55 protein-coding genes and 1 tRNA gene (1 of these 56 running past the window's edge) are annotated in these 48,356 nt (G+C 63.2%); 26 read left to right on the forward strand and 30 right to left on the reverse strand.

Annotated elements, in window-relative coordinates; translation table 11 throughout:
• Together LHL23_RS17990 and LHL23_RS17995 are read right to left on the reverse strand one after the other, a co-directional pair.
• Positions 1-2,538: the 5' portion of a chromosome segregation SMC family protein gene (locus tag LHL23_RS17990; protein ID WP_226430957.1), read on the reverse strand. The gene continues 918 nt to the left of window position 1, outside the view; the window shows 2,538 of its 3,456 coding nt (coding positions 1-2,538); it begins with the start codon at positions 2,536-2,538; its stop codon lies off the left edge, out of view.
• Positions 2,539-2,703: 165 nt separating this feature from the next.
• Positions 2,704-3,912 carry an aminotransferase-like domain-containing protein gene (locus LHL23_RS17995; protein WP_226430958.1) on the reverse strand — a complete coding sequence of 403 codons (1,209 nt, stop codon included), beginning with the start codon at positions 3,910-3,912 and terminating at the stop codon, positions 2,704-2,706.
• Between the two features lie 175 nt (positions 3,913-4,087).
• Between LHL23_RS17995 and LHL23_RS18000 the strand changes: the two genes are divergently transcribed.
• Positions 4,088-4,858: a FadR/GntR family transcriptional regulator gene (locus LHL23_RS18000; protein ID WP_226430959.1), complete on the forward strand. Its 771-nt coding sequence runs from the start codon at positions 4,088-4,090 to the stop codon at positions 4,856-4,858.
• Positions 4,859-4,931: 73 nt separating this feature from the next.
• On the opposite strand, the gene LHL23_RS18005 is transcribed toward LHL23_RS18000, so the two are convergent.
• From LHL23_RS18005 to LHL23_RS18035, 7 genes are all read right to left on the reverse strand, one after another.
• Positions 4,932-5,414 (reverse strand): GNAT family N-acetyltransferase, encoded by a 483-nt coding sequence (locus tag LHL23_RS18005; RefSeq protein ID WP_226430960.1) that lies wholly within the window; start codon positions 5,412-5,414, stop codon positions 4,932-4,934.
• 153 nt (positions 5,415-5,567) lie between these two features.
• Entirely contained in the window at positions 5,568-6,125 is a 558-nt protein-coding gene (locus tag LHL23_RS18010) for a F0F1 ATP synthase subunit B (RefSeq protein WP_019296634.1), read from the reverse strand.
• 4 nt (positions 6,126-6,129) lie between these two features.
• Complete coding sequence (locus tag LHL23_RS18015; protein WP_039147162.1) at positions 6,130-6,657, reverse strand: F0F1 ATP synthase subunit B'; 528 nt, start codon at positions 6,655-6,657, stop codon at positions 6,130-6,132.
• Positions 6,658-6,741: 84 nt separating this feature from the next.
• Positions 6,742-6,978, reverse strand: coding sequence for a F0F1 ATP synthase subunit C (locus LHL23_RS18020; protein ID WP_008553903.1), 237 nt, complete (start codon positions 6,976-6,978; stop codon positions 6,742-6,744).
• An 89-nt stretch (positions 6,979-7,067) separates the two neighbouring features.
• Positions 7,068-7,868, reverse strand: a complete 801-nt coding sequence (locus tag LHL23_RS18025; RefSeq protein WP_019296636.1) for a F0F1 ATP synthase subunit A — start codon at positions 7,866-7,868, stop codon at positions 7,068-7,070.
• Between the two features lie 40 nt (positions 7,869-7,908).
• Positions 7,909-8,253 (reverse strand): AtpZ/AtpI family protein, encoded by a 345-nt coding sequence (locus LHL23_RS18030; RefSeq protein ID WP_222481496.1) that lies wholly within the window; start codon positions 8,251-8,253, stop codon positions 7,909-7,911.
• Positions 8,254-8,448: 195 nt separating this feature from the next.
• Positions 8,449-9,345, reverse strand: coding sequence for a DMT family transporter (locus LHL23_RS18035; protein WP_226430961.1), 897 nt, complete (start codon positions 9,343-9,345; stop codon positions 8,449-8,451).
• 90 nt (positions 9,346-9,435) lie between these two features.
• Here LHL23_RS18035 and LHL23_RS18040 point away from each other — a divergent pair, with 90 nt between their 5' ends.
• Entirely contained in the window at positions 9,436-9,780 is a 345-nt protein-coding gene (locus tag LHL23_RS18040) for an ArsR/SmtB family transcription factor (protein WP_222481492.1), read from the forward strand.
• A 10-nt stretch (positions 9,781-9,790) separates the two neighbouring features.
• On the opposite strand, the gene LHL23_RS18045 is transcribed toward LHL23_RS18040, so the two are convergent.
• The 3 genes from LHL23_RS18045 to LHL23_RS18055 form a co-directional block, all read right to left on the reverse strand.
• Positions 9,791-10,201, reverse strand: coding sequence for a universal stress protein (locus LHL23_RS18045; RefSeq protein ID WP_226430962.1), 411 nt, complete (start codon positions 10,199-10,201; stop codon positions 9,791-9,793).
• A gap of 95 nt (positions 10,202-10,296) precedes the next feature.
• A complete protein-coding gene (locus LHL23_RS18050) occupies positions 10,297-11,193 on the reverse strand; it encodes a DMT family transporter (RefSeq protein ID WP_226430963.1) in 897 nt (298 codons plus the stop codon).
• Positions 11,190-12,068 carry a LysR family transcriptional regulator gene (locus tag LHL23_RS18055; RefSeq protein ID WP_222481486.1) on the reverse strand — a complete coding sequence of 293 codons (879 nt, stop codon included), beginning with the start codon at positions 12,066-12,068 and terminating at the stop codon, positions 11,190-11,192. The genes LHL23_RS18050 and LHL23_RS18055 overlap by 4 nt, the downstream gene beginning before the upstream one ends.
• A gap of 126 nt (positions 12,069-12,194) precedes the next feature.
• Here LHL23_RS18055 and LHL23_RS18060 point away from each other — a divergent pair, with 126 nt between their 5' ends.
• Together LHL23_RS18060 and LHL23_RS18065 are read left to right on the forward strand one after the other, a co-directional pair.
• Complete coding sequence (locus LHL23_RS18060; RefSeq protein WP_226430964.1) at positions 12,195-12,776, forward strand: FMN-dependent NADH-azoreductase; 582 nt, start codon at positions 12,195-12,197, stop codon at positions 12,774-12,776.
• A gap of 119 nt (positions 12,777-12,895) precedes the next feature.
• Positions 12,896-13,648 (forward strand): aspartate/glutamate racemase family protein, encoded by a 753-nt coding sequence (locus LHL23_RS18065; protein WP_226430965.1) that lies wholly within the window; start codon positions 12,896-12,898, stop codon positions 13,646-13,648.
• Here the strand turns inward: LHL23_RS18065 and LHL23_RS18070 are convergent.
• Positions 13,645-14,172 (reverse strand): prolyl-tRNA synthetase associated domain-containing protein, encoded by a 528-nt coding sequence (locus LHL23_RS18070; protein ID WP_222481479.1) that lies wholly within the window; start codon positions 14,170-14,172, stop codon positions 13,645-13,647. The genes LHL23_RS18065 and LHL23_RS18070 overlap by 4 nt on opposite strands.
• Before the next feature lie 141 nt (positions 14,173-14,313).
• The gene (locus tag LHL23_RS18075) at positions 14,314-16,221 is read right to left on the reverse strand and encodes an elongation factor G (RefSeq protein ID WP_226430966.1); all 1,908 of its coding nucleotides are present in this window, start codon (positions 16,219-16,221) and stop codon (positions 14,314-14,316) included.
• Between the two features lie 278 nt (positions 16,222-16,499).
• Here LHL23_RS18075 and LHL23_RS18080 point away from each other — a divergent pair, with 278 nt between their 5' ends.
• The 9 genes from LHL23_RS18080 to rimM all read left to right on the forward strand — a co-directional run bounded on the left by LHL23_RS18080 (position 16,500) and on the right by rimM (position 22,788).
• On the forward strand, positions 16,500-17,027 hold the full coding sequence (locus LHL23_RS18080; RefSeq protein ID WP_226430967.1) for a hypothetical protein: 528 nt from the start codon (positions 16,500-16,502) through the stop codon (positions 17,025-17,027).
• Between the two features lie 165 nt (positions 17,028-17,192).
• Positions 17,193-18,713: a signal recognition particle protein gene (ffh, locus tag LHL23_RS18085; RefSeq protein WP_226430968.1), complete on the forward strand. Its 1,521-nt coding sequence runs from the start codon at positions 17,193-17,195 to the stop codon at positions 18,711-18,713.
• A gap of 2 nt (positions 18,714-18,715) precedes the next feature.
• Positions 18,716-19,267, forward strand: coding sequence for a GNAT family N-acetyltransferase (locus LHL23_RS18090; RefSeq protein ID WP_226430969.1), 552 nt, complete (start codon positions 18,716-18,718; stop codon positions 19,265-19,267).
• A gap of 137 nt (positions 19,268-19,404) precedes the next feature.
• On the forward strand, positions 19,405-19,971 hold the full coding sequence (locus LHL23_RS18095; RefSeq protein ID WP_226430970.1) for a GNAT family N-acetyltransferase: 567 nt from the start codon (positions 19,405-19,407) through the stop codon (positions 19,969-19,971).
• A gap of 61 nt (positions 19,972-20,032) precedes the next feature.
• Entirely contained in the window at positions 20,033-20,635 is a 603-nt protein-coding gene (locus LHL23_RS18100) for a GNAT family N-acetyltransferase (RefSeq protein WP_222481468.1), read from the forward strand.
• A gap of 114 nt (positions 20,636-20,749) precedes the next feature.
• Complete coding sequence (locus LHL23_RS18105; protein WP_222481466.1) at positions 20,750-21,058, forward strand: chorismate mutase; 309 nt, start codon at positions 20,750-20,752, stop codon at positions 21,056-21,058.
• 61 nt (positions 21,059-21,119) lie between these two features.
• A complete protein-coding gene (gene rpsP, locus LHL23_RS18110; protein WP_019296654.1) occupies positions 21,120-21,488 on the forward strand; it encodes a 30S ribosomal protein S16 in 369 nt (122 codons plus the stop codon).
• 4 nt (positions 21,489-21,492) lie between these two features.
• Entirely contained in the window at positions 21,493-22,131 is a 639-nt protein-coding gene (bluB, locus tag LHL23_RS18115) for a 5,6-dimethylbenzimidazole synthase (RefSeq protein ID WP_226430971.1), read from the forward strand.
• A 153-nt stretch (positions 22,132-22,284) separates the two neighbouring features.
• Entirely contained in the window at positions 22,285-22,788 is a 504-nt protein-coding gene (gene rimM / locus LHL23_RS18120) for a ribosome maturation factor RimM (RefSeq protein WP_222481461.1), read from the forward strand.
• Between the two features lie 9 nt (positions 22,789-22,797).
• On the opposite strand, the gene LHL23_RS18125 is transcribed toward rimM, so the two are convergent.
• Positions 22,798-23,790 (reverse strand): phosphotransferase, encoded by a 993-nt coding sequence (locus LHL23_RS18125; RefSeq protein ID WP_226430972.1) that lies wholly within the window; start codon positions 23,788-23,790, stop codon positions 22,798-22,800.
• A 107-nt stretch (positions 23,791-23,897) separates the two neighbouring features.
• Here LHL23_RS18125 and trmD point away from each other — a divergent pair, with 107 nt between their 5' ends.
• Positions 23,898-24,704 (forward strand): tRNA (guanosine(37)-N1)-methyltransferase TrmD, encoded by an 807-nt coding sequence (gene trmD, locus LHL23_RS18130; protein WP_226430973.1) that lies wholly within the window; start codon positions 23,898-23,900, stop codon positions 24,702-24,704.
• A gap of 107 nt (positions 24,705-24,811) precedes the next feature.
• The gene (locus LHL23_RS18135; protein WP_226430974.1) at positions 24,812-25,147 is read left to right on the forward strand and encodes a YegP family protein; all 336 of its coding nucleotides are present in this window, start codon (positions 24,812-24,814) and stop codon (positions 25,145-25,147) included.
• Between the two features lie 53 nt (positions 25,148-25,200).
• On the opposite strand, the gene LHL23_RS18140 is transcribed toward LHL23_RS18135, so the two are convergent.
• On the reverse strand, positions 25,201-25,986 hold the full coding sequence (locus tag LHL23_RS18140; protein WP_226430975.1) for a mechanosensitive ion channel family protein: 786 nt from the start codon (positions 25,984-25,986) through the stop codon (positions 25,201-25,203).
• 361 nt (positions 25,987-26,347) lie between these two features.
• On the opposite strand from LHL23_RS18140, the gene rplS reads away from it, so the two are divergent.
• From rplS to LHL23_RS18160, 4 genes are all read left to right on the forward strand, one after another.
• Positions 26,348-26,722: a 50S ribosomal protein L19 gene (rplS, locus tag LHL23_RS18145; RefSeq protein WP_019296661.1), complete on the forward strand. Its 375-nt coding sequence runs from the start codon at positions 26,348-26,350 to the stop codon at positions 26,720-26,722.
• 11 nt (positions 26,723-26,733) lie between these two features.
• Positions 26,734-26,955, forward strand: coding sequence for a 50S ribosomal protein L31 (rpmE, locus tag LHL23_RS18150; RefSeq protein WP_058286449.1), 222 nt, complete (start codon positions 26,734-26,736; stop codon positions 26,953-26,955).
• A 114-nt stretch (positions 26,956-27,069) separates the two neighbouring features.
• Positions 27,070-29,136: a DEAD/DEAH box helicase gene (locus LHL23_RS18155; RefSeq protein ID WP_226430976.1), complete on the forward strand. Its 2,067-nt coding sequence runs from the start codon at positions 27,070-27,072 to the stop codon at positions 29,134-29,136.
• A 110-nt stretch (positions 29,137-29,246) separates the two neighbouring features.
• On the forward strand, positions 29,247-30,056 hold the full coding sequence (locus LHL23_RS18160) for a division plane positioning ATPase MipZ (RefSeq protein WP_222481451.1): 810 nt from the start codon (positions 29,247-29,249) through the stop codon (positions 30,054-30,056).
• An 18-nt stretch (positions 30,057-30,074) separates the two neighbouring features.
• Here LHL23_RS18160 and LHL23_RS18165 read toward each other — a convergent pair whose 3' ends face one another.
• Together LHL23_RS18165 and LHL23_RS18170 are read right to left on the reverse strand one after the other, a co-directional pair.
• Positions 30,075-31,307 carry an adenylate/guanylate cyclase domain-containing protein gene (locus LHL23_RS18165; protein WP_226430977.1) on the reverse strand — a complete coding sequence of 411 codons (1,233 nt, stop codon included), beginning with the start codon at positions 31,305-31,307 and terminating at the stop codon, positions 30,075-30,077.
• Between the two features lie 51 nt (positions 31,308-31,358).
• Complete coding sequence (locus LHL23_RS18170; RefSeq protein ID WP_226430978.1) at positions 31,359-31,799, reverse strand: MarR family winged helix-turn-helix transcriptional regulator; 441 nt, start codon at positions 31,797-31,799, stop codon at positions 31,359-31,361.
• 71 nt (positions 31,800-31,870) lie between these two features.
• Between LHL23_RS18170 and hmgA the strand changes: the two genes are divergently transcribed.
• The 7 genes from hmgA (at position 31,871) to maiA (ending at position 38,755) form a co-directional block, all read left to right on the forward strand.
• Positions 31,871-33,226, forward strand: a complete 1,356-nt coding sequence (gene hmgA, locus LHL23_RS18175) for a homogentisate 1,2-dioxygenase (RefSeq protein WP_226430979.1) — start codon at positions 31,871-31,873, stop codon at positions 33,224-33,226.
• A gap of 105 nt (positions 33,227-33,331) precedes the next feature.
• Positions 33,332-34,588: a fumarylacetoacetase gene (gene fahA / locus LHL23_RS18180; protein ID WP_226430980.1), complete on the forward strand. Its 1,257-nt coding sequence runs from the start codon at positions 33,332-33,334 to the stop codon at positions 34,586-34,588.
• A gap of 11 nt (positions 34,589-34,599) precedes the next feature.
• A complete protein-coding gene (locus LHL23_RS18185) occupies positions 34,600-35,550 on the forward strand; it encodes an MBL fold metallo-hydrolase (protein WP_226430981.1) in 951 nt (316 codons plus the stop codon).
• A gap of 141 nt (positions 35,551-35,691) precedes the next feature.
• The gene (locus LHL23_RS18190; protein WP_222481440.1) at positions 35,692-37,302 is read left to right on the forward strand and encodes an FAD-dependent oxidoreductase; all 1,611 of its coding nucleotides are present in this window, start codon (positions 35,692-35,694) and stop codon (positions 37,300-37,302) included.
• Between the two features lie 5 nt (positions 37,303-37,307).
• Complete coding sequence (locus LHL23_RS18195; RefSeq protein WP_222481438.1) at positions 37,308-37,523, forward strand: DUF2783 domain-containing protein; 216 nt, start codon at positions 37,308-37,310, stop codon at positions 37,521-37,523.
• Positions 37,520-38,062 carry a VOC family protein gene (locus LHL23_RS18200; protein ID WP_222481436.1) on the forward strand — a complete coding sequence of 181 codons (543 nt, stop codon included), beginning with the start codon at positions 37,520-37,522 and terminating at the stop codon, positions 38,060-38,062. Before LHL23_RS18195 ends, LHL23_RS18200 begins: the two co-directional genes overlap by 4 nt.
• A 60-nt stretch (positions 38,063-38,122) precedes the next feature.
• A complete protein-coding gene (gene maiA / locus LHL23_RS18205; protein WP_226430982.1) occupies positions 38,123-38,755 on the forward strand; it encodes a maleylacetoacetate isomerase in 633 nt (210 codons plus the stop codon).
• Positions 38,756-38,764: 9 nt separating this feature from the next.
• On the opposite strand, the gene LHL23_RS18210 is transcribed toward maiA, so the two are convergent.
• The 12 genes from LHL23_RS18210 to LHL23_RS18265 form a co-directional block, all read right to left on the reverse strand.
• Positions 38,765-39,133: a phosphate acetyltransferase gene (locus tag LHL23_RS18210; protein ID WP_226430983.1), complete on the reverse strand. Its 369-nt coding sequence runs from the start codon at positions 39,131-39,133 to the stop codon at positions 38,765-38,767.
• A complete protein-coding gene (locus LHL23_RS18215) occupies positions 39,127-39,483 on the reverse strand; it encodes a MaoC/PaaZ C-terminal domain-containing protein (RefSeq protein ID WP_226430984.1) in 357 nt (118 codons plus the stop codon). Before LHL23_RS18215 ends, LHL23_RS18210 begins: the two co-directional genes overlap by 7 nt.
• Positions 39,476-40,966, reverse strand: a complete 1,491-nt coding sequence (locus LHL23_RS18220) for a class I adenylate-forming enzyme family protein (RefSeq protein ID WP_226430985.1) — start codon at positions 40,964-40,966, stop codon at positions 39,476-39,478. Before LHL23_RS18220 ends, LHL23_RS18215 begins: the two co-directional genes overlap by 8 nt.
• A gap of 5 nt (positions 40,967-40,971) precedes the next feature.
• Positions 40,972-41,739, reverse strand: a complete 768-nt coding sequence (locus LHL23_RS18225) for an enoyl-CoA hydratase/isomerase family protein (RefSeq protein ID WP_226430986.1) — start codon at positions 41,737-41,739, stop codon at positions 40,972-40,974.
• Entirely contained in the window at positions 41,736-42,332 is a 597-nt protein-coding gene (locus tag LHL23_RS18230; RefSeq protein ID WP_226430987.1) for a TetR/AcrR family transcriptional regulator, read from the reverse strand. Before LHL23_RS18230 ends, LHL23_RS18225 begins: the two co-directional genes overlap by 4 nt.
• Complete coding sequence (locus LHL23_RS18235; protein WP_226430988.1) at positions 42,332-43,114, reverse strand: alpha/beta fold hydrolase; 783 nt, start codon at positions 43,112-43,114, stop codon at positions 42,332-42,334. Before LHL23_RS18235 ends, LHL23_RS18230 begins: the two co-directional genes overlap by 1 nt.
• The gene (locus tag LHL23_RS18240; RefSeq protein ID WP_222481419.1) at positions 43,111-44,169 is read right to left on the reverse strand and encodes a branched-chain amino acid ABC transporter permease; all 1,059 of its coding nucleotides are present in this window, start codon (positions 44,167-44,169) and stop codon (positions 43,111-43,113) included. The genes LHL23_RS18235 and LHL23_RS18240 overlap by 4 nt, the downstream gene beginning before the upstream one ends.
• Position 44,170: 1 nt before the next feature.
• Positions 44,171-45,202: a branched-chain amino acid ABC transporter permease gene (locus LHL23_RS18245; protein ID WP_226430989.1), complete on the reverse strand. Its 1,032-nt coding sequence runs from the start codon at positions 45,200-45,202 to the stop codon at positions 44,171-44,173.
• A 1-nt stretch (position 45,203) separates the two neighbouring features.
• On the reverse strand, positions 45,204-45,926 hold the full coding sequence (locus LHL23_RS18250) for an ABC transporter ATP-binding protein (RefSeq protein WP_226430990.1): 723 nt from the start codon (positions 45,924-45,926) through the stop codon (positions 45,204-45,206).
• Positions 45,919-46,683, reverse strand: a complete 765-nt coding sequence (locus LHL23_RS18255; protein ID WP_226430991.1) for an ABC transporter ATP-binding protein — start codon at positions 46,681-46,683, stop codon at positions 45,919-45,921. The genes LHL23_RS18250 and LHL23_RS18255 overlap by 8 nt, the downstream gene beginning before the upstream one ends.
• A 67-nt stretch (positions 46,684-46,750) precedes the next feature.
• Complete coding sequence (locus LHL23_RS18260; protein WP_226430992.1) at positions 46,751-47,926, reverse strand: substrate-binding domain-containing protein; 1,176 nt, start codon at positions 47,924-47,926, stop codon at positions 46,751-46,753.
• 336 nt (positions 47,927-48,262) lie between these two features.
• Positions 48,263-48,339: transfer RNA gene (locus tag LHL23_RS18265), tRNA-Arg, on the reverse strand.
• Positions 48,340-48,356 lie beyond the last annotated feature (17 nt).

The following is a 48,356-nucleotide window of genomic DNA, read 5'->3' on the forward strand; positions in this document are numbered from 1 at the left end:
CGCTTCGGCCTCAGAGATTGCCTCGTTCAGCTCTTCACGCTTTTCGGCAATCTCTGCCGGAACCGCATTGGCCTCTTCCAACTCCTCCTGCGAGGCTTCGCGGCGCTCGGCCAGCTCCTCGATCCGCGCCTCGGCGCTTTCGAGGCGGTGGCGCCAGCCGGACAGCTCCTTGGTCACCTCCTGCGCGCGCTTGGTGCGGGCCTCGCCCTCGCGGCGCAGCTCGTCATGGCTGGAACGGTGAGTCAGCATGGTGATCCGCGCCGCCTCGACCGACTGCTTGATGTCCTCAACCGCGCTGCGGGCCTGATCCAGATCGCCCAGATCCCCCAGCGCCTTTTCCGCCTCTTTCAACTGCAGGCCGGCGCTCAGCGCGTCCTCTTCGTGACGGGAGACCGCAATGCCTAGGGTTTCCAGCTTGCCTTCGGCCAGGTTGCGGTCGGCCTCGGCCCGGCTGAGGGCGCGGGCCGCATCCGCCACCCGCTGATCCGCCACCCGCCGCGCCTGGCGGGCGTTCTGGTCGGCCAGCGTCACTTCTTCCAGCTTGCGCAACAGCATCTCATGCGCGGCGCGGGCGCCGTCGGCTGTGGCACTGACGCGCTCCATCTCCTGCTTCAGCGCTTCCAGCTTGTTGAGCTGCTCCAGCCTCAGCGCCGCGGCACTTGGCGCATCCTCGGCCCAGGCGCGGTAGCCGTCCCAGCGCCACAGATCACCCTCGACCGTGACCAGCCGCTGACCCGGCAACAGCTGCGCCTGCAGTCCGGCTGCCGCATCGCCGTCCACCAGTCCGATCTGCGCCACCCGGCGCGACAGCGCATCAGGGCCGGAGACAAACAATGCCAGCGGCTCAACACCTTCCGGCAGCGCCGCATCGTGATCATAACCCGGCAGGGCAACCCAGCCGGTCGGCCCGTCCGCTTCCGCCAAGGGCGCGCGCAGATCATCCGCCAGCGCTGCACCCAGCGCCTTTTCATAGCCCGGCGAAACGGTCAGCTCGTCCAGAACCTGGCCGCCCTCGGCAGTGTCGCGTTCCACCAGCTTGGCCAGCGCGGTCACCTCGGCGCGCAGCGCCCCCAGCTCACCCTCGGCCTCGGAGCGCTGCGAGCGCGCTTCGGCCTCGCGGCTCTGGGTTTCGGTGCGCGCCTCGTCAGCTGCCGCCAGCGCCTCTTCCGCCATTTCAGAAGCTTCGCGGGCCTCCTCCTCGGCAGCCACCGCTGCCTCGAACTTCTCTGCCGCCAGCTCCAGCGCCTCCTGCGCCTCGCCCTGTGCGGCGCGGGCCTTCTCCGCTTCACCCTCGGAGCGGCCAAGCGCACGCTGGCAATCCTCGACCGCCCGCCGCGCCGACTGGTGGCGGGCCGCCAGACGGGCCACATCCTCGGTCACCTGCGCCAGGTGATCCTCGCGCGCCTGCAGGATCGACCCCGCATCGCGCGCCAGCTCCGCGGCCTCAGCCAGCTTGCCGTCGTGGCCGTCGCCGGCCTTGGACAGCTCGCGCTGCTCCCATTCCAGCCGTTCGATGGTTTCGCCTGCGTCCTTGTTCAGGCCCGCCTCGCGCTCGATATCGTTGCCCAGCTGCACGATCCGGCTGCTGAGCCGCTCGATGGTCTGGCGCGCCTGCGCCTCCTGATCGCCCAGCGAGTCGCGCTGCACCACCAGCCGCTGCAGGATGGCGGCCGCGATGGCCTCTTCCTCGCGCAGCGGCGGCAGTTTTTCCTCGAACGTGCCGCGCTGCGAAGCCGCGGCGCGCACCAGCGCCTCCGCCTTGGCGGCCTGCTCGACCCGCACCCGCAGCTCATCCTCTGAGGCCAGCCGCGCCTCATCCGCCTCGCGCCAGCGGCGGTACAGCAGCATGCCTTCGGACAGCCGCAGCTTCTCGCCGATCTCGCGGTAGCGCTGCGCCTGCCGCGCCTGTTTGGCCAGCTGCGCCAGCTGTGCCGCCAGCTGCTCGATCACGTCATCGACCCGCAGCAGGTTGGCCTCGGTGTTCTTCAGCTTCAGCTCCGCCTCGTGGCGGCGCTGATAGAGGCCAGAGATCCCCGCAGCCTCTTCCAGGATGCGGCGGCGCGCCTTGGGCTTGGCGTTGATCAGCTCGGCGATCTGCCCTTGCCGCACCAGCGCCGGCGAATGCGCGCCGGTGGAGGCATCGGCAAACAGCATCTGCACGTCACGCGCCCGCACGTCCTTGCCGTTGGATTTATAGGCGCTGCCCACATCGCGGGTGATGCGGCGCACGATCTCCAGCCCGTCGGCATCATTGAACCCCGAGGGCGCCAGCCGTTCGGAGTTGTCGATATTGAGGCTCACCTCTGCAAAGTTGCGCGCGGGCCGCGAGGAGGTACCGGCAAAGATCACATCCTCCATGCCGCCGCCGCGCATCGCCTTGGCGCGGGTTTCCCCCATCACCCAGCGCAATGCCTCCAAAAGATTGGATTTGCCGCAACCGTTTGGACCCACAACCCCTGTCAGCCCATCGGCAATGACCAGTTCGGTAGGATCAACAAAGCTTTTGAAGCCGTTCAGCCTGAGCTTGGAAAACCGCAAAGCTGCCCCTTCGTGATTCCGTATCGAGAAAGTTCAGCGGTTCCTACCCGTTGAGTCAACGCTCCGCACCCCCAAATCGGGGCAAATTCTGTTCATTCCACACCATATCTTGTGGATAACCCGCAGGATACGGCGGTCTTTTGCCAAGCCCGGGGGGATCAGGCGTCAGGCGGACCGCAACACCCGCCCCAACCTGGCAATCCCTTCCTCTATGGCCGTGTGGTTGGAGTTGGAGAAGCTCAGCCGGATCGTGTTCTGACCGCTGCCGTCGGCAAAAAACGCCTGGCCTGGGACAAAGGCCACCCGTTCCGTCTCCAGCGAGCGGGCCAGCAGCTGTGCGCCGTCCATGCCTTCCGGCAGGGTCACCCAGATGAACATGCCGCCCTCTGGCCGGGTCCATTCCACGCCCTCTGGCATATGTTCCGCCATTGCCGCCAGCATCACATCGCGGCGGCGCTGGTAGACCGCGCGCAATTGCCCGGCATGTTCATCGAAACAGGCCTCCGCAACGCCATGCACCGCCATCTGGTTGATCGAAGAGGTGTGCAGATCCGCCGCCTGCTTCAGCAGCACCATTTGCGAAATCACCGGCTTGGCCGCCACTGCCCAGCCGATCCGCACCCCGGGCGCCAGCGTCTTGCTGAATGTGCCGCAATAGATCGTCCGGCAGTCCTCGATCGAGCCCTTCTGTTCCAGTTCCAGCGCCAGAACCGGCGGCACCGGCTCCCCGTCATAGCGCAGCGACTGATAGGCCGCGTCTTCGATGATGGCGCAGTCCAGCGCGTCCGCGAGGTCCAGCAGCCGCAGCCGCCCTGCCCGGTCCAGCGTCTCACCGGTCGGATTGGCAAAGTCCGGCGAGAGATAGGCGAATTTCACCGCACTGCCTGCCTCTGCCGCGCCTTCGGCATAGCTTTCCGCGGTGCGGTTCCCGTTCAGCGACAGCCGGTCAAAACGCGGTTCATAGGCGTTGAAAGCCGCCAGCGCCCCCAGGTACGTCGGCCAGCCGACCAGTGCGGTGTCGCCCGGCGACAGGAACAGCTTGCCCAGGTAATCCAGCGCCTGCTGGGAGCCGGAGGTGATCAGCACGTTCTCCGCGTCGCATTGGATGCCGATCTTTGCCATCTCCGCCACAATCCACTGGCGCAGCGGCAGATAGCCCTCGCTCACCGAATACTGCAGCGCCTGCGCCTGCCGGTCCGGTCTCAGCGCCGCCTTGTAGGCTTCGGCAAACTCATCGGCCGGAAACAGCGCCGGGTCCGGGATGCCGCCGGCAAAAGAGATAATGTCCGGCTGGTCCAGCAGTTTCAGCAGCTCGCGGATTTCCGACGCCTTCATCCGGTTGTTGCGGGTGGCAAAGATCTGGTCCAACTGCATCGCGGCGCTCCTGGCTTATTGGCTCGTCTGGCTTGTGATCTAGGGTCACGGTAGGCGGGCGCAAATTAAAGTCAACAATACTGACCTATTGTTACAGCCTTCGTGATGCCGCCAGCCCTTGCGGCGGAACCTCCCGCGTGGTCATATAAATTGACCAATCCGCCAGAGCGACCAGATGCCATTCCAGAAAGTCCAGCCCGAGAAACTCTCCGCCTCCGTCGTCAAGCAGATCGAGCAGCTGATCCTGCGCGGCATCCTGTCGCCCGGCGAACGGCTGCCTGCCGAACGGGAACTGGCGGAACGGCTCGGCGTCTCCCGACCTTCCTTGCGTGACGCTATCAGCGAGTTGCAGGCGCGCGGCCTGCTGGCCTCCAAGGCCGGCTCCGGTGTGTTTGTCGCCGATGTTCTGGGCTCCGCCTTCTCCCCTGCCCTGATCCAGCTGTTCGCCACCCATGACGAGGCGGTGTTCGACTATCTCTCCTTCCGCCGCGACATGGAGGGGCTCGCCGCGGAGCGCGCCGCTCGGTTCGGGTCAGATTATGACCTGCAGGTGATCCAGGCGATCTTTGACAAGATGGAAGCGGCCGGCAATCCCGCCGTGTCCGAGGAAGCAGCTCAGCTCGACGCCCAGTTCCACTCCGCCATCATGGACGCCAGCCACAACGTGATCATGCTGCACATGATGCGCTCGATGTTCGATCTGTTGCGTGAGGGCGTCTTCTATAACCGCCGGATCATGTTCCAGCAGCACACCACCTATGAGGCGCTCTTGGAACAGCACCGCGCCATCAACGCCGCCCTGCAGGCCCGCGACTCGCAGGCCGCCCGCACCGCGGTCGAGGCGCATCTGGACTATGTGAAACAGGCCCTCACCGACCATCAAAGGGCTGAGCGTAACGCCGAGGTGGCCCGGCAGCGGCTGGAGCATGAGACGGGCAAGGGGTGAAGGAAAGGCCAATGGCCGAAATGCGGGACAATCCGCACATTTCGGCCATGCCAGACTGCTAGAACCGGCTCAGTCAGAGGTCGTAAGCCATGAAGACAGCGCCGGGATACGAAATGTGGCTCATTGGTGGAACCTCCTTGAAACCACTCTTCGCGTAGAGCGCCCTTGCCGGTTTCTGGTAATCACCGACATCAAGAACGATTCGTGCGTAGCCAAGCGACCTGGCCTTCTCAATCAAGGTGGCGATCAATGCCTCACCAATACGATGCCCTCGCATTTCGGGCAGCACAAAAAGCCTTTTTACCTCGCATGATTGGTCATCTAAGCGCCGCAGCGCGATGCAGCCGACATATGCACCGTCTGGCGCACGAGCGCCGAGCAGCGTGCCGTCTGGCGAACAATAGGGTATCGGCAGCCTACCGATTTCGGCATCGATTCCATGGATTTCAGGCGCGATTCCATGATCCTTTTCCAGCCAGTCCGCGTATCGCCTAAACAGTTCCCCAATCCCAGTCAGATTGTCTGAACCATTCAGTTCGTCAATGCAAAATCCCATGTCAGTGTCTCCAGACCACCGATCAGATGATGCCCTTGATCGGTATAACCACAATACAGTTTAGTCTGCTTTGGACTCAAAACGCCCCTTCCCCAAACAAAAAACCCGGCCACTCGGACCGGGTTCTTTTAACTTGTCTGTATCAGCCAGCGCTTAGTGCAGCTTGGCGTCCACATCCGCGATGGCGGCGTCGATCAGCTTGTTGGCCTCGGCGGCGGTCATCTGCTTGGAGATCACCTGGTCCGCAGCGGCAACAGCGATGGAGATCGCCTGGTCGCGCACTTCCTTCACAGCCGAAGCTTCTGCCGAAGCGATCTGCTCCTCGGCAGCCGCCAGACGGCGGGCGATGGAGGTTTGCAGATCGGCCTTGGCCTGCTCAGCTGCACGGGCAGCTTCGTCACGGGCGGCAGCCACGATCTGGTCGGCCTGGGCCTGAACTTCCTGCTGCTTGCGCTCATAGGAGGCCAGAACGGTCTGGGCCTCTTCACGCAGGGCGCGGGCTTCGTCCAGTTCCTTCTGGATGCCTTCGGCGCGGTTGTCGAGCTGGCCAGCCAGCAGCGACGGCACCTTGGCAAACAGCAGGATGCCGATGAACAGGATGAACGCCAGCGCAACAACCAGGTTGGTGTTGGACAGGTCCATGCCGCCGCCGGCCGCAAACGCGGGCGAAGCCGCGCCAAGGGTCAGGGCAAGAGCGAGAATATTGCGCATGTCCTTATCCTTTCGTCCGCTCGGCAACTGCCGCGGCAACTGCGTCTTTGTCTGCCGAACCGCCCAGAGCAGAAACCAGCGCTTCTGCGGTATCAGTGGCCACGGCCTTCACGCTTTCCAGCGCGCCAGCCTTGATTTCGGCGATAGCCTTTTCGGATTCGGCGGCCTTGGCAGCGATCTGCTCGTCTGCTTTGGCGATGGCCTCATCCAGCCCGGCCTGGATCTCTGCGCGGGTCTCAGCAGCGATGCGCTGAGCCTCGGCACGGGCATCCGCCAGAGCTTTGTTATATGCGTTTTCGGCCTCGACAGCCTTGGCTTTCAGGTCTTCAGCCGCGGCGAGGTCGTTGGTGATGGTCCCCTGACGCTCGGCCAGCACCGCAGCGATGCGGGGCAGCGCGACGCGCGACAGAATGAGGTAGATCACGACCAGGGCGACCACGAGCCAGAAGATCTGGTTCCCGAAGGTCGAGAAGTCCAGCTGCGGCATTGCGGAACCGCCGCCGTGTGCTGCCTCTTGCGTATTTGATGCCATGTCGTCCTCCTTGGGAACTTGCCGTTACACCGGGCAGCGCAGGATCTGCACTGCCCGGCCGTAAGGAAATAGGTTCCTAAGGTCTTAGACGGCGAACATCAGCAGCAGAGCGACCAGGAACGAGAAGATGCCCAGTGCTTCTGCAAACGCGATGCCGATGAACAGGGTTGCGGTCTGGCCGGCAGCTGCCGACGGGTTACGCAGAGCGCCTGCCAGGAAGTTGCCAGCCACGTGGCCCACACCGATTGCGGCTGCGCCGGAACCGATTGCTGCCAGGCCTGCGCCGACGAACTGACCGAGTTGTGCGATATCGCCTTCCATGATTTCTCTCCTTACGATGGAATGTGGTGATTTCTAGGGTGGGCGGGGCCGGTCAGGGCGCCGCCCGCTTAGCTTTTCAGATCCTGGCCTTAGTGGCTCGGGTGCAGTGCATCCTTCAGGTACACGCAGGTCAGGATGGTGAAGACGTAGGCCTGAATGAAGGCCACCAGAACTTCGAGTGCGTAAACTGCGGTGATGGCAAAGATCGGCAGGAAGCTGAACATGCCCAGTGCTGCGGCAAAGCCTGCGAACACTTTCAGAACCGCGTGGCCAGCCATCACGTTACCGGCAAGACGGATGGAGTGGCTGACGGGGCGCACGAAGTAGGAAATCAGTTCGATGATGGCCAGGACCGGGCGGAGCGCCAGCGGCGCGCTCGACACCCAGAACAGGCCCAGGAAGCCAACACCGTTCTTGACGAAGCCAACGACGGTCACGGTCACGAACACCAGCGCCGCCAGAACCGCGGTCACCGCGATATGCGAGGTGGTGGTGAAGGAGCCGGGGATCAGGCCCAGGAAGTTGGCCATCACGATGAACATGAACAGGGTCATGATGTAGGGGAAGAACTTGACGCCGTCCTTGCCGGCAACGTCCTCAACCATCTTGTAGATAAAGCCATAGGCCAGTTCCGCAACCGACTGGGCGCGGCCCGGCACGATAGCGCGGCGCGAAGAGCCCAGAACCAGAAGCGCGAACACGGCAGCAACGGCCAGTGCCATCCACAGGGTCACGTTGGTCGGGGTGTACCAGGAGATGTGATCGCCGAACAGCGCGCTCACCTGGAACTGATCCATCGGGTGGATCGCCAGCTTTGCTTCCGCCGGAGCGAAAATCAGACCCGACACAACCACCAGTGCCAGAGCTGCGAAAAAGAAAATTTTGCCCATCGGTCCGCTTCTCCTGTCGCCGGTCGCCGATCCCGTCGGATCAGTCCCGGTCTTGCGCATTTTTGTCGGCCTCATCGGCCAGTTTCTGTTCCTGGATCTCTTGCGCGGTGCGAAGCATCGTCTTCACCCCAGCCGCCAGGCCCAGCATTATAAACAGCACCATGAAGATGGGCAGGGTTCCAAACAGGTGGTCCAGCCCGTATCCGATGCCAAAGCCGATCCCGAGACCGGCCACCAATTCGATCACCATCCGCCAGGCCTGATTGGCCAGGGAATAATGCTCATCCGCGCGCGGCTTGGGCTCCTGGGCCTTACGCGCCGCCGCCAATTTCTCCTCAAGCTGCGCCATGCGCTGCTTTTGGTCGTCATCGGTCACGGGCGCCATCCTCACGCGAATTTCTATGCAGGGTGCTAAGGCCACGGGGCTTAGGAGTCAATTACAAGGATCGATGATTCAAAATATGCACAGTCATCTGTTTTCAAACGATAATTTTCAGATCGCCACACACCGCGCCGCTCTGCCGCAGCCGCCGTTAGCGCCAAACTGCCCCGGATTCCATATTCAACCGAAAGGTTGATTTTACCGGAGGGGTGGTTTTGCCAGCCGCCAGCGCACGAGCCGCCCGTCGATCAGCAGCAGCCCCAAGAGGATTGCCGCCATGCCCCACAGGTGTTCTGCCAGCAGCGTCTCGCCCAGGATATAGGTGCCCAGAAACAGCGCCGAGACCGGCGCAATCAGCGTCGGCATCGTGATGTTGGTCGGCCCCACCTTGGGCAGCACCCAGTAAAAGGCGATGAAGGCAGCCGAGGTCAGCACAAAGCCGATCATCAAGAGCGACGCCCAGGTTTCCATGCGGGTGATCACCGGCAGCCCCTCGCTCCAAAGCGCCAGCGGCGTAATTGCCGCGGTGGAGCCGGTCAGCGCAATCGCCACCAGCACCACCGGCTCCATATCCCGGAAGCTGCGCGCAATATTGACGGAGAAGGCGTAGCACAGCGGCGCGCACAGGGTGATCAGCACGGCCCAGGCTTCCGAGGACTGCCCGCCCTTCAGAATTGGCAGCGACAGCAGCACAATGCCCAGGAAACCGCAGAGCACCCCCAGCGACTTCTGCACCGTCGCCCGTTCGCTGCCGGGCCAGAAATGCGACACCACAACCGCCAGCGCAGGCGTGGTCGCGTTGACGATCCCCGCCACGCCGCTGGCGATATGCTGCTGGCCCAGCGCATAGAAGGCAAAGGGCGCTGCATAGCTGAGCGCGCCGAACCCGAACAGCGCCAGCCAGCGCCCCGCCCCGGCAGGCACCTTCTTGCGGGCGGCCAGCACGTAGATCCAGCAGCCCAGCGCTCCGAATCCGACCCGCCCCATGGACACTGACAGCGGCCCCAGCTCGCGCAGCAGGATGGCGTTGAACATGAACGACATGCCCCAGCCGATGCCGAGAATGAAAATCACCGCCCAATAGCGCAACGCCATATCCGCCGCCCCCTCAAGATGCCCTGCACCGATCCATCGCAGCTTTTGCAGGATTGTCGACCCGGTTCTTGACCTTTAGGAGTATCAGGCATGAGCGACACCCTCGACACCGTCTTTGCGGCGCTGGCCGACCCCACCCGCCGGGCGATCCTGACCATGCTGTTGGAAGACGACATGGCAGTGACCGACGTGGCGGAGCCGTTTGAGATGTCGCTGGCGGCGATTTCCAAGCACCTGACGATCCTGACCCGCGCCGGGCTGATCGCGCAGGAGAAGCGCGGCCGTGTCAAATGGTGCAAGCTGCAGCCCGACGCGATGCGGGCTGCTTCCGTGTGGATGCAGGGCTTTGGCCAGTTCGAGCCGGTGAACCTGGATGCTTTCGAACGCTTCCTGGCGGCAGAGCACCTGTCAGAGGACGCCCCCACCGAAACCTAGGGGCAGAGGCCTAGCGGACGACAAACACCGAAATTTCGGAATGCAGCACCAGGTGGCTGGCATGGGACGAAAATACATAGTCCAGGATGCCGGGCATATGCGTCGCAACCACGATCAGGTCCACCTCAAGCTCTTTCGCGGTCCGGGTCAAAATGGAGTCGATCTCCGACCCGACATCCACGGAATAGATCGGCAGCCCCTCAACCCTTGCGCCGCTGCTCTCGGCAACCTTGCTGGCAAGCGCAGCCAGTTCATCGCCGGATGAGCCCACGGTATGCGCGCCCTTGACCTGCTGATCCGTCACATGAACCAGCGTCACGCGCGACCCGTGGTTCTTGGCGAAATCCGCCGCAACGTTTATTGCCTTCTTGACAGCCGGGGGCATGTGCAGGTCGACGGGCACCATGATATGCTTGAACATTCTTCCCTCCTTCTCCTGACGCGTCCCTCAGGGCCAGTATAGCGGAAAACAAGGGGCTTATGTTGACTTGCCGCAAGCGCGCCACGGGTCGGCGCTCAGGCGCGCACCGGCTTGGCGTCTCCTTCCAGCAGCATCGCCAGCGCGGCCACCGACATCACCACCCCGATCAGCACCATGCCCGGCGGCGCGCCGCGGCCCAGCGCGATCTCCCACAGGATCACCCAGCTGGGGGTCAGATAGGTATAGGCCATCACCTTGGCCGAGGGCAGCCGCAGGGTGGCGTACTGCAACAGCACAAAGGTGGCAGAGCTGGCAAAGACCGCCAGATAGACCAGGCCGATCCAGACAATGCCCGGCAGCTGCATCCAATCGGTGGCCAGAATATCCTGCCAGCCGAACGCCGCCAGCAGCGCGCCGCCCGCCAGCAGCATGCCGAAAGTGAACACCACCGCAGGCTCGCCCCGGTTCAGCTTGCGCACCATCGGGGTGTAGATGGCGTGCAGCACGCAGCCCCAGAAATAGATGATCTCGCCCTGGCCGATCTGGAACGCCGCCAAGGCACCCAGGTCGCCGCGCACGATCACCCAGACCGCTCCGGCGGCGCCAATCGACAGGGCCAGCGCCATCCAGCGGGTGGTCACCTGCCGCAGCAGCAGCCAGCCAAAGCCTGCGCTCATCACCGGCACCAGCGTGAACACCGCCGCCGCGCTGACCGGCGCCGCCGTCTGCAGCCCGTAGAACATCAGCACGAAATAACCGCCGAACAGCCCGCCCAGCACTGCAAACCGCCAGGGCGCCCTGAAATGCGCGCGCTGCATCCCGGTGGTCGCCAGCGCCGCAACGCCGATCACCACCGCGGCAATGCCGAACCGCGCCGCGTTCAGCGCCGCGGGGGCGATCTCATTCGCCACCATCACGCCCAGCGAGAACGAGCCCGCCACCAGCGCCGAAAACAGCAGCATCGCCAGATGCCCGCGCAGCGCCTCGCTCACAGCTGCCAGTCCTTGGCCTGTTCCTTAAGGAACTTCAGGAAGGTCTGCACTTTGGTGGTGCGGTGCAGGTCCACGTGGGTCACCAGCCAAAGGGTGCCCTCCCACTCTTCCTGCGGTGCCATCATTTCCACCATATCCGGCTGCTGCCGCGCCTCCCAGGCCGCCATGAAGCCGATCCCGGCGCCGCTGCGCACCGCGTTTTGCATGGTGAAGCCGTTGGAGCAGCGGAAGGAAATCGCCTCTGCCGGCGCATTGGCCCGCAGCCAGCGCGAAAACGGGGCGCGGCTGTTTTCATCGTCATTGCCGATGAACCGGTGGTTGGCCATGTCCTCCACCCCCTGCAGCACGCCGTATTTCTCGACATAGGATTTGGCGGCATAGAGCCCCACCTGCTGCTTCATGAAAGGCTGCACCACGTTGTCCGGCTGATCCGGCGCGTTTCCCGCCCGCACGGCCACATGCGCCTCGCCGTATTCCAGCCGGAACAGCCGGTCGCCGGTCAGATAGCGGATGATCAGCCCGGGATGCATGTCCTGAAAGTCTTTCAGGGCCGGCACCAGCATCGGTGCGAAAGACGCCAGCGAGGTCACCACTAGCTCGCCCGAAACATCGTCGCCCTGCCCCTTCAGCCGCCCCACCAGCTGGCTGAACTGGTCATCGGTCGCCTGCGCCACCCGCAAGAGATCCTGGCCGGCCTCCGTCGGCGTGTAGCCGCGGGCATGGCGCTGGAACAGCTTTACCCCCAGCCGCGCCTCGATCGCGTCGATATGGCGGATCACCGTGGCATGATGCACGCCCAGCACTTCTGCCGCGCCGCTGACCGTGCCCATCCTGGCCACCTGGTATGCAGTGCGGACCTCATCCCAATTGTCCATGGCAGCCTCCTTGCCTCCAGACGCACCAACTGCGCACCAGCGCACAAATCCTGTGGGCAAAGCGGCGTTGAGTTCGAAAATGCAATAACCCAAATTCCTGTCAGCAACAAGCACAGGAACACGACCATGACCACCACCGTTCTCCACATCGACTCCTCCGCCCGCACCGAAGGCTCGATCAGCCGCGACCTCTCCGCACAGATCACCGCCCGCCTGGGCGCGGACAATGTGATCCGCCGCGACCTGGCTGTGCCGCTGCCGCTGCTGGACGGCGCCTGGATCGGTGCCAACTTCACCCCCGCCGACCAGCGCAGCGAGGCAGACAAACAGCTGCTCGCCCTCTCCGACTCGCTGGTGGAGGAGCTGAAACAGGCCGACACCATCGTGATCGGCACGCCGATCTACAACTTCTCGGTGCCCTCCACGCTCAAGGCCTGGATCGACCTGGTCGCCCGCGTCGGCGTCACATTCCGCTACGAGGAAACCGGCCCCATCGGCCTCCTGGAAGGCAAGCGCGCCATCATCGCGGTGGCCTCCGGCGGCACCCAGGCCGGGTCCGACATCGACTTTGCCACCACCTATCTGCGCCACGTGCTGGGCTTCATCGGCATCACCGAGGTTGAGATCGTCGCCGCCGACGCCCTGATGGTTGACGCCGACAGCGCCCTGGCAAAGGCAAAAACCCAGATCGAGGCGCTGGCAGCCTGACCCCCGCTGCCCTGCGCATCTGCCGTCAGCCGCCCCCGGCTGGCGGCATTTTAACGTTTGGCAGCCGGCTGCCGCCATGCCACTCTGCCCGCATCCGCATTTCAAGGTCAGGTGATTTGATGAAGAAGATCGGCATTCTCGGCGGCGTCGGCTGGGCTTCCACCATCGACTATTACCGCGCCCTTTGCGAAGGCGCCGGGCGGTTCTTTGCAGGCCGCGGTGCGGGCTCGCCGCTGCCGGTGCCGCCGATCACCATCGAATCCGTGGTGCAGGCGCAGACCCGCGCGTTGCGCGGCCGCCCGGGGGATGAGGCCAGCTGGGCCGCCTTCGACGCCGTCTTCCGCGAGGCGATGCTGACGCTGGAGCGGGCCGGCTGCGACTTCGCCATCATTGCCTCCAACACCCCGCACGCACGCCTGCACGCGATCCGCGAAGGCGTGATGATGCCGGTCCTCAGCATCTTCGACGCCACGGCAATAGCCACCGCTGCAACCGGCGCCACCCGCGCACTGGTGCTGGGCACCGCCGTCACCATGCAGGCCCGCAACTATGCCAACGTGCTTGCCGCACAGGGCGTCAAAGCAAATGATACCCTGCCGCAGGACGAGATCGCAGAAATGCAGGCCATGATCGACGAGGATTTCTACGGCGGCGCATCCAGCGGCGCACAGGACCGCCTGCTGCGGTTCTGCCAGAAACACGCCCAGCCGGGCACTGCCGTCCTGTTGGCCTGCACCGAGCTGCCGCTGGCCTTTCCCGATCACATCGACGACGTCAGCTTCGAGGCCGGCGGCTTCCTGTTCGTGAACCCCTCCGCCGCCCATGTCGCCGCCGCGCTGGATCTGGCGCTGGAGGATGAAAAGGGAGCTTAGACCCAGCGCACCTCAACACCGATGCGTTCAAAGAACGCCATCACATCATCGCGCTTCATTGCCACCGTGCGGTCGTTGACCAGCGGGTGCATATAGATCACGTCGGCCTCTTGCGCCTGCGCATCCATATAGAAGGTGACGCCCTTTTCCGCGCCGGTGATCATCGCCAGCGGGCTGACTGCGCCGGGGCGGATGCCGAGGTTCTCCATCAGCCGGTCGGCTGAACCAAAGGACAGGTTGCCTGCGCCGATCTCCGCGCCCAGCGACTTCAGGTCGATCTCGCGGTCCTGCTGCAGCGTCACCAGGTAATTCCGCTTCTTCTTGTCGCGCAGGAACAGGTTCTTCAGCCGCAGCGCGTTTTCGCCCGGCACCATGAACTGCTCCTCGACCCCCTTGGCATCCTCCACCGTGCGCAGCGGCACATGGGTATGCAGCTGATAGGCAATGCCCCAATCATCCAGCTGCTTCAGCAGCGCGTCCGAGGAAATGGGCAGGCTGTCCTGATAGGCCGATGACGCATCCATGATCTTTCTCCGCAAGCCGTTCCGGGTTGCCGTGCAGATCACAAAAAACAGCGCCAGGGCGCAAGTGCTGTTCCGCCCCTTGCACCCCGTTTTGCGCCATCGCAGTGGAGGGCGGGCGCTGCCGCCCGCCGCCCGGCCGCATCACGCCTCGGCGAAATCGGCCCTTCGCGCCTCCTCGTAGTGGTCGAAATCGGTGCTGAACCAGCCGGTGCCGCGGGTGGCGCTGGCCAGGGTGCTGCACAGTTCATCCTGCGCCGACATCGGCAAGAGCGTCTCAAACACGTCCCAGCCCGCGGCGCCCTCCTCAGCCTCAAAGCCCAGGATCTGCCCCTTCATGCCGCTCACCACCGGCACCAGCCCGCCGGTGAACACCGATGGCACATGGATATGCACCCGCATGATCGGCTGCAGCAGGGTCAGCCCGGCCTCACCAAGGGCTTCCTTCACTGCGTTTTTGCCCGCGGTGCGGAAGGCATAGTCGGAGCTGTCGACCGAATGGTGCTTGCCGTCCTTCAGCGTCACGCAGACATCCACCACCGGGTGGCCGTTCAGACCCTGCGCCAGCGCCTCGCGCGCGCCCGCTTCGACCGAGGGGATGTAGTTCTTGGGCACCGCGCCGCCCTTCACCGTTTCCTCGAACACGAACCCGCTGCCGCGCGGCAGAGGCTTCACTTCGATCACCACATCGGCAAACTGCCCGGCGCCGCCCGACTGCTTGCGGTGGCGGTGATGCACCTGCACGGATTTCTTTATGGTCTCGCGCAGCGCCGGCGGCACCGGCGCCTCTTCCACCTCGACGCCGAACTCGTCCTGCAAAGTCTGCTTGATGCGGCGCATGTGCAGCGGCCCCTGCAAATTCAGCAGCACATGGCCGCTGGCCTCATCCTGCCCCACCTTCAAGGCCGGGTCGATCTCCGCCAGCCGCTCCAGCGCACCCGACAGGCGGGCGTCGTCGCGCTCATTCACCGGGGTGATCACCCGCCGAAAAACCGAGGGCCGCGGCTGTGCCCAGTCCGGCAGCGGCGCTGCACCGTCCGGCCCGTAGGCATAACCAAGGTTCAGATGGTCCGATTTCACCGCTTGCCCCATGTCGCCCGGCGTCAGGCTGGTATTGGCCGCCGATCCGACGCCGGTCAGCGCTCCAATCGCCGCGCCGCCAACCGAAAGGCCATTGCCGACCTTGCCATCCAATGCGCGCACCATCACCGTCTTGCCCAGATGCTTGACCAGATCGGCCATGCAGCCGACAGCGACCACCTTGCCGCCCTGAGACAGCCGCTCCAGCGCGACACCGACATCGGGCGCCTCGTGGCGCAGCGATTTCATCAGCCGCAAGATGCCGTTCTTGTGCTCGGCCGATCCCATCAGCGCCGGGATCAGGTCATTGTGCTGCAGCACCTTGGTGGCCACGTCATAGACCTCTTCCGGCATCACCTTCTGATCCTCGATCAGCTCCTCCAGCAGCGTGTCGTCGAAATCGGCCAGCGCCTCCAGCAGTTCGGTCCGCGCTTCCTGCTCGCGGGCATACATCGCCACCGGCAGTTCGATCAGCGCCGAGGGCTTGCCCTCCTGATACTGCCAGGCGCGTTCGGAGATCAGATCCACAGCACCCACAACCTGGCCATCCTCGCGGATCGGCACCTGCCGCAGGATGATGTTGTGGCTGCAATAGGCCTGAAGCGCGGCAACGATTTCCGCCACCCGGTCCGCTGCCTGGTCCATCCGGTTGACAAAAATAAAGGCGGGGATCCCCGCCTCCTCCAGCTTGCGCAGATACGGCGCGCTCAGCACCGCAGCGCCGGCATCGGCCGGAACGCAGAGGACGGCGGCATCACTGGCGGCCAGCGCCGGCCCTGCCTGCGCAAGATTGTCGGCACCGCCCGCGATGTCGATCGCGGCCCAGTCTTCCCCCATAAATGAAAAAGGCTGCAAAGCGGCGACGCCTGCAACCTCCTGCCGTTTGCCAGCGGCACTGTCCAAATGGGCCAGCGCCGAAGCCAGCGTTGATTTGCCGGACTGCGACGGTCCCAGAATAGTGAAAACGCGCATGTTCTCAGATCCTCCCTTAGCTGATGCGGCTGCCCGGAGAGGAGCGCGGACCCGGAGGTTCGCGTGACGTGCCTGTGCTGAAGATCTGCCTCGGTGCCCTCGCGGGCAGCCCCTGGCCGGCAAGCGGACGGCAAAGGGCCAACCTCCTGATGTTGGCCAAGCAGCCCCTGCCGAGTCAAGCACGCAGAGGGCGTAGCGGCGGCGCCTCGCGCATGGTTTTGACGTTTCGGGCGCCACTTTCCCCTCCTCCCGGAACTTCCCCAAGGTAAGCTGGCCTCATGAAAATCACCCGCAACACGCCTGAGCAGCTGATACTGTCCGACACCCCCTGGCTGATCGGCATCATGCTTGTCCTATTCATTCTGGCCTTTGCCGGCGCCGGTATTGGCATGCTCAGCCAGGGCGGCGACCTGATCCTGCCCGGGCTCATCTTCGCCCTTGTTGGCGGCGGCATGGGGGCGCTGGCTTTCTGCCTGTTCGTGCGCCGGGTGCAGGTGATCCTCGACCGGCCCGGCGGCAGCATCCTGATCCGGCGCCAGTCGGTGTTCGGCTACAGCCGGGTGGAGCACCGCCTTGCCGACCTGTCCCATGCCGAAGTGGAAAGCACCACCAGCCGCAGCGAGGGCCGCACCCGCACGCTCTTCCGCCCCGTCCTGGTGCTGGACGGCGGCATGAGCGCCGGCCGCCACCCGGTGGTCGAGGCCTACACCAGCGGCCGCGGCCCGCAGCGCCTGAGTGATGCAATCAACGCATGGCTCCCCGCCGCCGGCCCCGCAAAGGTTGACTCCCGCGGCCATTCCGCGTAGGGCCTGCCCAAACATCCGGGAGTCCTTGAGTCTTCCGGTCCCTGCCCGTGCCAGGGATCGCCCCCCACCAGCGTGTTACGCCCGTGGGGGCATTTGCGCATGGATCGCTTGTCCCCTACATACGGGGGCGCCACACGTTGAAACCGGCATTAGGAGGCCGCAGGCATGTTTGAAAATCTATCCGAACGCCTTTCCGGCGTCTTTGACCGGCTCACCAAGCAAGGCGCCCTCAACGAGGAGGACGTCAAATCCGCCCTGCGCGAAGTCCGCGTCGCCCTGCTTGAGGCCGACGTCTCGCTGCCGGTTGCCCGCGACTTCATCAAGAAAGTGCAGGAGCAGGCCACAGGCCAGGCGGTCACCAAATCGGTGACCCCGGGCCAGCAGGTGGTGAAGATCGTGCACGACGCGCTGGTCGACGTGCTGCGCGGCGACGAAGACCCCGGCAAGCTCAAGGTCGACAACCCGCCCGCGCCCGTCCTGATGGTCGGCCTGCAGGGCTCAGGCAAGACCACCACCACCGGCAAGCTGGCGAAGCGGCTGAAGGAGAAAGAGGGCAAGAAGGTCCTGATGGCCTCACTCGACGTCTACCGCCCGGCGGCGATGGACCAGCTGGCGGTGCTGGGCGTCCAGATCGGCGTCGACACCCTGCCGATCGTGCCGGGCCAGAAACCCGTCGACATCGCCAAGCGCGCCAAGCAGCAGGCGACCTTGGGCGGCTACGACGTCTACATGCTGGACACCGCCGGCCGCCTGCACATCGACGAGACCCTGATGCAGGAGGTCGAGGACGTCCGCAATGTGGTCTCCCCGCGCGAGACCCTCTTGGTGGTCGATGGCCTGACCGGCCAGGTCGCCGTTGAGGTGGCCGAGGAGTTCGACGCCAAGATCGGCATCAGCGGCGTGGTGCTGACCCGGATGGACGGCGACGGCCGCGGCGGTGCCGCCCTGTCGATGCGCGCGGTCACCGGCAAGCCGATCCGCTTTGTCGGCCTGGGCGAGAAGATGGACGCGCTGGAGACCTTCGAGGCGGACCGGATCGCCGGCCGCATCCTCGGCATGGGCGACATCGTGGCGCTGGTCGAGAAGGCTCAGGAAACCATCGAGGCCGAACAGGCCGAGAAGATGATGAAGCGCATGATGAAGGGTCAGTTCAACATGAACGACCTGAAGATGCAGCTTGAACAGATGCTCCAGATGGGCGGCATGGAGGGCATGATGCAGATGATGCCCGGCATGGGGAAAATGGCCAAGCAGGTGCAGGACGCGGGCATGGACGACAAGGTGCTGAAGCGCCAGATCGCCATGATCCAGTCGATGACCAAGAAGGAACGCGCCAACCCCGCCCTGCTGCAGGCCTCCCGCAAGAAACGCATCGCGGCCGGTTCCGGCATGGAGGTCTCCGACCTCAACAAGCTTCTGAAGATGCACCGGCAGATGGCCGATGTGATGAAGAAGATGGGCAAGATGGGCAAAGGCAAGATGCTGAAGCAGGCCATGAAGGGCATGTTCGGCAAGGGCGGCATGCCGGATATGGGCGGCATGGACCCCAGCCAGATGGACCCCAAGGCGCTGGAAGCAGCGGCAAAGGCAATGGGCGGCAAAGGCGGCATGCCCGGCGGCCTCCCCGGCCTCGGCGGCGGCATGGGCCTGCCCGCAGGCCTCAGCGGTTTTGGCAAGAAGAAGTAAGCATGCAGATCCCCGCCATCCCTCAGCTTGAAACCGAACGCCTGGTCCTGCGCGGACCGGAGGCGGCGGACTTCGGGCCGGTGGCAGCGTTCTTCGCGGATGAGGCGCGCTCCTGGGGGTTTGGCGGTCCGCTCGACCGCAACGAGGCCTGGCGCTGGTTCACCATGTCGGTGGGCCACTGGGCGATGCGCGGTTTCGGATTCTGGACCATCACCTGCAAGGAAACAGGCGCGGCGCTTGGCATCACCGGCATCTGGCAGCCCGAAGGCTGGCCGGAGCCGGAACTGGGCTGGGTCGCGTTCCCGGCAGGCGAAGGCCGCGGCATCATGGCCGAGGCCGCACTGGCAGCCCGTACCCACGCCTACGAGGTCATGGGCCTGCCGGCGCTTTGCTCCAATATCTTTCCGGGCAACACCCGATCGGTGGCCCTGGCTGAACGTTTGGGCGCGGTTTTCGAGGCGGAGTTCGACAATCCCAAACACGGGCGCGAGCTGGTCTACCGCCACCCTGCCCCGGTTGCGCCCTGCGACGGCGGGATGGAGGCCTACGCATGACCTGCCATCAGTTCCGCGCGGACCGGACCGCCGCAAGCCGCCGTTTAACGGAAAATTACGCAGTCTCCTCGATACTCCTTCACCGGATGGGTGAAAAAGATGCCGGGCGGCCCGCCTCCCGGGTAAAGGGGTATGAAATGAACGACGCGCAAAGGCCGTATCCGCGGCTTGCCTCCAAGCGCCTCATGCTGGTGTCGCCGGCCGATCCGGAATTTGACGCCAATGCAGCCTTTCTGACGCCGGGCACGCCGCGCTTCATTGATGCGGCAAACGATCCGGACTCGCTGTGGTGGTCTATTGCAACCATCATCGGCCACTGGCATCTGCACGGCTACGGCCTGTTTGCGGTTGTGGAACGCAGCACCGGCCAGACCGTCGGGCTGGTCGGCCCCTGGTTCCCCCAGGGCTGGCCGGAACCGGAACTGTCCTGGCACCTGATGGAAAGCGGACAGGGCAAGGGCTATGCCAGCGAAGCGGCGCAATGCGTGCTGGACTGGCTGTTCTCCGAGGCCGGCTGGGACAGCATTGTCTCTTATGTGCCAGAGGAAAACGACGCCTCCGTCGCCTTGGCCCGCCGCGTCGGCGCGCATCCTGAGCGGCTGGTTTCCTTCCGCCTGCAGCCCGCGCCCAACATCCGGGCCTGGCGCCACATGCCCTCGTCCCGCATGTCCGCTCCCGGCGCTGCACAGGGGCTGCTGCACTGATGTGCCTGCTTGCTGTCATATCCCGGCCTTGCCGCGCCCTTCTGCTGGGAGGAGCGCGCTGATGCCGTTTGACATCCCGGTCATCGAAACCCGCCGCCTGGTGCTGCGCGGCCCTGAGCCGCAGGACTATCCTGACTTCAAGGCCACGTTCAGCTCCTACCGCTCGCGTTTTATGGGCGGGCCGCTGAACCCCTACGAGGCTTGGATGCTCTATGCCGCCGAGATCGGCCACTGGCAGGTGCGCGGCTTCGGCATGTGGATGATCCACGACAAGGACAGCGGCGAGACCTACGGCATGGCCGGCGGCTGGCAGCCCGCGGGCTGGCCGGAGCGCGAGATCGCCTGGATCATCTGGCCCGGCGCGGCCGGCAAGGGCTATGCGCTGGAGGCGGCCCATGCCGCCCGCCAGCATTTCTATTCAAAACTGGGCTGGGAGACGGCGGTCAGCTATATCGACCCCAAGAATCTCGACTCGATCCGGCTCGCGGAGCGGCTCGGCGCCAGGAAAGACCACGGTGCCGCCACCATTGACGGCAATGATGCCGTCTACCGCCATCCCGCACCGGACGCCCTGAAGGACAGCCAGATTGCGCATGGGATCGAAATGGAAATCAGCCACTACGCTGATCCGCTCTTCAAGCCGGAGGGCTGGGCGATTGACTGATCTGCGTGCGGATACCCTCTTGCTGCGCGGCGGCGGTGCACCGGCGGTGCACGGCTGGTGCACGCGCGGCACCCCCTTGACGGCACCCCGGCCTGCTGCGTTGCGGAGACCCCGATGACAACAGATACCCAAGACCCCGTTGCCCGCGCAGCCCAGCTGCTGAAGGGCCACCGCGAAAGCATCGACCGTCTGGATGCGATCCTCGTCTATACTCTGGGCGAGCGGTTCAAGCACACCCAGGCGGTGGGCCGGCTCAAGGCCGAACACGACCTTCCCCCGTCCGATCCCACCCGCGAAGCGGCGCAGATCGCACGGCTCGAAGACCTGGCGCAGCAGGCCGACCTGGACCCTGAATTCGCCAAGGCATTTTTGAACTTCATCATCGATGAAGTCATCCGCCACCACAAGAAACACCAAGAATAACAACAAACAACAGGAACAACCGGGGCATACCCCGGACAACGCCATCAAAGGAGATGTACCCATGGCAATGAAAATCCGTCTGGCCCGCGGCGGCTCTAAAAAGCGTCCCTTCTACCGCATCGTGGCTGCCGACAGCCGCATGCCGCGCGACGGCCGCTTCATCGAGAAGCTGGGCACCTACAACCCGCTGCTGCCGAAAGATTCGGAAGACCGCGTGAAAATGGACCTGGAGCGCGTGCAGCACTGGCTGGACCAGGGCGCGCAGCCGACCGACCGTATCGCCCGCATGCTGGAAGCCGCAGGCGTCCGCGCCAAGGCCGAGCGCAGCAACCCGAAAAAAGGCACCCCGGGCAAGAAAGCCCAGGAACGCGCCGAAGAGAAAGCTGCAAAGGCTGCTGAAGCTGCCGAAGCAGCTGCAGACGCGGAATAATTCCGTGGAGCTGCGGGGCGCTTTTCCCGAAGAGTTCCGCAGCCAGCTTGATCTGCTGATGCGGCTCCGGCGCGACGTGCGCCGGTTCCGCAGCGATCCGGTGGAGGAGGCAGTGCTGATGCGCTGCCTCTCTGCTATTCCGCTCGCGCCTTCGGTGGGCCTAAGCGAACCCTGGCGCATCCTGCGGGTGGAAAGCGACACCGCCCGCGCCGCTGCGCTGAAGAATTTCGAAGCCGCCAATGCCCAGGCGCTGACCGGATACTCCGGTGAAAAGGCCGAACGCTATGCGGAACTGAAGCTGTCCGGCATGCGCGAAGCCCCCGTGCAACTCGCCTTCTATTGCGACGACGAGACCGCCCAAGGCCACGGCTTGGGTGCCGCCACCATGCCGGAGATGCGCCGCTATTCGGTGGTCACCGCCATCACCCTGTTCTGGCTGGCGCTGCGCGCCGAAGGCCTCGGGCTGGGCTGGGTTTCGGTGCTGGATCCGGAGCAGCTGAACCGCGACCTCAATGCGCCCGCAGGCTGGCAGCTGATCGGCTATTTCTGCATCGGCTACCCGGAGCGGCTGTCGGACACGCCCGAACTGGAAGAAACCGGCTGGGAAAGCCGGATGGCGGACCTGCCGCTTGAAACCCGCTGAGGCCCGTCATGGGACGGTTGATAAGGCTTGTGTTTTTTGTTGCAGTGGCCTTTACCGCGGGCATCTTCTTTGAACGCAACCACCAAGTGGAACTCTGCGAACAATCCGGCGGCCAATGGCTGCGCGCGGGGTTCTGTGCAAAGGACTGACACGATGAGCGATCTGATCTGCGTAGGCGCCATTTCCGGATCCTTCGGGGTGCGCGGCGAGGTGCGGCTCAAGAGTTTCTGTGCGGTCCCGGAAGAGATTGAGGATTACTCGCCGCTCAGCAATGAGGACGGGTCCAAGACCTACTCCCTGACCATCACCCGCCCGATCAAGAACGGCTTTGCCGCGCTGCTCGGCGGTATTGAGACCAAGGAAGAAGCCGACGCCATCAAGGGCCTGCGCCTGTTTGCCCGCCGCGATCAGCTGCCGCAGCTGCCGGATGACGAGTTCTACCACGCCGATCTGATCGGGCTGGAAGTCTATGACACTGGCGGCACCCTGCTGGGCACGGTGAAATCGGTGCAGAACCACGGCGCCTCGGATCTCTTGGAAATCCACGGCCCAGGTCTGAAGGCCACGGTGCTGCTGCCCTTCACCCTGGAGGCGGTGCCGACCGTCGACCTGACCCAGGGCCGCATCGTCGCCGACCCGCCCGAAGGGCTGTTCTGAGGCGGCAGGTCAGCCAGCCTCATCTGCCAGCAGCGCATCCAGAACCCTGACAGCCGACGCGGCCACCCGTGCGGTCTTTAAGTGCTGTTCTGGCGGCTTGCGCCCCAGGCTGCTCCAAAGCCTGAACAGGCGCCAAGCGAAGAAGAACTGAAAAATGGGGTCATTCACCAGCTCTTCACCGTAGCCCTCTTCAAAAGCCTCCCAATCCGCTTGAGCAACCAGTCCGAATCCAGGCGTGCGCCCGTCCGAAGCCAAATGATCAGGGCAATTTGACAGCCATATGTCGGCTATGTCGCGCTGCGGAAAAACGCCATCATGGTTCGAAAAGTCGATAAAGCAGATCCCTGCATCCGACATCAGGATATTGCGCAGGTGCAAATCCCCATGCTCCAAGGCGCCGCGGAAAGAGTGCCCGCGCGCGCGCCGTCCCGTCCTGTGCAAGTGGGCGCAAAGCCCCAAGAACCTGTTGGGCTTGGGTATCGGCAATCGCCCTCCACGCACGGCTTGCGCCCGGTTTGAAACCTTAGTCAAAAACGGTTTCGGCCAAAATTGCCTGTCACCTACGCCGGACACCTTATGAAATTCAGCCACAGCATTCCCAATCCGCTGAAGAACCTGGCTCCTGGCGCCCAACCCGTAGTCCGTCAATGCCAGCTCACGGAAAGCCGTATCGCCCGGTACAAATTCCATCAGGACAAAAGGCCGGTCAGGGTCCCGCCACAATACCGCCGGAGAAGACACGCCCGGCACCGGCTTCAGGCTGGCTGCCGCCTTTTGTTGGCGGTCGACGAATCTGTTCAGCCGAAGTGGATTTGTATCCTCGAAATCAGCCCGCAGGACAAACTTTCGCCCGTCTTCAATTCCGACTTCCAATACACAGCGTCGATGCTCCAGCCGACGGTTGACCTGCATCCTGCGAAATACGGCCCGAGTTTCGGGCAAACCGGTTTCAGAAGCAATACGTGGCCACAGAGCCTGAGTGCGGGCCTGCACCAAGTCCATTGCAGCATACGCATCGCCGCTGGCTGCTGCAGGCGGCCTTTCTGAATTCATCCAAACACCAAAGCTTTGTATTGCGTGAAATTCTGACTGAACTAAACAGCATCATTATGACAGCACCAAGCAAATCTCATGGCCGCAAGGCTATCCGCCCCACCCTGAAACCGCGCGAGCTGATGACGCCGACGCCGGATCTGGCGGGTGTGTGGAAGGCCAAGATCATCACCCTGTTTCCCGCAGCCTTTCCCGGCATTCTGGGCGAAAGCCTGACCGGCAAGGCGCTGCAGGAGGGCCTGTGGCAGCTGGAAACCACGGATCTGCGCGAGTTCGGCATTGGCAAGCACCGCAACGTGGACGACACGCCTGCGGGCGGCGGCGCCGGCATGGTGCTGCGCGCCGATGTGCTGGGCGAAGCGATCGAGCACACGATGGCGGACACCCGCGGCAACTGGCCGCTGGTCTACCTGACCCCGCGCGGGCGGCCGATGAACCAGCAGATGATGCAGACCTTTGCCCGGTGCGACGGCATCACCCTCTTGTGCGGGCGGTTTGAGGGCGTCGATGAACGGGTGCTTGAGCATTACGGCATCCAGGAAGTCTCGCTCGGGGATTTCGTGATGACCGGTGGCGAGCTGGCAGCGCAGGCGCTTATCGATGCCACCGTCCGCCTGATCCCCGGGGTGCTGGGCAACCAGGCCTCGACCGAGGAGGAGAGCTTTTCCTCGGGCCTCTTGGAGCACCCGCAATACACCCGCCCTGCCGAGTGGAAGGGCCGGGAAATCCCGGAAGTGCTGATGTCCGGCCATCACGGCAAGATCGCCGAGTGGCGGCACGAGATGAGCGAAGAGATCACCAAGGCCCGCCGCCCGGACCTGTGGGAAGCCTACTGCCGCTCCAAGGATAGCAGCAAAGACTGACTCAAGTGACGCGGCTGGCTGGCTTTTCCCCGGCCGGAAGCCGTTGCCGCAATGCCGAACCCGTGTTTTACTCCTCCTGCATAAGTTAAATGACAGGAGACAGCAGGGTGGCTGGGAAATTTGAACTCTACACCGACAATGCAGGCGAATTCCGCTTCCGCCTGAAGGCAGGCAACGGCGAGAATATTCTGGCAAGCGAAGGCTACAAGCAGAAGTCCAGCGCCGAGAACGGCATCGAGTCCGTGCGCAAGAACGCTGGCGACGATGCGCGCTATGAGCGCAAGGAGACCTCCTCCGGCAAGCATATGTTCAACCTCAAGGCCGCCAACGGCCAGGTGATCGGCACCTCGCAAAGCTATGCCAGCGCTTCCGGCCGCGATGGCGGCATCGAGTCGGTCAAGAAGAACGCTCCGGAAGCGGCGCTGGACGACCAGACCGGCTAAGCGTTCAGGTCAGGGAAGCGAAGGCCCTGCAGGCTGCTTGCAAAGGGGCGTGATCAGGCCTTCTTCCCACCAAGGTTCTCACCGTCCGGTTGCCGCTCTGCCAGCGCATCCGCAATCCGGCGCGGCTTCGGGTTGGATCCGTCCGGCCGCGCAGGCCATCCTTCGCGGTGCCGGCTGCGGTCGCCATCGGTTTCCTCGGTCTGATCGAGAAACAGCACCACCTGGGTCGGATAGGGCATGTCGATTCCGTTTCTGTCCAGCTCCTTGTAAACGGTCTCGACCACCCGAGAGAATGTGTGCACAACGCTTGCCCGGTCTGATTTTGTCCACCAGCGCAGCCGGAAATTGTTGCCGCTGTCCGCAATGGACCACGGCAGCGCCTCCGGTTCCGGATCATCCAGCACCCCCTCGCAAGATTTCGCTGCCTTCAGCATGATTTCTTTCGCATCATCCCAGCTGTCACTGCAGCCGATCTGCACGTCATATTGGGAGCGGCGCTGTTCAAACGCCGTATTGACCGTAACCGCGTCGGTGTAGATGTCCGAATTGGGAATGACCACATGGCGGCCATCGCAGGTCTTGATCAGTGTCGCCCGCGTTTCGATCCGTTCAACGGCCCCCTCATGGCCGCCCGAAACGACCAGGTCGCCGACCGAAAATGGCTGCCGCAGCAGGATCAGGATGCCCGCCAGCAAGTTTTGCAGTATGTCCTTGAACGCAAAACCGATGGCAATGGAACCGATCCCAGACCCGCGAACAGATCCGCAGGTGTGATGGATTGGGCAACAACGGTTATTGCCAGCATGACACCGGCACTCAGCACTGCCCACTTGATCCATCTGCCATACTCCGGAACTCCGCTCTTGCAAAACGCGCGGCGGCCCTGCAAGTTCCCGGCATCCGCACTCGCGGCCCGTGCCCCTGGGCTTTTCTGCCGCTTCTTTTGCTTGATCGGCGAGGCATTCCGGCCTATACGTCCGCCGGTCTGGATTCGCATTTGCGGCTCCGGGCCGCTGGCTGTTGGATCACTCCACCTGAAAATCTTCTTCGGTTTTCCCCGGGATCTGCCTGCCAGCTGCAAGGAACAGACGGCGTGATCTCTGGCGGGCTGCCTTTGGCGGGACCCGGTGAAGACCAGGAGCTCTCATGACGGCACAAACCTCTGCGGAGTGAACCGCAGGCAGATTTAGGAGAGTTGCGATGGACCTGATCGCACAGCTGGAGGCGGAACAGATCGCCGCCCTGGGGAAAGAGATCCCCGACTTCAAAGCCGGTGACACCATCCGTGTCGGCTACAAGGTGACCGAAGGCTCGCGTTCGCGCGTGCAGATGTACGAAGGCGTTTGCATCAGCCGCAAGAACGGCTCGGGCATTGCCGGTTCGTTCACCGTCCGCAAGATTTCGTTCGGCGAAGGCGTGGAGCGTGTGTTCCCGCTGTTCTCGACCAACATCGACTCGATCGAAGTGGTGCGCCGCGGCCGCGTCCGCCGCGCCAAGCTGTACTACCTGCGCGCCCGCCGCGGTAAGTCGGCCCGTATCGCAGAAGATGCGAACTACAAGCCCAAGAAAGCCTGAGGAGCGGTATCATGAAAAAAGACACCCATCCCGATTACCACTTCATCGACGTCAAAATGACCGACGGCACCATCCTCAAGATGCGCTCCACCTGGGGCTCCGAGGGTGATCAGCTGGCCCTGGACATCGACCCGACCGTGCACCCGGCCTGGACCGGCGGCACCTCGCGCCTGCTGGACGCCGGCGGCCGCGTGTCCAAGTTCAAGAAAAAATACGAAGGCCTGGGCTTCTAAGCCGCCTGCCGTATTTTGCAGAACTCCCGAAGGCTGCCCCGGACGGGCAGCCTTCTTTCTTTTTCTTCTGACGCTGGGGCCGGATGCGCGCCCCGCGGGAAAGACAGCCCCCTCGTGAAACAAGCCCTGGCCAACGCACTGCAAGAGCGCGGATATGAAACCCTGACCCAAGTGCAGGAGGCTGTGACCCAGCCGGAGGTGGCAGGGCGCGACCTGCTGGTGTCTGCACAGACCGGATCGGGCAAGACCGTCGGCTTTGGCCTGGCTTTGGCCCAGGATCTGCTGGGTGACGATGAGGCGTTTGGCGAAGCCGCGGCGCCGCTGGCGCTGGTGATTGCCCCCACTCGCGAACTGGCGCTGCAGGTGAAACACGAACTGGGCTGGCTCTACCGCGGCGCGGGTGCACGGATTGCCTCCTGCGTCGGCGGCATGGACATGCGTGATGAGCGCCGGACCCTGGAACGCGGCGCCCATATTGTGGCGGCCACTCCGGGCCGTCTGCGCGACCATATCGCGCGCGGCTCCATCGATCTGAGCCAGGTGCGCGGCGTGGTACTGGACGAGGCCGACGAGATGCTGGACCTCGGCTTCCGCGAGGATCTGGAGTTTATCCTGGGCGAAGCGCCCGAAGACCGCCGCACCCTGCTGTTCTCTGCCACCGTGCCGCCGGCAATCGCCAGCCTGGCTGAGACCTTCCAGCGCGATGCGATGCGGATCAAGACCGCGGGCGAGACCAAGCAGCACGCGGATATCGAGTACCGCCTGATGAGCGTGGCGCAAGCAGACGCGGAAAACGCCATCATCAACGTGCTGCGCTACTATGAGGCGCCGAGCTCCATCGTCTTTGCCAACACCCGCGCTGCCGTGAACCGTCTGGCGGCGCGTCTGACCAACCGCGGCCTGCCGGTGGTGACACTGTCCGGTGAGCTGAGCCAAACCGAACGCAGCCACGCGCTGCAGGCGATGCGCGACGGGCGCGCACGGGTTTGCGTGGCCACCGATGTGGCGGCCCGCGGCATTGACCTGCCGGGGCTGGAACTGGTGGTCCATGCTGAGCTGCCCTCGAACCATGAAACTCTGCTGCACCGTTCCGGCCGCACCGGCCGCGCGGGCCGCAAGGGTGTCAGCGCGCTGATTGCTCCGCCGAAAGCCCGCGCCAAAGCTCTGCGCCTACTGAAATGGGCCAAGCTGACCGCCGAGCATTGCGAAGCGCCCTCTGCCGATGACGTGCTAGCGCGTGACGAAGAGCGCATGCTGGCCGATCCGGTCTGGCAGGAGCCGGTTGCCGAAAACGAGCAGGCAGGCGTTCAGACCCTGCTGGACACATTCACACCCGAACAGATTGCCGCAACCTATCTGCGGCTGTTCCGCAGCCGCCACTCGGCACCAGAAGACCTGCGCCCGGCGGACACCCCGGAGCCGCGCAAGGAGCGTAAGGAACGCAAAGCCTTCGGCCCCTCTGTCTGGTTCTCCCTGTCCGGCGGCCGTGAGGCCGGTGCCGATCCGCGCAAGGTGCTGCCGATGCTGTGCAAGGCCGGCAATATCGACCGCGACGCCATCGGCGCGATCCGGGTGCAGGACAACGAAACCTTTGCCGAAATCAGCGAAGGCGCCGTTGAGGGCTTCCTGAAGGCGCTGGATGGCAAGACAGAGCTGGAGCCGGGTGCGGTGCTGACGCAGCTGGCTGAGGCGCCCGAATTGGCCCCCGCCCCGCGCCGCGGACCCGGTGGGCCGAAAGGCGGCTTCAAAGGCGACCGCAAGCCCAAGCCGCACCGCGGCAAGGACGACGCCCCGAAGCCCTACCGCGCCAAGGAAGAAAGCCCCAAGCCTTATCGCGCCAAATCCGAGCGCTCCGAGGACAGCCGTCCGCCGCGCAAGGAGTGGAAGGACAAACCCGCCCGGGAAGAGCGGCGCGAGCCGCGCAGCGACACCCGCCCCAGCAAGCCCAAACCGGCTGTGACCGCCAAGCCCAAAGGCGCATCGGATCCGTCCAAACGCATGACCCGGCCCGGCGCGCCCGCGGCCAAGCCGTTCAAGGCGAAAGGCCCCAAACCGCCGGTCGGCAAGCCCAACAGCAAGAAGAACAAGGCGCGTGCGGCAGCGGCGCTGACTGCAAAGGGCGGCAAGGGCGGCGACGCCCGCCCCAAGCGCAAGCCGGCGGGTCCTGCAAAACACAGATGATACACTAAGTTTACCAGCCTGCGCACGCCGCTTTTCTTGGCGGAATCCAGAGCCTATACAGGACCCAAAGCGAAAGACGTGCAAGAAAGCACGAGCGAAGGGACCTGTACATGGCGCATATCATTGTCGTCGGCAACGAGAAGGGCGGCGCGGGCAAATCGACTGTTTCCATGCACGTCGCAACCACCCTGGCCCGGCTGGGCCATAAGGTAGCGGCGCTGGATCTGGACCTGCGGCAGCGCTCGATGGGGCGTTACCTTGAGAACCGCAAGGAATTCTGCGCCAAATCCGGCCTCGAATTGCCGATGGTGGAAATCCACGAGCTGCCGGAGATCGATCCGGCCAGCCTGCAGCCGGGCGAAAACATCTATGACCACCGCCTGTCTGCGGCGGTTTCGGCGCTGGAGCCGGGCCATGATTTCATCCTGATCGACTGCCCCGGCTCGCACACGCGCCTCAGCCAGGTGGCGCATTCGCTGGCGGACACGCTGATCACGCCGCTGAATGACAGCTTTGTCGATTTCGACTTGCTGGCGCATGTGGACCAGAAGGGTGAGACCATCACCGGGCCGTCGGTCTACTCCGAGATGGTCTGGAATGCCCGCCAGCTACGGGCGCAGGCGGGATTGAAGCCGATCGACTGGATCGTGATCCGCAACCGGGTCGGCACTCAGCGCATGGTCAACAAGGAAAAGATGGAGCGCGCCATCAAGATGCTGTCCAAACGGATCGGCTTCCGCGTCGCCCCCGGATTTTCGGAACGGGTGATCTTCCGCGAGCTGTTCCCGCGCGGGCTGACTCTGCTGGATCTCAAGGACATTGGCGTCAAGCAACTGAACATCTCCAACATCGCCGCGCGGCAGGAACTGCGCGACATGATGAAAGAGGTGAACCTGCCGGGGGTCGAGGTCAGCATCTGACCCCGCCCCGGCAGCAGGTCAGCTGTCGCAGCCGCAGTTGCCGCGGTAAATCGTGTAGAGCTCCATCGGCTCTGCCACGCCGCGCAGCATGTAGCGGCCCAGGGACACCAGGTCATGATTGGTGCCCCGGGCCGCGGTTTTCACGTCTTCGGACATGATGATGTTCTGGCCGACAGAGCGGTGCATGCCGGCAATCCGGGCGGTCTGGTTCACCGCCTGACCGATCACAGTGAAATCCAGCCGGTTCTCCGCTCCGATATTGCCATAGAGAATGTCGCCTGCATGCAGCGCCAAGGTGAAGCCTGCAGTCGGCAGGCCCTGTTCTTCACGTTCAGTGTTATAGGCGCGCACCTTGCCGCACAGTTCGTTGGCGGCAGCCAGCGCTGCGTGGGCGTCTTCCTCGATGCTGCCCAGATTGAACATGGTCAGCATGCCATCCCCCATGAACTTGAGGATATTGCCGCCATGCGCCTGGATGGTTTCCACCGCCAGGCCGAAATAGCCGTTCAGCATCTCGATCAGCTCAGTCCCGGGCAGTTTCTCGGACAGCTGGGTGAATCCTTTGAGGTCGAACAGGCAGATCACAGCGCCGATCTGCTGCGAAGAGCCGCGCTGAATCTCACCGGACAGCACCCGGCGGCCGGCATCGCGGCCCAAATAGACCTGCAGCAGGTCACTGGCCATCTGCCGGTTGGAGGAGGATTTCAGCGCCAGCCCCAGGTGCGGCAGGGTGGTGCGGATCAGGTCAAGTTCACGGCTGGAGAACCCGCCGGGGCGGTCGGAAGCCCAGGAGACCAGCATCCCCTCACTGGGATGGCGCGGATCGTTGGGCTTGTCATCCGGCGGTGCAAAACGCACTCCCTTGGCGAAGTAGTCGGTCGCCCCGCGCTCACGCAGTTCCGGCAGCAAGGGGAACTGTTCCGGTGCGCCGTCTTCCAGCCGCTCACGGAACTCTTCCAGATTATGTTCGAGAATGTGGAAGAACGGGCTGCGCAGCCATTCCTCGCGCGGGGATTCGCGGTATTCGTAATGCTCATGACTGATGCCGTCAGCCCGGGTCCAGTTGAAGCCGATACCGCCGAACTTCGGGTGAAAGGCCCGCTGGGCGAGATGGAACCTCCACAGCGGCACCCCTGCATCCACTAGGCGCTGGCAATATCCCTGCAAAAGATCCTGCTGCGGCGCCCCGTACAGGCCCTGCTCCATCAGCCAGGCAATCAACGGCCCTGAATTGACATCAATCTGTATCATCGCATTACCTTCAATCCCGCTGCTTTATCTGGGGACTGGGCTGCACAATGTCTATGGTTCGATCCCTGCTAAATTGCGCAGCATATACCGCAAAATTGCAACCTCGCCGGTGGTGAACCGGGCGCAGATCCGGGTGTCGAACTCCAGCGCGTGCTCCCGCAGGTCCTTGTAGGCCGCTTCCCCGGCGGGCGTCAGCGCCAGATGCTCTGAGCGGCGGTCGTTTTCATCGCGGGTGCGGGTCACGAAACGCTTCTCTGCCAGCTTGGCCACGGCGCGGCTGATCTTGGTCTTGTGGATCTTGGCGCGGGCGCCGATCTCCTTGGCTGTCATCTGGCCGTAATTGCCCAGATGGAACAGCACCCGCCACTCGGTGCGCAGCATGCCATAGCGGTTCTTATAGTGTTTCTGGAACCCCAGCGAGCTTTCCTCGGCGGCGCGGTTCAGCAGATACGGCAGGAAATCCTGCAAAGCGAAATCATCTTTTTCGTCCATTTTCGTCCCCTTTCCCTTGTTAGTTACAAAAACAACTAATATCCCGCAAGCAGCAAGAGGAGAAACGCGCGATGAATCGGCCAGCCGATCCCCATAAAATGGTCCAGGCCCCCTCTCTTCAGGGGCCGCACGAGGGCTATATGCCCGGCTTTGCAAACGACTTTGAAACCGAGGCGCTGCCAGGTGCGCTGCCGCAGGGCATGAACAGCCCGCAGAAGTGCAACTATGGCCTTTACGGCGAACAGCTGAGCGGCACCGCCTTTACCGCCGACCCGCCGGAGCGGACCTGGTGCTACCGCATCCGCCCGTCGGTCAAGCACTCGCACCGCTATGAGAAGATCGACCTGCCGCATTGGAAATCGGCGCCCTGCGTCGATCCCGACGTGATCTCTCTGGGCCAGTACCGCTGGGACCCGGTGCCGCATAGCGATGAGGGGCTGACCTGGCTCACCGGCATGCGCACCATGACCACCGCAGGCGACGTGAATACCCAGGTCGGCATGGCAAGCCACATCTACCTGGTCACCGAGTCGATGGTGGACAGCTATTTCTTCTCGGCCGATTCCGAACTGCTGGTGGTGCCGCAGGAAGGCCGGCTGCGCTTTGCAACCGAGCTGGGCATCATCGACCTGGCACCGCAGGAGATCGCCATCATTCCGCGCGGGCTGGTGTACCGGGTCGAGGTTCTGGAAGGCCCCTGCCGCGGTTTTGTCTGCGAGAACTACGGCCAGAAGTTCGAACTGCCGGGCCGCGGCCCGATCGGCGCCAACTGCATGGCCAACCCGCGCGACTTCAAGGCGCCGGTGGCGGCGTTCGAGGACCGCGAGACGCCTTCGACCGTGACCATCAAATGGTGCGGCCAGTTCCATGAGACCAAGATCGGCCACTCGCCGCTGGATGTGGTCGCCTGGCACGGCAACTACGCGCCCTACAAATACGACCTGACCACCTATTGCCCGGTCGGAGCGATCCTGTTCGACCATCCGGACCCGTCGATCTTTACCGTGCTGACCGCACCGTCGGGAGTGCCGGGCACCGCCAACATCGACTTTGTGCTGTTCCGCGAGCGCTGGATGGTGGCCGAGAACACCTTCCGCCCGCCGTGGTACCACAAGAACATCATGTCGGAGCTGATGGGCAATATCTACGGCCAGTATGACGCCAAGCCGCAAGGGTTCGTGCCGGGCGGCATGTCCCTCCACAACATGATGCTGCCGCACGGGCCGGACAAGAACGCCTTTGAGGGGGCGTCGAACTCCAACCTCGGCCCGGAAAAGCTGGACAATACCATGTCCTTCATGTTCGAGACCCGCTTCCCGCAGCATCTGACCGCATTTGCAGCCAAGGACGCCCCGCTGCAGGATGATTACATCGACTGCTGGAGCGACATCGAGAAGAAGTTCGACGGCACGCCCGGCCTGAAATGAAACGGTGAGGGGGCGCTGCCCCCTCTGGGCCGGTCCGGCCCATTCACCCCCGGAGTATTTCCGGAAAGATGAAAAGGATCTTCGGATCCGGAAACTGGAGACACTATGCCTCTGCTGAAATCCTGGGTGGCCTCGGCCAATGATGCGAACCACCCGTTCCCGCTGAACAACCTGCCTTATGGCGTGTTTTCCGTTGAGGGAGACGATCCGCGCTGCGGTGTCGCCATCGGCGACATGATCCTGGACATGCAGGCAGCCGAAGAAGCCGGGCTGGTCCAGCTGGGCGATGCGCCGCTGTTCGACGTGCCCTATTGGAACGACCTTATGGAGGAAGGCCCGGCCGTCTGGGCCGCCCTGCGCGACCGTCTGACTGCGCTGCTGTCCGAGGGCGCTGCCGAGCAGGAGAAGGTGGAGCCTCTGCTGGTTGCCGCCGCGGATGCCGAGCTGCACATGCCCTTTGCCGTCAGCGAATACACCGACTTCTACGCCGGCAAAAACCATGCCTTTAACGTCGGCACCATGTTCCGCGGCCCCGAAAACGCGCTGCCGCCGAACTGGCTGCATATCCCGATCGGCTATAACGGCCGCGCGTCCTCTGTGGTGGTGTCCGGCACCGATGTGCGCCGCCCCTGGGGCCAGCTGAAAGGCCCGAATGACGACAAGCCGCGGTGGGCGCCCTGCGCACGCTTCGATATCGAGCTGGAAATGGGCGCCATTGTCGGCACCGCCTCAGACGGCCCGGTCTCCGTGCAGGAAGCGGATGACAACATCTTTGGCTACGTGCTGCTGAACGACTGGTCAGCGCGCGACATTCAGGCCTGGGAATACCAGCCGCTGGGGCCGTTCCAGGCCAAGGCAACCGCGACCTCGATCTCCCCCTGGATCGTCACCAAGCCGGCGCTGGAGCCGTTCCGCTGCGACACACCGGAGCGCGAGGTGGAGCTGCTGGACCACCTGAAGGACTGCGGCCCGATGCTCTATGACATCGATCTCGAGGTCACCATGGCACCGGAAGGCAAGGACGCGACCACTATCGCGCGGACCAACTACAAGGAAATGTACTACTCTGCCGCACAGCAGCTGGCGCATCACACCACTTCGGGCTGCCCGATGAACGCAGGCGACCTTCTGGGCTCCGGCACCATTTCCGGCCCGGTGAAGGAAAGCCGCGGCTCGCTGCTGGAACTGAGCTGGGGCGGCAAGGAGCCGCTGACGCTGGATACCGGCGAGGAGCGCTCCTTTATCGCCGATGGCGACACGCTGACCCTGAAGGGCGCGGCCAAGGGCGATGGCTACACAATCGGGTTCGGCGATTGCACCGGCACCGTCCTGCCCGCGCTTGAAAACCCCTACGCAAGATAAGGAAGACCACCATGGCAAAAGCTTTTGCGTCCCAAGGGGACCTGACCGAAAAGAAGATCACCTTTGATGAGATCGGCGAAGGGCTTTATGCCTTCACCGCCGAAGGCGACCCGAACTCCGGCGTTATCATCGGCGATGACAGCGTGATGATCGTCGAGGCGCAGGCCACCCCGCGGCTGGCGAACAAGGTGATCGAATGCGTCCGGTCCGTGACCGACAAGCCGATCACCCACGTGGTGCTGACCCACTACCACGCGGTGCGGGTGCTGGGTGCCTCCGCCTTCGGCGCGCAGAACATCATCATGTCGGACAAGGCGCGGGCGATGGTTGTCGAGCGCGGCCAGGAGGACTGGGACAGCGAGTTCCAGCGCTTCCCGCGCCTTTTCGAAGGCCATGAAAGCATCCCCGGGCTGACCTGGCCGACCACCACCTTCAGCGACTCGATGACGGTCTACCTGGGCAACCGCCGCGTCGACATCAAGCACGTGGGCCGCGCCCATACCGCCGGCGATGCCGTGATTCACGTGCCCGATCAGAACGTGATGTTCACCGGCGACATCGTCGAATACCACTCTGCCTGCTACTGCGGCGACGGGCATTTCGGCGACTGGGGCCGGACGCTGGACAACATCAGGGCCTATGACGTGGACGCCATCGCGCCGGGCCGCGGCGATGCGCTGGTGGGCAAGGAAATGGTCAACGCCGCCATCGAGAACACCCGCGATTTCGTCGAAAGCACCTACCGCCCGGCCGCCAAGGTCGCGGCCCGCAGCGGCACCCTGAAAGAGGCCTGGGACGCGGTGCGCGCCGAATGCGACCCGAAGTTTGCAGACTATGCGATCTACGAGCATTGCCTGCCTTTCAACGTTGCCCGCGCCTATGACGAAGCGCGCGGCATCGACACCCCCCGGATCTGGACCGCCCAGCGCGATCTGGAGATGTGGGAGGCCCTGCAGGGCTGATTTTTACAACCAGGGCGGTTTGATCCAGATCGTATCGCCCTGGCAGAACCTGTGAGACGCTAGACCATCCTCCCGGCGTGCCCAATGCCGGGAAACGGTGAAGCTGTGCCTGACGGCACCCGGATTTTGGGAGGAGACCTGATGAACAAGATTTTTGAAGTCCCTTTGTACCCCTACGCGCGCCATGCGGATCAGGATGCCCCTGCCCCCGTGCGCCGCAAGGTGGTGGTGATCGGCGCGGGCCCCATCGGCCTGGCTGCCGCCATTGACCTGGCGCAGCAGGGAACCGAGGTCGTGATCCTTGATGACAACGACAAGGTGAGCTTCGGCTCGCGCGCGATCTGCTTTGCCAAGCGGCCGCTGGAGATCCTTGACCGGCTGGGCTGCGGCCAGCCTATGGTCGACAAGGGCGTGCAGTGGAACGTCGGCAAGGTGTTCTTTGACGACCGTCAGGTCTATGAGTTCAACCTGCTGCCGGAAGAGGGCCACAAGCGCCCCGCCTTCATCAACCTGCAGCAGTACTATTTCGAGGAATACCTGGTGAACCGGGTCCGCGAGCTGCAGGAGCAGGGCGCGCCGATCGAGATCCGCGGCCGCAACAAGGTCTCGGCCATCGGCACCCACCCGCATCACGTCACGCTGGAAGTCGACACCCCTGAAGGGCCTTACAATCTGGAAGCCGAGTGGCTGATCGCCTGTGACGGCGCCGGTTCCCCCACCCGGCAGATGCTGGGTCTGGATTTCGTCGGCCGGGTGTTTGAGGACAACTTCCTGATCGCCGATGTGATCATGGAAGCGGACTTTCCCACCGAACGCTGGTTCTGGTTCGACCCGCCCTTCAACAAGGGCCAGTCGGCATTGCTGCACAAGCAGCCGGATGGCGTCTGGCGCATCGACCTGCAGCTGGGCTGGGACATCGACAAGGAGCGCGAAAAGCGCCCCGAGAACGTGATCCCGCGGCTGCAGGCAATGCTGGGCGAGGATGTGAAGTTCGAGCTGGAGTGGGTCTCGATCTACACGTTCCAGTGCCGCCGGATGGAGCAATTCCGCCATGGCCGGGTGCTCTTTGCGGGTGACGCCGCACATCAGGTCTCGCCCTTTGGCGCCCGCGGTGCCAACTCCGGCCTGCAGGACACCGACAACCTGTGCTGGAAACTGCAGCTGGTGATGGACGGCAAGGCGCCGGAAAGCCTGCTTGACAGCTATGATATCGAACGCATCCATGGCGCCGACGAGAACATCCTGAACTCTTCGCGCTCCACCGATTTCATCACGCCCAAGTCGGAGATGAGCCGGGTGCTGCGCGACGCGGTTCTGGACCTGTCCGAACAGTATGAATTCGCCCGCCCGCTGGTGAATTCCGGCCGTTTGTCGGTGCCCTGCACCTATGACGGCTCACCGCTGAATTCGGCAGACGCACTGGACGGGCCGGAACGCACCCGACCCGGTTCCTCCTGCCCCGACGCACCGCTTGGCGACGGGTTCCTGCTGGACAAGCTGGGGGATAAATTCGTCCTGCTGACCATCGACGCCGACGCCCCCGATGTGATCGAGGAAGAAGGTATCGAGGTCACCCGCCTGGCTCTGTCGATCAAGGATGACAAGACATTGGCGCTGCAGGAGCGCTACCTGGGCAAGCTTGAGAGCGGGGTCTACCTGATCCGCCCGGACCAGCATGTCGCCGCCCGCCGCCCCAGCTATGACGACAACCAGTTCCGGCACGCAATCCGCCGGGCCATCGGCAAGGAGTGATCAAGATGATTGAAGAAGACCTGATCCTGACCGCCAACCTCGAGCAGGCCGACGATTTCTACGCCGATCTCCTGGCCGCGCACGAGAACCTCAGCAAAGACGAAAGCGATGCGCTGAATGCACGCCTCGTGCTGGTGCTAGCCAACCACATTGGGAAACGCGCGATCCTGAAACAGGCGCTGGCGGCTGCCGCGCTGAAAACCGGGGAGGACTCCGCTTGAAAATCGAACAGATCCACCACGTCGCCTACCGCTGCAAGGACGCCAAGCAGACGGTAGAGTGGTACAACAAGATGCTGAACATGGATTTTGTCCTGGCAATTGCCGAGGACCATGTTCCCTCGACTCATGAGCCGGACCCCTACATGCATATCTTCATGGATGCAGGCAACGGCAACGTGCTGGCCTTCTTCGAGCTGCCGACCAAGCCGGAGATGGACCGCGACCGCAATACGCCCGTCTGGGTTCAGCACATCGCCTTCAAGGTGAAGGACCGCGATACCCTGATCCAGTTCAAGGAGCATCTGGAAGCCAATGGCGTCGAAGTGCTGGGTGTCACCGACCACTCGATCTTCCACTCGATCTATTTCTTCGATCCGAATGGCCACCGGGTGGAACTGGCCTGCCCGGATCCGGAGGAAGAGGCGCTGCTGCAAAAACTGGACGCGGTGAAGTGGGAGATGCTGGAGGAATGGTCCAAGACCAAGAAGGCCCCCAAACATGCCGAGTGGCTGCACGCCAAGGAATTGAACAAGACCTGAGTATGCACGGAACCTCGAGGGCAGCCTGGCGGGCTGCCTTCTCAGCACGGGAGGACGCCGATGGGCGGCGCGGTTCTATACGACTACTGGCGGTCATCGGCCAGCTACCGGCTGCGCATCGCGCTGAACCTGGCCGGTATTAACTACACCTCTGTCACCGTCGATCTGGTCAAGGGCGAACAAACGAGCCCGGAGCATCTGGCCCGCAACCCGCAAGGGTTTGTTCCGGTGCTGGAGATTGACGGCCTGCGCCTGACGCAGTCGCTGGCAATCCTCGACTATCTGGACGAAACGCGCAGCCTCGGGCTGCTGCCCAGGGCCCCCGGCCAGCGCGCCAGAGCGCGGGCGCTGGCGCATTCCGTAGCGGTAGATGTGCATCCGGTCTGCAACCTGCAGGTCGCCAAACACGCCACTGCCCTGAGCGGCGGTGCAAAAGACATGCCCAAAGCCTGGATGCAGCATTTCATCCGCCCCGGCCTGCAGGCGTTTGAAGCTCTGCTTGCTGGCTTCAGCCAAGAACCCTACTGCACCGGCGAAATACCCGGCTTGGCCGACATCTGCCTGATGCCGCAGCTCTACAATGCCCGCCGGTGGGAGGCGGATTTCTCAGACCTGCCGCGGATTTGCGCGGTGGAAGCGGCCTGCGCCGACCACCCGGCCTTTGCTGCCGCGTATCCTGCTCAGGACAGCTGACAAGGCGGTTTAGTCTTTGAAGGCTCCCGCGACATCCCTGGCTTTGACCAGACTGCGCCCTTCGCAGATCACAGTGCCATCCGGTGCCGTGCAGGAGGCCCAGAGGTCCACAAGATGCTTCTCCGGGCGCAGCCGTGTTATTTCCACCTTGGCCTCCAATTCGGTGTCCAGCGGCGCGGGCGCTTTGAACGCAAGATCCTGCTTCAGGTAGTTGGTCCCCGATCCCGGCAATTCCACCCCAAGAAGATACGAGAACAGGGCCGCGATCAGCGGCTCCGGCACGCTTTCAGCGCTTGCGCCGCTCAGCGAGGCATAGGCCGCAAGATTTTCCCGGGTGTAACTGCGCGATATCCGCGCCGATTGTCCAACGCTCAGCATGTGATCTCTGCCTCTCCAACCAGGCATTCCGCCCCATCCGCAACCCGAATAACGGACATCTTCAATCGGCCGGGCGCCTGTTCCGCAATCCGCAAGCTGAGTTCCTCTCCCGCAAATGCGGGGTTCGGGAACATCAGGCTCTGACTGACCTGCGCTATTGCGCCGTTATGCCGTTTGAGCATTCCCCAAAGCTTGGAATAGATCAGCATCCCGTGGCTCACCGTGCGTCCAAAGGCCGTCGAAGCGCAGAACCCGGGATCCACATGGATCGCATTGTCATCGCCGGACACGTCCGCAAAGGCGTCGAACTCTGTTTGGGTCGGGGTCCAGTATTCCTGAAGGTCAATCATCGCTGAAGGCCTCGCGCAGCTTGGGTTTGCATATCTTGCCTGCTGCCGTGCGCGGGAAATCGTCAACGATCCTCACATGCGCAGGCACCTTGTACCCGGCAAGCCGCTCCCGGCACCACGGGCGCAAGGTTTCGGATGCAAGGGTGTGATCCGGTCGCAGCATCACAAAGGCCGCCCCCGCTTCGCCCCATTTTTGGTCCGGCACCCCAATGACAGCAGCTTCCAGAACAGCAGGGTGCCCGTTCAGCACCCGTTCCACTTCAGCCGGATAGACGTTCTCACCACCCGAGATGAACATGTCCTTGATCCGGTCTACGATGTAGTAGTAGCCCTCCGCATCGCGCCGGGCGACGTCGCCGGTGGCAAGCCAGCCGTCTTCGGTGAAAGCTTGTTCCGTAGCGCCCGGATTGCCGAAATACCCTGGGGTGACACCGGGTCCGCGAAGCTGCAGCTCTCCCGCACCTTCAGCACCTTCCGCCACGCCGGCCAGTCGCACCTCAACGAGGCTTTGCGGCTTACCGACAGAGCCGATTTTCTCTGCCGCATGGGCCGGGTCCATCAGGAAAACGGTTGGGCCGGTTTCGGTCATCCCCATGCCGTTCAGCACATTGGCGCCCATTGAGGCGAAGAAGCGTATCAGCGGCTCGGGCAGCGGCGCCCCGCCGCAGCCGCAGCGGATCGCCGACCAATCCAGATCCCCCATGCCCGGTGTCAGCGACAGGGCCTGATAGACCGCCGGCACGCCGAAAAACTGGTTAATCCGCCCGGATGCCAAGAGCCGCTGCACCGCTTCCGCCTCAAACTTCGGAAGAATGGACGAGCTGCCGCCGGTCAGGAAAACCGGCAAAGTGTATAAGTTGATGCCCGCAGTGTGAAACAACGGAAGAAAACACACCGCCCGGTCCGTTGAGGCAATATCTATGGCCTGCCCGATGTTTATAGCATTGGCCCAGGCCATGCGTGCGGTTTGCATGACCGCCTTGGGCAAGCCGGTGGTGCCGGAAGTGAACAGCAGGTACCAGGGCCGTTCCGCAGGCACAGGGGCCTTCAGAGCAGGGCCGCCGTCTCTGATCCATCCGGCGAGATCTTCCTCGATTGTCAGGACCGGCGCACCGGCGTCCGTAGAGACCTGGCGGGCTGTGGCCTGAAATTCCGCGTCGGCCAGCAGCAGCGAGATGCCAACCTGATCCAGGGTTTCCACCAGCTCCGGCGCCGGCTGGCGCCAGTTCAGCGGGCACAGAATGATCCCAGTTTTCTGGCACGCAAACAGGGCAATGAAAAACTCCGCCCGGTTCTGGCAGAGGATGGCAACACGATCACCTTCTGACAGGTTCCGCTTTCTGAACCCCGCAGCGACGGCATTCGCCGCATCATTGACCTGGGCAAAGTTCCAGTCGCGCCCGGTCAGGGTATCATGAAAAGCCAAGGCATCAGGCGCCACTTCCGCCCGTTTTGCAGCCATATCCGGGATCAAATCAAACATCACGCCTATCCGTTTGAATGAAGAAATTCTGTCATGCGCGACAGGGTTTCCTGCCGCCCGATCAATTTGCGGAAGGCGGCTGTTTCCGCGTCGAGCCCGGTGCGGACTTGGGCCAGCCGTGCGCCATTCCAGATCATCGACTTGGCAGCGAGTGCGGACGCCGTCTCGATGCTGCTTAGCAATTCCAAAGCGCGGGTTTCCGGAGCTGCATCCACCGCCTGTACCAATCCGAGGCGCTGAAGTTCCAGTGCCCCTAACCGGTGATTTGCCATCAGCCAGCTCTGTGCCGGCCCGGCGCCGATCAGTTCCGGCAGAAGCGCAGTCCAGCCTCCGTCCGGGGCAAATCCCATAACACCGTAGTAAGGCTGCACAAAAGCGTCTGATGCCGCTGCTGCCAGATCGGAGGCAAACAGGATCCCTGCCGCCCCTCCTGTTGCTGCCCCGCGTGCAGCCGAGGCAAACACTACAGGCATCTCAATCATGCGCATGATCAGGTCCTGCAGAACCGGGACCACTACGTCTGCGTAATTCTCCGCGCGGCGAGCCTGGGCCGCCTCGAAGAACCGGCCGACATCGCCGCCTGTCGAGAAGTTACGCCCGCCGATGATCAGCGCCTTTTGAATGCCGGATTGCTCCAGCGCATCAAGCGCCTCGTGCAGTTCCGTAAGAAGCCCAGGCTCCAGCGCATTGGCCCGTGGCGCGCTGAGCGCGATCCGGTAACACGGTTCCCCGTTTTGCAGATCTACCTTGTCACAAGCCACCAGTGCGGTCATGGCGCCAGCCCGTTGCAAATGAACTTGTGGGCCTCGGCAACGACCCGGCCGATGTCAGCCTCGTCTTCCCAAAGAACGAACCGTTCGCCCAGCGTCTTGGCAATACCCATCAGGGCCCAGGCGCGCACTTCGGCATCGCCGGGCGATATCTCTCCTTTTTCAACCGCCTGATCCAGCTGGTCAGCATAGGCCTTGCCGAATGCGGTGTAATACTCGCGATAAGCTTCGGGATCGACGAAACGGGCCTCTTCCACAATGCGGTACTGCAAGGGCCGGTCGCGCACCACGGTCAGATAGGCTTCGAGGCCTGCCCGCTCGGCCTCGAGCCGGTTTGCAGCACCCGCGATCCGTTCCGCAGCCTGGGAGCGGGTCGCATGGCCCATGTCCTGCACCAACTCACGGAAGACTTCGTCCTTGCCGGAAAAATAGATGTAGAAAGTGCCCAGCGCGGTGTCGGCAGCGCGGGTGATATCGGCGATGGACGCTGCAGCAAACCCCTTTTCCCCGATCACTTGTTCGGCAGCGGCAAGGATCTTCGCCCGGCGCTCCATTCCACGCTTTGTTTTGGGTTTGGCGGTTGTCGGCTTGGTCATCAGGTTGCTTCTTTATCTTCAATTTCTGTTTCGAGCCCTTCAACCGCAACAAAGCTTCGGAAGGCATTGCAAAAGGCCTCCGGCTCTTCCAAATGGGGCGAGTGCCCCGAACGCCGGAAGCATTCCACGCGCGCCTGTTGTGCCTGCGAAGCGATAAAACGCGCTGTTTTAACACTATAGAGCCGACTCTGTGCGCCGCAGCAGACAAGATACGGGATGTCGATCAGGGGGATCGTCTGCCGCTCATCCATGGTGGCCAGGTCATCCCAAAGCGGTCGCAGGCGCGCCGGGTCTTGCACCAGCAGAAATTCTTCAACACTCTCGCGGCTCAGGGCCGGAGCGCTATTGCGGGCATACATATTGCGCACGATGCTGCCGGCGATACGAGGCCACTCCGGCACAATCCTACCGGAAGTTTCCAGGATGGCTTCGGCACTCTGCCCAATCAAACCATGTTCCCAGTCCGCGCCCGGCAGCATCCGGGGGCTCATGTCAATGGTGACAAGCCCGCGCAGGCCGGATGTCCCATGCTGCGCCACATAACGCCAGGCAACCCCGGCCCCCATGGACCAGCCGACCAGAATGGGCCGGTCCAGGCGGTCGATCCACCGTTTTACAAGCGCCGCGCAGCTGTCCAGGCTGGCGTCATCCTCCAGCCTGTTTCCATGCCCAGGCAGATCCGGAGCATAACAGGTGAAGCCGGTCCCCAGCCGTTGCGCCATGTCATCGAACACGGCCCCGTTCATGGACCAGCCGTGCAGAAAGAGAACAGGAACAGTCATGACGCGCGCCGTTCGCGCAGCCTGCCGACGATGCCGGTTGGGAAGAAGTAGACGCTTAGGATGAACAGTATGCCCAGCCACATCAGCCAGCGGTCAGGGTTTAGCAGGTCCGGGATCAGCGGCAGGGCAGAGGTAGCTTCCGAGGCGGTGCCCATCAGGTTCTGGAGGTAAGTCTGCGCCAGGATAAACAGCGTTGCCCCGACCACAGCGCCATACATTGTTCCCATGCCGCCGATCACCACCATCAGCAGAATGTCGAGCATGATTTCAAAGCTGAGCGTGGTATCCGGCCCGACATAGCGCAGCCAGATGGCAAAGAGGCTTCCGGCAAAGGCCGCGGTCGCTGCCGACAGGCAAGTTGCGGCGGTGCGGTACCAGACCACGCGGTAGCCGATTGCCTCGGCCCGGAAGTCGTTCTCGCGGATTGCCTGCAGCACCCGGCCGAAAGGCGAATTCACGATACGCAGCAGCAAAAGGAACAGGATCAGAGAGGCGGTGAACACCAGATAGTAGTTCAGGGTTTTGCCGCTGATCCGGGTTCCGAGGAATTCACCCATGCGGTTGGCGGAGGTCAGCACCCGCGGGATCTTGTAAGTCAGCCCGTCTTCACCGCCAGTGATCCCCGAGAACTGCGACACCAGGACAGCAACTGCTGAAGCAACGGCGAGTGTGATCATGGCAAAGAAGATCGCCCGCACCCGCAAGCTGAACAAGCCGATCAGCAGGGCCAGAACAACCGCCGCCAAGGCGCCGGACACCGTCCCGGCCAGAAGTGCGTCAAACCCGCGCCCCAAATGCGTGGATGCCAGCGCGACACCATAGGCGCCAAGGCCAAAGAACATCGTGTGGGCAAAGCTGACGATCCCACCGTAACCCAATAGAAGGTCATAGCTTGCCACGAGCAGGATGAAAATGCAGATCCGAGCAGCAGTATCGAGCGGGCGCACACCATCAAACAAGAACGGCGCCCCGGCCAGACAGATGAGGATCACCATCAGCAAGGCCGTCAGAACGGCGGAGCGCGGCTTGTCCCCTGAGAGCAATTTGACGATCATCTTATTTCGCCTTCACAACTGGCATCATGCCTTGCGGCCGCCACATCAGGATTGCAGTCATCAGCGCGATGTTCGACACCAGCGCCAGCTTCGGTTCCAGAAAGGCCACATAGTTCTGCAGCAGCCCGACCAGAAGCGCCCCGATAAAGGCTCCCTCGACCGACCCAAGACCGCCGATGATGGCGACGATGAAGACCAGAACCATCATTTTTTCGCCCATCCCTGCGGTGATGACTTCCTGGTACAGGCCCCACATCACCCCGCCCAACCCGGCAAGGGCAGACCCTGCAATGAATACGCCGACAAAGACCAGGCGCAGCCGGTAGCCCAGCGCTTCGACCATCGGGCCGTTTTCCACCCCGGCACGCACGATCAGGCCGATCTTGGTGCGGCGCAGAACCATGCGCATGGCAATGAACAGGGCCAGCCCGATCCCCACCGCCATCAGGCGGTATTTCTCCATCGCGGCACCGGCAAAGGTGATTGCGCCCTTCAGCGTTTCCGGCCGGTTGATGAAGATTTCATCCGGGCCCCACACGACATGGATCAGCTGCTCGATGACGATCAGCCCGCCGACGGTGACAAGGATCTGTTTGAGATGTGCCCCGTAAACCGGTTTCACGATGATCCGCTCAAATCCCCAGCCCATGACTCCCGTGGCGGCCATGGCGGCTGCTACGGCCAGAAACACGGCAGACATGTTGAGGAGCAGCGATGCGGTGCCGGTCCACTCGCCTAGCGCTATGAGCACGGAAACCCCGACAAACGCGCCGACAGACACGAACGCCCCATGGCCGAAATTGATCACGTCCATCAGCCCGAAGACCAGTGTCAGACCGGAGGCCATGATGAAGATCATCATCCCCATGGCCAGGCCCGACACAGTCAGCGTCAGCCAGGACGAGGGCACGCCGATAGCAAAAAATCCAAGAAGCACCAGCAAGGGGATGAGCAATACAGGCATCGCCTCATCCAGCCGTTCCGTCAGGCTGATGCTCGCAAAGGTCGGTCTGTGATCGGGGGCTGCGGTCATCTCAATGCGCCTCCATGCTGAGACCCATCAGGCGTTCCTGAAGGTCCTTGTTTCCGGCGAGTTCGGCCATTTCTCCGGCCCAGATCACCCGCCCGTCATCCATGACGGCAGCGCTGTCACCCAGCGCTTTGGCGACCGAGAAGTTCTGCTCCACGAGAAGAATGGACGCGCCCTGCGCCTTCAGCTCCCGCAACGCCTGGGCCATGGTCGACACGATTGCCGGGGCGAGCCCCTTGGTGGGTTCGTCGATCAGATAAAGCTTGCGCTCTTCGGCCATTGCGCGGGCAATCGATAGCATCTGTTTCTGCCCCCCGGACAGGTTGCCCGCCTCGCTTTTCCAGAAGGTTCCCAGCGCCGGGAAGGCGCCCAGCAGCCATTCCTTGCGCTTGGGGGCCAGCGGGCCGGAGGTGCAGCCCAGCACCATGTTCTCTTCCACCGTCAGATCACGGAAGATCCCCATATCCTCTGGCACGAACCCTATGCCGGCCCTTGCGCGCACCGGAACCGGCAAACGGGTAATGTCTTGGCCGTCAAACAGAATTTGACCGGCCTTTGCACCCCACTGACCCATGATGGTCTTGAGCGTGGTCGTCTTGCCCACGCCGTTGCGGCCCAGCAGTATCGTCACCTGCCCCCGCGGCACAACAAGGTCGACCCCCTGAAGGATGTGGTACTGCGCGATGTCGGTATGCACCGCGTTCAGCGACAGGATCGGGTCAGACATGATCCAGCTCCTTGCCCATGTAGGCCTCTTGCACCACTGCGGATGCCATAACCTCGGCGGGCGGGCCATCGGCGGCCAAGGCGCCATTGTGCAGAACGATGATGCGGTCGGCGAGGCTGCGGATCACATCCAGTTTGTGCTCGACCAGCAGCACCGTGCGCTCGCGGTCCGCCTTGATCTCGGCAATCAGGTCAAGGATCACCGGCGCCTCGTCCACGCTCATCCCTGCCGTGGGCTCGTCGAACATGTAAACCATCGGGTCCAGTCCGATCAGCAGCGCCACTTCCAGCTTGCGCTGATCGCCGTGGGACAGTTCCGCCACCAGTTGCTCCTTCTGGGTGTCCAGCCGGACCCGTTCCAGAATGGCCATCGCAGCGACGGTCAGCTCGGTGTGGCTGTCCGCCATTGAGAACAACCCGAACCCCTTGTGCTGGCGGGATTGGATCACAAGACGCACGTTTTCCAGAACTGACAGGCTGGGAAACAGATTGGTCAGCTGAAAGGCGCGCCCCAATCCGCGGCGGCAGCGGGCGGCAACGCCTAACCGGGTGATATCTTCCCCCAGCAGCTTGACCGTCCCGGAGCTTGCCGGGATCTGACCGGAGATCAGGTTGAAATAGGTCGTCTTTCCGGCGCCATTGGGGCCGACGATGGCCGTCAGCTCACCTGCGTGAAAGCTGCAGGACACCGCGTCGACAGCCACATGACCGCCAAACCGCACGGTCAGAGCCCGGGTTTCCAGAAGTTTTTGGGTCATTGATCTTTGTCCTGCCCGCGGGGCGGCTGCTTGCCCCCCGCGGGTTTGCCGGGCAATTCCCCGCCAGTTACTGGTTGCGGATCGGTATGCTCATTTCTTCCATGCCGATTTCGCGCACAAGCACCGGCACACCGTAGTCCTTGCCGTCCTGGATTTCGGTACGGAAATGATACATGGGCTGCATCGCCTGGTGGTCTTCAGTGCGGAATTGCATGGTTCCCTTCGGCGTCTCCCAGGCCATGCCTTCCATTGCTTCTATCAGCGCATCGGTGTCCTCAGCGCCGCCGGCCTTCTTGATTGCCTCCACAATCGCCAGCCCCGATGCCATGCCGCCTGCCGTGAAAAAGTCCGGCGGGCTGCTGAAGCGCTCGAAATGGGTTTTCACCAGCCACTCATTCACCGGGTTCTGCGGAATTTCGTAATAGTAATAGGTCGCGCCTTCCATACCCGGCAGCTCTTTGTACGCCTTCAGAGCAGCCAGAATGTTGCCGCCGGTCGCAATCTCAATACCAAAGCGCTCAGGCTCCATGGCATTGATCTTGCCCATCGGGTTGCCGCCGCCGGCCCAGATGATGAACAGTTTCTTGTCGCCCTCGACCTTGCCCATCTTGGTGAAGATCCGCTCAGCTGCCGCCGTGAAGTCGGTGGTGTCGGTCGGCACGTATTCTTCGTGGGCGATGGATGCACCTGTGGCTTCCAGCGCCTCCTTGAACGCCGCGACGCCGTCGCGGCCGAAGGCATAATCCTGTGCCAGAGTTGCGATGGTGACACCCTCGCCGCCCAGGGCTACTGCGTTGGCTATCGCATCCTGCGATGAATTGCGGCCAGTGCGGAAGATATAGGGGTTCCAGTTCGCGCCGGTGATCGAGTCCGCCACGGCAGGTTCGACGATCAGGATGCGCTCATACTCCTCTGCAACCGGCAGCATCGCCAGCGCCACTCCCGAACTCACCGGACCAACAGCAATATGGGCGCCATCATCGCCGAAGGCCTCCTCCAGCTGCGCACGCCCTATATCCGGCTTCAGCTGCGTGTCCTTTTCGATCAGGACAATCTTCTCGCCATTGATCTCCATGGTGCCGCCCGTGGCGTACTCCAGCCCCAGCTTCAGGCCATTGTGCGACTGGGCCGCATAGGCCTCAAACGGGCCAGTTTTGCCATAGACATGGGCAATCCGGATCTCGGCAGAGGCTGCAGACGACAACAACGCACCGGCAACCGTCAACGCAATATAGCGCAGCATGAGGACTCCTCCCTAAATCATCCCTGCCAAACATGAAACATGAATCAACTTTCATGTCAACTGCGCAAAGAAGAGGGGCAGCAGCGCTAGACCTGAGAGTCCGCGCGATTTTCAAGGGAGCTGAATTGATTACTGAAGTTCCGCCCGCCGCATTCGGCACGTGCAAGAGCTGCTGCAATTCAGGTTTTTTGCATTCGAGCAGATTGCAGCAGATCAAAACGGCGACCACGGCCTCGTCAAAACCGGCGGGCCGGGAGGGCGATCGCTAAAGATGGAAGCCAAGAGAGAGGATATTTTGCCTCAACAGGCAAAACAATGCGCGGGAAATTTAGGAAGTGGCGGACCGAGGAGGATTCGAACCCCCGACCCCTTGATTCGTAGTCAAGTACTCTATCCAGCTGAGCTATCGGTCCACTGCGGCGGGGTTTAA

Source organism: Leisingera sp. McT4-56 (assembly GCF_020514995.1).
Classification (GTDB): domain Bacteria; phylum Pseudomonadota; class Alphaproteobacteria; order Rhodobacterales; family Rhodobacteraceae; genus Leisingera; species Leisingera aquaemixtae_A.

What these genes read in the sequence shown, in the direction of transcription:
- LHL23_RS17995 (WP_226430958.1), bottom strand. Translation starts at nt 3,912, where the DNA reads ATGCAGTTGGACCAGATCTTTGCCACCCGCAACAACCGGATGAAGGCG.
- LHL23_RS18000 (WP_226430959.1), top strand. Translation starts at nt 4,088, where the DNA reads ATGCCATTCCAGAAAGTCCAGCCCGAGAAACTCTCCGCCTCCGTCGTC.
- LHL23_RS18005 (WP_226430960.1), bottom strand. Translation starts at nt 5,414, where the DNA reads ATGGGATTTTGCATTGACGAACTGAATGGTTCAGACAATCTGACTGGG.
- LHL23_RS18010 (WP_019296634.1), bottom strand. Translation starts at nt 6,125, where the DNA reads ATGCGCAATATTCTCGCTCTTGCCCTGACCCTTGGCGCGGCTTCGCCC.
- LHL23_RS18015 (WP_039147162.1), bottom strand. Translation starts at nt 6,657, where the DNA reads ATGGCATCAAATACGCAAGAGGCAGCACACGGCGGCGGTTCCGCAATG.
- LHL23_RS18020 (WP_008553903.1), bottom strand. Translation starts at nt 6,978, where the DNA reads ATGGAAGGCGATATCGCACAACTCGGTCAGTTCGTCGGCGCAGGCCTG.
- LHL23_RS18025 (WP_019296636.1), bottom strand. Translation starts at nt 7,868, where the DNA reads ATGGGCAAAATTTTCTTTTTCGCAGCTCTGGCACTGGTGGTTGTGTCG.
- LHL23_RS18030 (WP_222481496.1), bottom strand. Translation starts at nt 8,253, where the DNA reads ATGGCGCCCGTGACCGATGACGACCAAAAGCAGCGCATGGCGCAGCTT.
- LHL23_RS18035 (WP_226430961.1), bottom strand. Translation starts at nt 9,345, where the DNA reads ATGGCGTTGCGCTATTGGGCGGTGATTTTCATTCTCGGCATCGGCTGG.
- LHL23_RS18040 (WP_222481492.1), top strand. Translation starts at nt 9,436, where the DNA reads ATGAGCGACACCCTCGACACCGTCTTTGCGGCGCTGGCCGACCCCACC.
- LHL23_RS18045 (WP_226430962.1), bottom strand. Translation starts at nt 10,201, where the DNA reads ATGTTCAAGCATATCATGGTGCCCGTCGACCTGCACATGCCCCCGGCT.
- LHL23_RS18055 (WP_222481486.1), bottom strand. Translation starts at nt 12,068, where the DNA reads ATGGACAATTGGGATGAGGTCCGCACTGCATACCAGGTGGCCAGGATG.
- LHL23_RS18060 (WP_226430964.1), top strand. Translation starts at nt 12,195, where the DNA reads ATGACCACCACCGTTCTCCACATCGACTCCTCCGCCCGCACCGAAGGC.
- LHL23_RS18065 (WP_226430965.1), top strand. Translation starts at nt 12,896, where the DNA reads ATGAAGAAGATCGGCATTCTCGGCGGCGTCGGCTGGGCTTCCACCATC.
- LHL23_RS18070 (WP_222481479.1), bottom strand. Translation starts at nt 14,172, where the DNA reads ATGGATGCGTCATCGGCCTATCAGGACAGCCTGCCCATTTCCTCGGAC.
- LHL23_RS18075 (WP_226430966.1), bottom strand. Translation starts at nt 16,221, where the DNA reads ATGCGCGTTTTCACTATTCTGGGACCGTCGCAGTCCGGCAAATCAACG.
- LHL23_RS18080 (WP_226430967.1), top strand. Translation starts at nt 16,500, where the DNA reads ATGAAAATCACCCGCAACACGCCTGAGCAGCTGATACTGTCCGACACC.
- ffh (WP_226430968.1), top strand. Translation starts at nt 17,193, where the DNA reads ATGTTTGAAAATCTATCCGAACGCCTTTCCGGCGTCTTTGACCGGCTC.
- LHL23_RS18090 (WP_226430969.1), top strand. Translation starts at nt 18,716, where the DNA reads ATGCAGATCCCCGCCATCCCTCAGCTTGAAACCGAACGCCTGGTCCTG.
- LHL23_RS18095 (WP_226430970.1), top strand. Translation starts at nt 19,405, where the DNA reads ATGAACGACGCGCAAAGGCCGTATCCGCGGCTTGCCTCCAAGCGCCTC.
- LHL23_RS18100 (WP_222481468.1), top strand. Translation starts at nt 20,033, where the DNA reads ATGCCGTTTGACATCCCGGTCATCGAAACCCGCCGCCTGGTGCTGCGC.
- LHL23_RS18105 (WP_222481466.1), top strand. Translation starts at nt 20,750, where the DNA reads ATGACAACAGATACCCAAGACCCCGTTGCCCGCGCAGCCCAGCTGCTG.
- rpsP (WP_019296654.1), top strand. Translation starts at nt 21,120, where the DNA reads ATGGCAATGAAAATCCGTCTGGCCCGCGGCGGCTCTAAAAAGCGTCCC.
- rimM (WP_222481461.1), top strand. Translation starts at nt 22,285, where the DNA reads ATGAGCGATCTGATCTGCGTAGGCGCCATTTCCGGATCCTTCGGGGTG.
- LHL23_RS18125 (WP_226430972.1), bottom strand. Translation starts at nt 23,790, where the DNA reads ATGGACTTGGTGCAGGCCCGCACTCAGGCTCTGTGGCCACGTATTGCT.
- trmD (WP_226430973.1), top strand. Translation starts at nt 23,898, where the DNA reads ATGACAGCACCAAGCAAATCTCATGGCCGCAAGGCTATCCGCCCCACC.
- LHL23_RS18140 (WP_226430975.1), bottom strand. Translation starts at nt 25,986, where the DNA reads ATGGATCAAGTGGGCAGTGCTGAGTGCCGGTGTCATGCTGGCAATAAC.
- rplS (WP_019296661.1), top strand. Translation starts at nt 26,348, where the DNA reads ATGGACCTGATCGCACAGCTGGAGGCGGAACAGATCGCCGCCCTGGGG.
- rpmE (WP_058286449.1), top strand. Translation starts at nt 26,734, where the DNA reads ATGAAAAAAGACACCCATCCCGATTACCACTTCATCGACGTCAAAATG.
- LHL23_RS18160 (WP_222481451.1), top strand. Translation starts at nt 29,247, where the DNA reads ATGGCGCATATCATTGTCGTCGGCAACGAGAAGGGCGGCGCGGGCAAA.
- LHL23_RS18165 (WP_226430977.1), bottom strand. Translation starts at nt 31,307, where the DNA reads ATGATACAGATTGATGTCAATTCAGGGCCGTTGATTGCCTGGCTGATG.
- LHL23_RS18170 (WP_226430978.1), bottom strand. Translation starts at nt 31,799, where the DNA reads ATGGACGAAAAAGATGATTTCGCTTTGCAGGATTTCCTGCCGTATCTG.
- hmgA (WP_226430979.1), top strand. Translation starts at nt 31,871, where the DNA reads ATGAATCGGCCAGCCGATCCCCATAAAATGGTCCAGGCCCCCTCTCTT.
- fahA (WP_226430980.1), top strand. Translation starts at nt 33,332, where the DNA reads ATGCCTCTGCTGAAATCCTGGGTGGCCTCGGCCAATGATGCGAACCAC.
- LHL23_RS18185 (WP_226430981.1), top strand. Translation starts at nt 34,600, where the DNA reads ATGGCAAAAGCTTTTGCGTCCCAAGGGGACCTGACCGAAAAGAAGATC.
- LHL23_RS18190 (WP_222481440.1), top strand. Translation starts at nt 35,692, where the DNA reads ATGAACAAGATTTTTGAAGTCCCTTTGTACCCCTACGCGCGCCATGCG.
- LHL23_RS18195 (WP_222481438.1), top strand. Translation starts at nt 37,308, where the DNA reads ATGATTGAAGAAGACCTGATCCTGACCGCCAACCTCGAGCAGGCCGAC.
- maiA (WP_226430982.1), top strand. Translation starts at nt 38,123, where the DNA reads ATGGGCGGCGCGGTTCTATACGACTACTGGCGGTCATCGGCCAGCTAC.
- LHL23_RS18210 (WP_226430983.1), bottom strand. Translation starts at nt 39,133, where the DNA reads ATGCTGAGCGTTGGACAATCGGCGCGGATATCGCGCAGTTACACCCGG.
- LHL23_RS18215 (WP_226430984.1), bottom strand. Translation starts at nt 39,483, where the DNA reads ATGATTGACCTTCAGGAATACTGGACCCCGACCCAAACAGAGTTCGAC.
- LHL23_RS18220 (WP_226430985.1), bottom strand. Translation starts at nt 40,966, where the DNA reads ATGTTTGATTTGATCCCGGATATGGCTGCAAAACGGGCGGAAGTGGCG.
- LHL23_RS18225 (WP_226430986.1), bottom strand. Translation starts at nt 41,739, where the DNA reads ATGACCGCACTGGTGGCTTGTGACAAGGTAGATCTGCAAAACGGGGAA.
- LHL23_RS18230 (WP_226430987.1), bottom strand. Translation starts at nt 42,332, where the DNA reads ATGACCAAGCCGACAACCGCCAAACCCAAAACAAAGCGTGGAATGGAG.
- LHL23_RS18235 (WP_226430988.1), bottom strand. Translation starts at nt 43,114, where the DNA reads ATGACTGTTCCTGTTCTCTTTCTGCACGGCTGGTCCATGAACGGGGCC.
- LHL23_RS18240 (WP_222481419.1), bottom strand. Translation starts at nt 44,169, where the DNA reads ATGATCGTCAAATTGCTCTCAGGGGACAAGCCGCGCTCCGCCGTTCTG.
- LHL23_RS18245 (WP_226430989.1), bottom strand. Translation starts at nt 45,202, where the DNA reads ATGACCGCAGCCCCCGATCACAGACCGACCTTTGCGAGCATCAGCCTG.
- LHL23_RS18250 (WP_226430990.1), bottom strand. Translation starts at nt 45,926, where the DNA reads ATGTCTGACCCGATCCTGTCGCTGAACGCGGTGCATACCGACATCGCG.
- LHL23_RS18255 (WP_226430991.1), bottom strand. Translation starts at nt 46,683, where the DNA reads ATGACCCAAAAACTTCTGGAAACCCGGGCTCTGACCGTGCGGTTTGGC.
- LHL23_RS18260 (WP_226430992.1), bottom strand. Translation starts at nt 47,926, where the DNA reads ATGCTGCGCTATATTGCGTTGACGGTTGCCGGTGCGTTGTTGTCGTCT.